The following is a 47567-nucleotide window of genomic DNA, read 5'->3' as shown; positions in this document are numbered from 1 at the left end:
TGGCGCGGGACAATCGGGCTGAGCTGAACCGGCTGGCGGACAAGCTGGCGTCCGAGGCCGAGCGGATGGGTACGGGCCTTGGTCCGAACGCGCTGTCCTCGCTGCGGCTGGAGGCGGTGGCGCGTGGTGTGGCGCGGTACTGGCACGAGCGGCCGGCCGAGAGCATGCAGGCGGCGATACGCTTGCAGGGTGCGAGGAAGATCGGCCGCTACGGGACCGGCCCGCCCGCGTGATCCTGGCCGGCTGAGACTCAATCCTCACCCGCACCAACAACCCCACCCGACCCGGGTCCAGGGGCCTTTCGGCCCCTGGCCGCCGGAGGCCCTCACTCGTCCTCTTTCCGCACCAGATAGGTATCCATGATCCAGCCTTTGGCGGCGCGGGCGGCGGCGCGGCGGGCTTGGATTTGCTCGGCGACGTCCTTGATCTTGCCGGCGATAAGGATTTCGTCGGGGGTGCCGAGATAGGCGCCCCAATAGATGTGGGTATCGGGGGGGAGGTGCTGGAAGGCGGTCTGCCCGTCCAGCATGACGAGGGTGGCGTTGGCGGGGTTGGGGTTGGCTGCGAGCGCACGGCCGGTGGTTATGGTGACGGGCTCGCCGATGGCGTTCAAGGTGGTCTGGTGGGCGGCGGTCAGGGCCTGGGCGGCGGTGATGCCGGGGATGACGTCATAGGTGAGCTTGACCTTGCCGCGCTCGGAGACGGTCTGGAGGAGGCGGAGCGTGCTGTCGTAGAGGGAGGGATCGCCCCAGACGAGGAAAGCGCCGTGTTCGTTCGGGCCCAACTCGTCGAGAAGCAGATGTTCGAAGATGCCAGCGATCTCGGCATGCCATGCTTGGACGCCGGTCTTGTAATCGCCCTGGTTTAGACGCGGTGGGATCTTGTAGCCAACGGTGCGATAGTTCCGGCCCTGAATGAAGCGTTCGCAGATCGTTTCGCGCATTTTCGCGAGATCTTGCTTTTCCTGCCCCTTGTCAGGGATGAAGAATACATCAGATTTGTCGAGAGCTGCTAGCGCCTGGACCGTCAGGTAGTCGGGATTGCCAACGCCTATGCCAATGACGCTGAGTGAGCGTTCGCGAAGTTGTGATTTCGTCTGCACCAAGTCTTCTGGCTGAGCGAATACACGCGGGGGCTTTTTAGTCTTTGACACGCGAGCTAGCTCTTATGTAATGTTTTCTGAACTCGAAGATGAAGGCTTGTGATGTCCGAACCCAATGAGAAGTCGCCGATAGACCATAAGGAGCTGCTTACGCAGACAACGGACATCGTCGCATCCTATGTGGCGAACAACAGCGTGGACATCAATGACCTGAGCAGCCTGATCACCGGGGTGTTCGCGTCGTTACAGGCGCAGGGCCGGGAACCGGAACCGGGACCGGCGCCGCAATTGCTTCCGGCGGTGCCGATCAAGAAATCAGTGCACAGAGACTTCATCATCTGCCTGGAAGACGGCAAGAAGTTGAAGACGCTGAAGCGACATCTACGCATCCGCTACAACCTGACGCCCGCCGATTATCGGCGCAAATGGGGTTTGCCGCCTGATTATCCGATGGTGGCGCCATCCTACGCCGAGCGGCGCTCCGAGCTGGCGTTGAAGATCGGCCTTGGGCGGACTGTAGCGGCTGACGAGGTCGAGGAGGTCTCACCGCCGCCGGCGAGACCGACGCGGCGCAAGGCGGAGGCCAACGCGACGGTCAGCCTGGCTGCCCCGGCGAGCAAGCGGCAGGTGGCCGCAAGGCGGCCGCCGCGGCAGAGCAGCTGATCGGCGCTCGTCCAGTGGCCTGGGCCGTCTGGGGTCCCTGGCGGCGCGGCTGTTAAGCGTTCCGGGGCGGCTCGAGCTTGCCTAGCGATCCGTGTGGCCGAGATCGCGGGCGGGGTCGAGCTGGTCGCGGACGCGCTGCTTCAGGGCCTTGGCGTCGGGGAAGCCGCCATCCCGCTTGCGCTCCCAGAGGAGGCAGCTGTCGAGTTCGATCGAGAAGGCGCCGCCGGTCGCGGGGATGAGGGCGACTTCGCCCAGATCTTCGCCGAAGGTGGACAGGAGTTCCTGCGCCATCCAGGCGGCGCGCAATAGCCAGTTGCATTGGCGGCAATAGGTGATGGCGATGCGGGGGCCGTCCGGCATGTCGTCCTCATGGGCTTGTGCGACCTGGCCAGGGTTGGGCGCGGTCGCGTTCACTCCGGGATCTAGGCGCTGTGACGTTAGCTTGGAAGGGCTTGGCGGCCGGTGCGCTAGAGGGCGATGTCCGGCTGGGGGACGGCCGCTAGGAGGGCCTGGGTATAGGCGTGGCGCGGGTGATGAAGGACCTGCGTGGCGGGACCGATCTCGACGATCGTGCCCTGGCGCATGACGGCGACGCGGTGGCTGATCTGCTCGACGACGGCCATGTCGTGGCTGATGAAGAGGTAGGCTAGGCCCAGTTCCGCCTGGAGCCGTGCCAGGAGCTGCATGATGCGGGCCTGGACGGTGACGTCGAGGGCGGAGACCGGCTCGTCGGCGATGATGATCTTGGGCGAGAGCGCCAGGGCGCGGGCGATGCAGATGCGCTGGCGCTGGCCGCCGGAGAATTCGTGCGGGTGGCGGCTCATGTGGTCCGGTAGAAGGCCGACTCGCTCGAAGAGATCGGCCACGCGCTGGCGAAGGGCCTGCCCCTTGGCCTGGCGGTGGACGATGAGCGGTTCGGCTACGAGCTTGCCCACGGTCATGCGGGGGTCGAGCGAGGCATAAGGGTCCTGGAAGATCATCTGGACGGCGCGGCGAAGGCGGAGCACGTCGGCGCCATGGTGGCTGGCCCGATTGAAGCCGTCGATCTCGATCAGGCCCTGGCTCTTGACGAGGCCCATGATGGCGCGAGCGGTGGTGGACTTGCCGGAGCCGGATTCGCCGACGATGGCCAGCGTCTCGCCCGGCATCAGGTCGAAGCCGATGCCCTTGACGACGGGCACGGGCGATGCGGCCGGACGAAGGAAGCCGCTGGCGCCCGGGAAGGCGATCTCGAGGTCGCGAACACGAAGGACGGGCGTCCGCTCCGCCGGGCGCAAAGGCGGCGGTCCGGCGCTGGCGCCCAGGCGGGGAACGGCCGCGAGGAGGGCCTGGGTATAGGGCTGGCTGGGCGATTGGAAGATCTGCCGGCGGGTGCCCGTCTCGACGGTCTGGCCCTGGTGCATGATGAGGACGTCGTCGGCCATGGTGGCGACGACGCCCATGTCGTGGGTGATGAGGATAAGGCCCATGCCGGTTTCGGCCTGGAGCTCGCGCATGAGGTCCAGGACCTGGGCCTGGATCGTGACGTCGAGGGCGGTGGTGGGTTCGTCGGCGATGAGGATCTTGGGCCGGCAGGCCATGGCGATGGCGATCATGACGCGCTGGCGCATGCCGCCCGAGAGTTCGTGCGGATATTGGTCGAGCCGGCGGCGGGGTTCCGTCAGCCGGACCGCCTCCAGCGCCTCGAGTGCACGCTGCCGGGCGGCCCGCCAGCTCAGGCGCTCATGCGCGCGGACGGCTTCGGCCAGCTGGGTGCCGATCGTGATGACCGGGTTTAAGGAGGTCATGGGCTCCTGGAAGATCATCGCGATCTCTGCACCGCGCAGGCGGCGCATGGCGCGCTCGGGCAGGCGGAAGAGGTCGCGGCCGGCGAAGCGGGCGCTGCCGGCCGCGACCTTGGCGATGCGGGGCGGCAGGAGGCCCATCAGCGAGAGGGCGGTCAGGGATTTGCCCGAACCGCTCTCGCCGGCGACGCACAAAGTGCGGCCAGCTTCGAGCGTGAAGCCGACCCGCTGGACGACGGGGCGAGGGCCGCTTGGGGTCAGGACGTCGATGGTGAGATCGTCAACCCTGAGCAGGGGCAGGGCCTGCGGTGCCGGCATCGTTCAGGCGAAGACGATGCGCGGGAAGTAGAACGCGACGACCCAGTTCGGCTGGTTGACGATCTCGCTGATGCGCAGGTCCGCGCAGACGGAGCAGAGCATGTAGGCCTCTTCCGGGGCCATGCCGTGCTCGGCCGTGAGGAGATCTACCATGCGGGCGACGGCGTCACGCGCGCCGGCCATGAGGTCGGGGCCGACGCCGGTCGTTACCTCATAGCCGGCCTCGTCCAGGTGGCGGGTGACGGGGCCCTTGGTGGTAAAGCGCGGCGTGGCGAGGTTGGCATCCTTGACGAGGTCGATCGTGACAGCCACGGACATGGAGGTCTCGATGGCGGTGCCGCAGACTTCGCCGTCGCCCTGGGCCGCGTGGCAGTCGCCGAGTGAGAAGAGGGCGCCCTCAACCTCGACTGGCAGCCAGAGCTCGGTGCCGGTGCCGATGTCGCGTATGTCCATGTTGCCGCCGACCCTTCTCGGCGGGATGATCGAGTGCAGGCCGGGTGCCGCTGGCGCGTTGCCGATCGTGCCGACCATAGGCTTCAAAGGCACTTTGGCGCTCTTGCCGTAGGCAGCCGGGGCCTGTCCCGTCTTGTCATAGGACCAAAGGGCCAGCGCTGCTTCCTTAAATTGGTCGGCGAGGATGCCGAAGCCCGGAATATTGGCGGTCCAGCCGAAACCTGAGGCCTCGAACTGGTGGATGGTCACCTTGAGCGCGTCGCCCGGCTCGGCGCCGTCCACATGGACGGGCCCCGTAACGGGATTGACCTGACCGAAATCGAGCGTGCCGACGTCGGCCACGCGCGAGGTCGGTGTCAGTTGTCCGTTCGAGGCATCTCGACATTCAAAGAAGCAGGTCTGGCCGGGTGCGACCCGCAAGGCCGGCTCGAAGGCATTGTTCCAGCCCAGATGGCCTTGCGCCTTATGGATCGTGTGCTGACAGGCGACGCACATTTACTTGCCTTCCGCGAGGTCGAGATTGGTATAGTTCACGAGATAGACCGGGTCGGTCAGGATCGCATCGCTCGCCTTCACCCGCGCGGAATGAAGGACGAAGCGGTTTTCATTGAACAGCGGCACCCAGGGCTCGTCGTCCTGAATCGTCGTGAAGATCTTCTTCCATTTTTCGATCCGCGCCTCCTTTTGCTCCGGCGCGGCCATCGAATCGGCTTCGATTGCCTGATCGTCGATCGCCTTGTTGCAGTACCAGGACCAGTTCCACCCGCCGGGCACCGCGCCGGCACAGCCCAGGATCGGGCCATAGAAGTTCGACGGATCGGGGAAATCGGCGATCCACGCCATGCCGCCCGACCAGATCATCGGCGCCCCGTCTTCCTGCCCGCCAGCCGCGATCACGTTGGCCTGGGCCAGGGCCTTGATCGCCACCTTGACGCCGATCGCCGCCAGGTCTTGTTGCACGGCCTGGGCGATGCGCGGCTGCGGGTCGGTGTTAGCCACGAAAAGCGTCGTCTCGAAGCCGTTCGGGTAGCCCGCCTCGGCCAAAAGTTTCTTGGCGCCGGCCACGTCGTAGGCCAGGCCCTTATAGTCCTTGTCGTAGCCGGGCATGGCCGGTGGCAAGGGCTGGTTGGCGGCGGTCGCCCGGTTATTGATGACCCTTAGGACCCGCTCCTTGTTGATGGCCATGCCGATGGCCTGGCGCACCTTCAGGTTGTCGAAAGGCTTCATCTTGACGTTGAGCGAAATATAGCCCGTGTGCAGCTGCTGGCCCTTGGCAACCAAGGCGCTCATCGCGGGGTCGTTCATGACGTCATTGAATTTGGCCGGTGGAATACCGTCGCCCGCGAGGTCGACCTCGCCGCGCTGCAGGCGAAGAAGCGCCACGACCGGCTCTTGGCCTACCTCGACTTCATAGCCGTCGAGCTTGGGAAGTCCCTTGATGAAATAGTCGGGGTTTTTGGCAAAGACGAGCTTTTGGCCAAGATCCCATTCCTTGAAGATGAAGGGACCGGAGCCTACCGGATGCTTGCCGAAGTCCGCTCCCCATTTCTCGACTTCTTCCTTGGGCACCACGCCCGCGAAATTGATCGCCATGACATGCAGGAAGGTTGCATCCGGCCGGCTCAGGTGAAAGCGCACCGTGTGATCGTCGACGACCTCGATGCCCTTCAACTCCTTGCTCTTGCCGCCGGTCAGATCCTCGAACCCCTCGATCGAGCTGAAGAATCCCGCACCCGGCCCCTGCGTCTTGGGATCGACAGCCCGCTCGATCGAGTATTTCACATCCGAGGCCACGACCTCGCGGCCATTGTGAAACTTGACGCCCGGGCGGATCTTGAAGGTGAAAGTCTTGCCGTCCGGTGCGACCTCGTAATTTTCCGCCAGCGAGGGCTCAAGCTCGGTGGTGCCGGGCTTATAGTCCATCAGCCGCGAGAACACGCTCTTGATCATCGACCAGTTCTGCCAGTCATAGCCGATCGCCGGATCGAGCGTGGTGACGTCGTCCTTGAAGGTGATGACGAGCGTTCCGCCGGCCTGGGCTGAAAGAGCCGTCCCGCCCAGGAGTGCCAAGGCCAGAGCACCGTTGCGAAGCCATCGTTTGAGCATGGGGCGTTGTCCTTGCGTGGGATCAGCCAAGCTTGATCCGTGGGTCGATGAAAGGTGCCGTCAGATCGGCCAGGAGATTGCCAAGAACGATGATGAGGGCCGAGACAATCGTAACCCCCATGATGATCGGGATATCGACGCGCTCGATCGCTTGCCAGACCAGTTGGCCCATGCCGGGCCAGCGAAACACCGTCTCGACGATCACGAGGCCTGAGAGAAACTGGCCGATATCGATGCCGATCATGGCGATGACGGGCAGCATGGCATTGGGCAGCGCGTGGCGCAGCACGATGCGCACCCGGTGCAGCCCCTTGGCCCGTGCCGTCCGGATATAGTCCTGGCCCAGGACCTCGATCATGTTCGAGCGGACCATGCGGGCATACCAGCCGGCACCGAGAATTCCCAACGTTAGCGCCGGCAGTACGAGATGAGCAAAGCTGCCATAGCCCCCGATGGGAAACCAATGGAGCCTGACGGCAAAGACGTAGAGGAGAAGGATGCCGAGCACGAATTGCGGCGAGGAGACGCCCGTGAAGGAGAGTACCATCAAGCCGCGATCGATCGGCCCGTCACGGCGCACCGCGGCCAGCACGCCCAGCGACAATCCGATCACCACCTCGGCCACGATGCCGCCCGCCATCAGTTCCAGACTGGCCGGCAATCGCGAGAGGATCAGGGTCGAGACCTCGGTCCGCTGGATATAGGAGCGGCCAAGGTCTCCCGAGACGAGCTTGCCCAGATAGACCAGGAACTGGCGCCAGAAGGGCAGGTCGAGGCCGAGTTCGTGGCGAATGCTGGCGACGGTCGCCGCCGTGGCGCTGCGGCCGGCGATCTGCCGTACCGGATCGGCCGGCAGGAGATAGAGGAGCGCGAAGGTGACAAGACTGACGCCAAGGAGAATGAGAAGGGCCTGGACCAGCCGGCGCAGCAGATAGAGCGCCATCAATGCCGTCCCTTCATCGTCGGATCGAGAATGTCACGCAGCGCATCGCCCACGAGGTTGAAGGCCAGTGCTGTCAAGACGATGGCCGCGCCCGGAATAAAGACGAGCCATGGTGCGGAATCGTAGTAGGTCTGGCTTTCCTGGATGATGTTGCCCCAGGACGGCTGCGGCGGCTGCACGCCGATGCCCAGGTAGGACAGGCTGGCTTCGAGCAGCACCGTCGTGGCGATGCCGAGCGTGCCCCAGACAATGCAGGTCGGCAAAAGATGTGGGGCCACGTGATAGCCAAGGATGCGCAGGGTCGAGGCGCCGATCGTCCGCTCGGCGGCGATGAATTCCCGCTCGGCGATCGACACCGTCTCGGCATGGACGATGCGGGCGATCTGCACCCAGTTCACCAAAGCGATCACCAAGGCCACGATCCACAGGGAAGGCCGCAGAAGGGCTGCCAGCGCGATGGCGAGGAGGAGGGCCGGAAACGCCATCATGAGGTCGGTAAAGCGCATCAAGAGGGCACCCAGCCAGCCGCGCACGAAGCCCGCGAACAGCCCCACCGCAGTGCCGATGAGGACGGCCGCACCATTGGCGACGACGCCGATCATGAGTGAGGTGCGCGCCCCGAACAGCAGGCGGGAGAAGAGGTCGCGGCCCAGCGTGTCGGTGCCCATCAGGAAGGGTCCGCCCGGCGGCAAGGGGGCTCCTTCGACGGTGAGGCCGTCGAAGCGCTGATCGTCGGGATCATAGGGCGCCACCCATGGGGCCAGGATCGCCAGGGTCACGACGAGCAGGACCATGATCAGCCCGGCCATCGCCAGCGGACGACGGCAGAATTCCTTTAGAACGTCGCTCAAGCCCGCCGTGCCTTGCTGCTGCTGCTCGCCGCCAGCATCAAAGCGGCCTCGTGCTCGATGCTGCGCCTGGCCGTCATCGCCCGACGGCGAAGGGCCGCGTGGGCGGTCTCCGCATCCAGACCCTCAGCCATCAGCTCGATGACGGCGCGCACGACGAGCGGTCTTGCCGCCAGCTTCTCGCGGAGTCGGGCCATCTCATCTCGCACGCGTGTTCGGGCCGCCTTTGCCTGAGTGGCGATCGTCAGGGCCGCATAGACACCCGAGGACTGGATCGGTTTCTGCAGGAAGGCATCCGGGTTCTGCGCGACGAGCCAGGCAAGCCGGCCCGGCGCTTCCGAGCCTATGAGCGCTATGAGCGGCACCGGCGCTTCACCGACGGTCCACGGCAGCATGCCATCATAGCCATTATCGACATCGAAGAAGACGATATGGGTAGACTGGCGCCTAAGCTCCACGGCACTGACGTCCAGGGCGATCAAGCGCGCCGCCACCCCCAGACGTTGGAGCTGGCGCTCTAGCCGCTGGGTGTTCTCATCAGAGCGGTGAATGATCGTCGCCTGCCAGCCCTGGAAATTTGGGATACCCACGTCGATCACGAGACGATCCTTAAAGTCGGGGTGCGTGGTGCAACGGGCCGAAACGTGGCGGCGAAGGCCGCGAGATTTATGTCGGCCAAGTAGGGATCGCCGACGATCAGCTCGTCGCCGCCCGCCAGCCGACGGTAGGTGCCAGCGGTGGTGGCCTCGCCGATATAGCAAGGCAACGCCGCGTAATTGTCGCGCGCCGAGATGTGGAGTGGTCCAAGCGGCGTGGCTTGTGGCCCGTCGTGCAGGGCTTGCTTGACCGACCCGGTGGCGTCGCTTCCGGAGGAGCGCACGGCCCGGATCAGACCCCAGGCGGCGATGTAGGCGCCGACCACGTAGGCCGAGGGTGTCCTTCGCGGGCCGAATCGGACCGCCAGGCGGCGGGCGAGCGCCTGGTTGGGCTTGGTATCGAGGCTCGCCAAGTGGCTCAGCGCCGCGATGCATCCAGCCGCAGCCGGCCCGGTCTCGGCAAGCTCGCTCTCCACCAGATCACAGCTAACGACGCGACAGTCCGCGGCCAGCAGAGGGTCCAGCTGCCGTAACTCGTCGAAGGCGCGCAGGAAGGCGTGGCAGGACGTTCCGATCAGATTATTCAAGATGATCGCCGGACGCTTGCGGAGGATCTCGACCAGCAAATGCCGCGGTGTCACCTCGCCCAGGCCGAGGTAACGCTCGCCCAGGATCTTGCCACCTGCTGCCAACGTCAGAGTGCGGGCGATTCTGTTGATCTCCCACCCCCAGATGTAATTCGAACCCAGAAGGAAGAGGCGCGGCTCGTGGCGCGGCAGGATATAGCGAAGGAGGGGCAGTAGATGTTGATTGGGGCAAGCGCCCACATAGATGACGTTCTCGTTGGTCTCGAAGCCTTCGTGCGGACAGGTGTACCAGAGAAGTCCGTCATGCTTTTCGATGGTCGGGATGACTTCCTTGCGCGCAGCTGAGGTGATGGTCCCCATGAGCTGGCGGCAGCCGCGTTCGAGTAGCAGGCGCCGCGCCAGCGAGGGATAGCGCGCAAGATCGCCCATGGGATTGGAAATGACCGGGACGAATTCGATTGCGCCCTGACCCGCTTCCGCGTTGGCTTCTTCGAAGGCTAGGAGTGCGCCGTCCAGCCCGTCCTGTCCCATGGGCGCGTAGGGCCCCGTGGTCGAATAGAGTAGTCCGACAGGGATTTTCCGGCGTTTTTCCAAGCGTCCCTCGAAACGCAAAAACCCCACACGCCAATTCGGCAATTCTGCCGTTGGCGGTGGGGCCCGATTGCCCGACGCTCAGCGCGTCTTCTAGACGCAAGAGGCTACAGGCTTGTCTCTTCTTGTCAATCGGCCAGCTGGGAACGGATGTCCGTCGCGTTAACGGTTCCGCCGTCGATTAATTAAAGCCGTTGCCCTTATTTTATCTTGCCGCCGCTATCGAAAGCGCCTGGATTTGATATGCTAAGCATAGAGGAAAGTCCAATCGGAGGCGATGAAATGGCGGCTTATGTCAGTCATATGGATTACATGTCCTCGGGAGGCGTGCCGACCTCGCAGAGCAAAAGCCGGAAACGGACGATGGCCGGTGATCCTTCATGGCGCAAGCGTGTCGGCGAGCGCGCCCACGCGATCTGGGAACGTGAAGGGCGCCCTTATGGGCGGGCTGGCGATCACTGGTTGCAGGCTGAGCGCGAATTGCTCGAGGAAGAAAGCGAGCCCGGCTCGTCTGAGTAGCTTCGTCCGGACAGCGCGGTGTCATGCCGCCCGGTTTATCGGGACCCCGCTTAAAGGCGGGTTTTTTTGTGCTGCCGAACATGTGCTCCGAGGAGGCAATGCCCCTCAAGCGCCACTGCGTCGGCCTCGGACGTGGCGGCCGATATATGTCATGCATGCCAGCATGCCGTATTTGTACTGCCAGCGGCTCGCCGGTCCTCGTATCCGGTGTCCGCGAAAATGAATCGACGCTCATGATCGGGCATGCCCGACACATGCGCCAGGCTGCCTAAATTCTTAGCGTCGGCTGCTGGAGGCGGTCCGGCCGTGTTGGCGACGTTCATCCTGCAAGCAGGAGCGCCGTTCGTCACGTGCGGGGCCGGCGCCACTTTAAAAATCGCCGGCGAAATCCTTTGTGGGCCCCAAGAGTCGCCAACCTCCCGCGGTCGCTCGACCGTCGTCGACGAGGAACACTTTCAGGGGTTGGGATGAGACGACTGACTGCCCGTTATTCGAGCACGACAATAATTCTAAAGACCAATTTCGGCCGTCGGTGCAATGATCGCCGATATGTCATTCTTTTCAGGCGAACTGGCCAATCCTCGTGCGTTCTTGAATGTCAGCCTGGCCTTCTCGATGGCGAAATTGATCGCATAACCCACGCCTCTCCTGAGGGCACATCGCAGCTCAATCACGTTTTGCTTCGACGATGGATTAAATTCGATCAAATTTCCGTGATTAAGTTATTGAGCATTGGAACGAGTTCGACTAATGGAACTGATGAGTAAGAAAGCGAGCATCTCGATCGCCCGCATGCACTGGATTTTCATCACAATATAGGGGCGAAATGTGATCAATTTCCTGAATCAACAGAATCGGTCCTAATATTCGTCGTATTAGGCAATAATCCTTTTGAGAATCGGCTCGTCGCGGTTTCGCAAGAGCCTTTTTGCTGGCCATTGTCTTGAGGCTGGCCGATTTGCGTCGCGCCATTGCTGACGGCTGACCGCAGATCAACTTAACATGGCGTGAGGCATCCCTATGCAAGCAGGTCGTAGTGCCGACTTCATCGACTCAATCGGCGTCAATACTCATCTGCCTTTCCTGTGGAGTGACTACGCCGACTATAAGACAGTCATTGACGACCTGAATTATCTTGGCATCGGCATGGTTCGCGACTCCATTCCGAACGGCGATAGTGGTGCCAATTTCAAATATCTGGCCGAGGCAGGCATTAAATTCGATCTCGGCACCCAGAATGTCGGTTCGAATTTCGACGACGTCATGCAGCGCCTTGAAGACTTCGTAACGAAATACCCAGGTTCGGTCATTGCCGTCGAAGGGCCGAACGAGGTCGATCGTGACAGCGTGACGTTCGACGGAATGAGCGGCGAGGCGGGGGCGATCGCCTATCAAAAGGCGCTCTACAGCTATGTTCACAGCAGCTCGGTGCTGGACGACATACCGGTCTGGGACCTGACGGGAATCGACGGTCAGGTGACGGCCGCTGATGCCGAAAACGTCCACGCCTATCCTTATCATGGCAAGCAGCCGAATGACCGCCTGACGATCTCGACGGACGAGGCCAAGTCCTATGTCGACGGCAAGCCGATCGTCTATACGGAGATCGGCTATTACACGATGCCCGGCTATGGGTGGGGCGGCCTCGACCAGAAGACGCAGGCAATCTACCTGGTCAACGTCCTGTTCGATTCGATCCGGCTAGGGATGGATAAAGTATTTATCTACCAGCTGCTGGAAGACGGCGGTTCCGATTTTCGCGATCATTTCGGCCTCTACGACAGCAATGGCAATGCCAAGCAGTCCGCCACGGCCATCCACAACCTGACGACGGTGCTGGACGATCATTCCAGCAACGCGACGAGCTTTACGAGCGGGTCGCTCGATTACCAGCTGCATGACATGCCGGATACGGCCTATTCCACGCTCCTGGAAAAAAGCGACGGCACGTTCGAGCTGGCGCTTTGGAACGAGGCCAAGATCTGGGACGCCAACGCCCTCCAAGATATCGACATCGGCACCCAGGAAGTCACGATCGACTTCAACAAGAGCTACTCGACGATCAACGTCTATGACATCATCAAGGGTACCTCGGCCATCGAGACGTTCCACGACGCGTCCTCGATCACCGTCGATCTCGGTGCCGACGCGCTCGTCGTTGAAGTCGAGCCGGACCAGTCCACCGTGGTGGCTCGATCATTGGTGTCACGGGTGGCCTATAGCAGCAGCTCAAGCTCATCGAGCGCCAGCAGCGCGGCGGCGGGCGTTACGCTACTGGCCAAGGCTGGCGGCTCGACCGTCACGGGCGGCGACGGCGACGATTTCCTCTATGGCAAGTCTGGCAACGACGTCCTTCATGGTGGTGGTGGCAAGGATCTGCTGGCCGGCGGCGCGGGTAACGACACGCTGGTCGGCGGCGATGGCAGCGACAAGCTTTACGGCGGCAAGGGCAGCGACAAACTTATCGGCGGTACCGGTCACGATATCCTGGATGGGGGCGGCGGTGCCAACGATGTTCTGACCGGGGGCACCGGTGCCGACAGTTTCGTCATCGACGGCAAGTTCAACGGTGCCAGCGCCACAGTGGCCGGCCGTCACGTCGCCGAGCATGTGACGATCACCGACGTCTCGTTCGGGGATGGCGATAAGGTCAGCCTTTGGAATCTGAACGCCGCCAACGGCGTCGATATCGGCGAAGGCGCACATTTCGGTGCGAACGTGAACAGTGCTCAAGAGCTGAGCTCGGTCATCAAATATCTGCGTGCGCAAGATAGCCATGACGTCCAGGTCTCGGGTGACGACCTTGTTCTCTTCCTGCACGACGCGGACCAAAACCTGCACGCCGTGCAGTTCTCACATCTCGACTACATGGCCTGAACGCCGGCGACCGGCCTCGGACTAGAGAAGCCGGTCGAATTCGCGCTTTATCTCTGCCTGGACTGCGGGCGAGCCGGCGGTAATAGGAGAAGTAGGGATAAGGCGCCTGCTTGACGCTGACGGCATCCAGCCTTGCGACCTGGTCCCGCGTGAGGCTCCAGCCGACGGCCCTCAGATTGTCGCGCAATTGCCGCTCGTCCCGGGCGCCGACGATGACCGAGCAACGCCCGGTCGGCGTAACAGCCAGTTGATGGCGAGTTGCGGCAGCGTCCGGCCGGTCTCGACGGCCAACTCGTCCAGGACGTCAACGAGCGGTAGAAATGCTCGTCTGTCACGGGCGGCCCGTATTCCCCTGTCGTGTGCAGCCGGCTCGTGGTCGGCAGGGCCTGGCCGCAGCGAGCATTGCCGGTCAGCCGGCCCCAGCCCAGCGGACTCCAGATCAGGGCGCCCACGCCCTGATCCAACCCAAGCGGCATCAGTTTCCACTCATAGTCAAGGCCAACCAGCGAGTGATAGACTTGGTGGGCCATGTAGCGCGGCGGGCCCTCGCGCACCGCGATCGTCAGCGACTTCAGGAGTTGCCAGCCCGCAAAGTTCGAGACGCCGACATAGCGGAGCTTGCCCGCAGGTCCTCCAGCGCGCACAGCACTTCCAGGATCGGTGTGCCGGTATCGAAGGCATGCAGATGGAGAAGATCGATATAGTCGGTGCCCAGCCGCCTTTGCGCCCGCTCGACCGCGTTGATCTGGCGCGAGCGGTCGAGGCCCGTCTCATCCGCTCCATCGCCGATCGGCAGCCCTTGTCTTGGAGGCAAGCAGAACCGCTTGGCGCCGCCTCTTGATCGCCTGGCCCAGCACCTCCTCCGAAGTACCCGCCGAATAGACGTCGGCCATGTCGAAGAAATTGGGCCGGCATGGAGGCGGATATCATCCACACGGCGCGTGCCGTCGGCATCGGTGCAGCCCCAGGCGGCAAAGAGCGGCCCGCTGTTACCGAACGCCCGTGCCAAAGGTGAGACAGGGCAGCATCAGGCCCGAGGCCCAAGCCGACGATAACCCATGTTGGTTGTCCATAGAAGTCGGTGTGGTCGAGGTCAGTCCAATGCATGGGCCGTCGCGGACCGGGAGAGACGCTCGCCCTGCCGGGCCACCACCAGTGCGGCCAACGGGAACAAGGCCGCCATCAACGGCAGGCCGGCCAGACCTGGGCCATACGCAATTGTCAGGCCGCCGGCCCAGGCACCGAGCGCGTTGCCGAGGTTGAAGGCAGCGATGTTGAGGCTGGATGCCAGGCTCTCGCCCGCGCCGGCCGCCTTGCGCAGGACCCACATCTGTAAGGGTGCCACCGTGGCAAAGCCGGCAAAACCCAGAAGGCCCATGGAAAGAATCGCCGTGGCCGGCAGACGCAGCATCAGGCTCATCGAAACCAGGACGAGGGCCAGGAGGATCAGGCTGCCCAGTACGGTCGCCAGCAACCACCGGTCGGCCAGCTTGCCGCCTGCCAGATTGCCAAGGACGAGTCCGCCGCCAAAGACCAGAAGGATCGGCGAGATCATGACCGGATCAAGACCCGAGAGTTCGGTCAGCAAAGGCGCCACGTAGGTGAAGACGGCAAAGACGCCGCCATAGCCGAGGACCGTGGTCAAGAGCCCGAGCAGGACCTCAGGCCGTGCCATCGCGGCGATGTCGCGCCTCCAGTCCGGGCCGGCGTCGCTCGCCTTATCGGCCGGGACCAGCGCCATGAGGATGATCATCGCCAGGACGCCGATCGCCGAGACCGCCCAGAAGGTCGCGCGCCAGCCGAAATGCTGCCCGATCCAGGTGCCGAAAGGGACGCCCAGGACGGTGGCCAGGGTTAGGCCCGTGAACATTACGGCAATGGCCGAAGCCCGGCGCTCAAGTGCGACCAGCCCGGCAGCCACGACGGAGCCGACGCCGAAGAACGTGCCGTGCGCCAGCGCCGTCAACATGCGCGCCGCCATCAGGAGCCCGTAGGTCGGAGCAAGCGCGCAGGCGGCGTTGCCCAGCGTAAAGATCAGCATGAGGCCGACGAGGACGCGTTTGCGCGAGCAACCGGCCGAGAGCGTCGTCAGGACCGGCGCCCCCACCACCACGCCCAACGCATAGCCGGAGATGAGCAGCCCCGCCGTCGGCACCGAGACGCCGAGATCGGCCCCTACCTCGATCAGCAGGCCCATGAGAATGAATTCAGTGACTCCGATGCCGAAGGCACCGACGGAGAGAGCTAGAAGGGCAAGAGGCATGGACATGTATCCGCTACTGCACATCGTAGCCTCGAAGATGGATCCCGGAGTTCATGTGAACTAGGAGCAAGCATGGAACATGATTTGTGAATTGAGGTCATCTTCATGCGACCTGAAGTCAATCGCACGGCTGAGATCGGGGTCGTCGTGTCGCGGCAGCGGCGCAAGCCTGCCGGATGACGCCGTTCGCGCCGACTGGGTCAAGGACTCGCCGCTCATCGGCGCCGTGCGCCTGGTGATCGTGGGTCACTAGGCGTCGTGGTCCGGCATGGCGGCGCGCCCTCAAGCCTGAGCCGAGCTTGAACGCCATCGCTCGGGCTTCTCCTACGCGCGTGCGACCAGGGGCTGGGCGATGATCGAGAAGAGGCCTGCCGCCGGCACGCGAGTCGAAGCAGGCTGGCGATGGCGAGGCCTTGCGCCACCCTGTCCTGTGGGCTGGGCTGGGCTGGGCTGGGCTGGGCTGGCTCGCGGCCTTTAGGTCTTGGGCAACATTAACACCGGTCGTCTCAATTCCTGTCGCGAAGCGCGCAACCCAAAACGGCCTTGAGGAGGCACACGCCGTCCATACGGACCAGGGAGGATCGTTGCCCCCGCGTGTGGGCGCTGCTCGATTTCCTAGCCGAGCATGGCCGCCTGCCGCTCGTCGCGTTCGTGTCAATGCCCTGGCCCGACCTGCGTCGAGCCAACCGATCTGGTGGCGCACCCCTCGGACGAGACACTCTGCCGGTCGCCGCTGAGCGTCGATGCGCCGGCGAGGCGGGTCATTCGTTTGACGCCTGGCGGCATGAAGAGAGGGCATTGGGCGGCGAAGATCGGGATGTCTAAGGTCAGCTCATGAAATCTGACGTAAACGACATTCCCTGATGCCCTAGCTTGTCTTGTAACGCCAACTGGCAGAACGGCGACGCCGATTCGGTTGCTCTTCGAAGGCATCGGATAGGGGCATTGAGCGCCAGAAACCCGCGAATCCCTGGAGATCGATATCGAGCCGCAGCGCTTCCCAACCGATCCATCCGCGCAAGCTGGAGCCCGTTTTCGGGGCGGATGCCAAGGCACAGGTCGTTGTCGGCGCCTCTGCTACATGAGGAGATCGAGTCGTGGCGGCGCGATCGTATGGCCTCGGCCGAATCGAGCAAGATAGTGGTGAGATACGTACCTTCGTTCCTCAAGGCGGTTCGCCCGGCGGAAGAGTTCACTGGCAGGTTGGAGGGGACGAATGATGCGGCGGAGCCTGCGATCCGGCCTTTGGCACCGGGTCGGAAGAACAATCGGTTCGCTGACGGCGAGCAGGCCGCAGCGAACTACACGTCGATCGAGACGGCTCATGTCAATGGCATCGATGTAGAGGCCGTGGCCGCCGACCTCATCTCCGGCCTCGCCAGCCATCCGACTGGCTTCGGTGCCCTGGCGTTGGCGATCGCATGGAACTCCCGATGCTGCCTGAGCGAATAAGATCGTGGCTTCAAGCCGTCCTCGACGTGCCATTCCAGGCCGAACCTCATGTCGCGGGGCAAGATCTTTCAGAACAGGGAGGGGCTGGGGGCTCCGGGCCAACGCGACTTGCCGGAGAAGAGCATATTGGTCGAATCGCCAGGCAATTCATGCAAGCGAAGAACCGCGGACAAGCCATCAAGGCGGCGCATCAGGCAGTGACCGTCGTAACAACTAACTCTAATTTGATTAACTTGCCCATCCGGCAGGGCAAGTTGACCCCGGAAATAAAGGCGTTTCGCGATGCCGTAAACTACGCAATCCAGAATGCTCCAGACTACGGCGTTCCACGCCGGCTGGATCGAGTAGTCGATTTTTCCGTCGCCTTCCTGAACCAGATCCTTAAAGCCCAAGAACTAACGGATGCGGCTTTTACCGCCACATCCAGCGTCCCGATGGATCCGGAGGCAAACCGTCCTTTTCGTAATACTTTGCTTCATATTGAAGCGCGGTGGGCGGCCGACGTCGCGGATCTTTCACCCGATCCCCACATCAAGGAGCATCTACTTCCTTCCAATGCCCGCTTTAAAATTCTTCGAGGCCAAATTCGCGATCGCGATGGAGATCTCTCGGACTATTCCCAGCCGGTCAAGGCGGAGCTCTGGCTGGAACAGATTGAACCAGACCAGGGCGATGTGGTTCGTGACCCGTGGAAACGCCGGTAACACAGGCTCGTTCGCGCAGTCGTTCATGTTTTTACCGTCCGCGGGCAGCCTCCCGCGCGATGCCAACGCCGGGCCTTAAGCGCGATCCTTGAATGGGGCTGGACGCGAGGCGCGCGATCACGGCCCGAGACGGCGTTAATCCTGGTAGGGAGCCGTGTGGAAATCGACCTCGAGCTCGAGGACGCGGCCGAAGATGGCGACGGCACTCTCGGTCTCGTCGGGCAGGACGTGCTCGCGGACCTGGGTCTTTAGCCACTCGACGCTGCTCGTGAAGGTGGGTTCGACATGGAACTGGACCCAGCGCCGCAAGACGAGGTCGTGGCTCGGGGCTGCTGCCGCCCGGCTGCACCAGCTCTGATCCATCCACTGGGCTGCCAGCATGCTCGTCATGATCTGGCCAAAGCTGCCGGTCTTGGCGATCTCCAGCATGCCGCGTCCGAAGGCGCGCACGAGGCCGGTCGCCTTTGGCGTGTCGGTGATGCCGAGCTCCGCCCTTGCTTCGTCGAGATTGCGCATCTGATCCAGGGCCAATGAGCGTAACGCGGCGATCAGGTAGCGCTTGCGCGCCATGTCGGGCGCACGGGTCAGCGCATAGCCGAAGATCGAGATCGCCGTCTCGACGAAGCCGCTGGCGAAGGCGAGGTAGCGCGCGAAGACCTTGCGGTCGAGCTCATCCGCCAGGACGTCGCGCACGAAGCGATGGTCCTGCATCCGGTCCCAGGAATCCTGGTTTCGGCTCAGCAGAAGCTCGCAGATATCGCTCATGCAATCCTCATCGGCACCAATCGGCGATCGTCAGGGCCAGCGCCTGGGTACAGGCAACGAGATCGGCGACGGCCACACGCTCATTCGGTTGATGCGCCTGGCTTGGATCGCCTGGGCCGAAATTGATCGTTGGTGTTCCACCCAGAGTTGTTGGCAACCCAATATCGCTGTGTGCCCCGAAGCCGGTCAAGACCGGGCTCAATCCAGCGCTGGAAGCTGCACTCTGCATCGTCGTCACCAGCGGGTGATCAGAGGGCACTTCGGCACAGTCGGCATCGAGGATCCATTCGATCCTGGCCGGATGAGCGGCAAGATAGGGATCTGCCGCGCAGAGTCGCGCCAAATGTGCCTCGACCTCCCGCTTCACGTGGCCGCCCAGATTATGCTCGTCATGCTCGCTCGGCAGATATTGGACGTCGACGATGATCTCGGCCCGGCCCGCCATCGACGAGGGGTGCTCGCCAGCCTTGATCTGCGTGACCAGAACCTGGTTGGAGAGGCCCATGAGCGGGTGGTTCTTGCGCGGATCGGTGGCCCAGCGGCGATTGAGAATGTCGATGCCGTCCAGGATCTGGCGGCAAAGCCAGATGGCATCGACTGGCCCACCTTGATCCCAGGATTTCACCGCCAATTCGGCATGGCCACCGATACCGTCGATGATGATGCGCCCCCAGAGGATCCCGCGGCAAAGGGGTGCTACGCGATTGGCCGTCGGCTCCGTCATGATTCCGGCATCGGCGCGGTAGCCGCGATCGACCATGGCGAGCGAGCCCATGCCGCCGATCTCCTCGTCGACGACGGTCGTAAAGACGACATCGCCCTTGAGCTTCATCCCCAGCTCACGGAGGGTTTCAATTGCCATCAGCATGCAGGCGACCCCGCCCTTCATATCGACCGTGCCACGGCCGCGCAGCATGCCGGCCTCCAGCGTTGGGACGAAGGGATCGGTCGTCCAGTGCTCCGTCGCTCCGGGCGGCACGACGTCGATATGCCCGGTCAGCATGAGAGAGCGGCCACCACCCGAGCCCTTGAGCACGCCGCCCAGATTGGGCCGGCCTTCGAAGGTCCTGCCGGGATGAGCACCCGCCCGTCCTGCGTATTTTGCCAGGAGAGCCGGTCCGTCAGGCTCCCAGAGGTCGGTTATGAAGCCGAGCCGTTCCAGGCGGTCCTTCAAATAGAGCTGGCATTCGCGTTCGCCCGGACCGGATTGGCGCGGATCGCTCATCACGATCGAGGGGAAGCTTACGAGGTCGGCCAGCGTCTTGACGATCGTCGCCTCCCGGGTGGCGACAGCTTCGAGGATGGTCTTGGGTTCGATGGTCATCAGGCATTCCAGCGGACGGTGCGTCGATCGATGAGGAGAACGAGAATGAGAAGCAGGCCGATGGCGCCCACCTGCCACGTCGTGGCGATATTGGAGAATTGCATGGCGGTCTTGAGGCTGACGATGAAGAGGACGGCGGCCAGGACGCCGAACACCCCGCCGGCACCGCCCAGGATCGAGACACCGCCGACCAGGACGGCCGCCAGCGATTCCAGCTCGAGGTTCTGGCCGATATTGGGTCGGGCACTCCCGAACCAGGCGAGCGTGACCAGGGCGGCCATGCCCGCCAGCAGGCCGCTTGTGACATAGAGGAGCAGGCGCACACGGGAGACCGGAATGCCGGCCAGACGAGCGGCATTCTCACGAAAGCCCATGGCACGGACCCATCGACCCCAGGCGGTCTGGCTGAGAATGAGGGCCACCAGGACAAAAACCGGCAGAACGAAGGCCAGGAAATGCCAAGGCACGAGGCCGAGTGTCCCCCGGCCGAACGGGAAGAGCCAAGCCGGCACGCCTGGTACGGGACCGCCGCCGGTGAGCGCCAGCGCCAGGCCGCCATAGAGAAAGAGCGTGCCCAGGGTGGCGATGAGCGGCAAAAGACCAAGTCGCGTGACGAGCAGGCCGTTGCCGAGGCCGAGCAGGCCGCCCAGCAGGATGGCGGCCGGCGGCAAGAGGAAGCCAGGCAGGCCGGCGCGAACCGCCAGCATGGATAAGATCGCCACCAGCGAGACCATGGCGCCGACAGCGAGATCGATCCCGGCACCGCCGCCCAGGACGACCAGGGCCTGGCCCAGTGAGACCAGGGCCAGCACGGTCGAGAATTGCAGGATCGAGCGTAGGACGGCCGGCTGGAAGAAGGCGGGCGCGAACATGGCCAGCAGCCCCAGGAGGGCCAGCCAGAGCACGAAGAGAACGAGGATTCGGGCTTTCGGCAACGAGGTGAGCTTCATGCGGGTTGGCGCCAGAAATTGCGGAGGCGATCGCCCAGGCCCAGCAAGTGGCCCTCGAGGCTGAGCACGCCAAGGAGAAGCAGGCCGGTGACGACGGTCTGCCAGAGGGAAGGAACGCCAACGAGGACCAGGCCATTTTGCAAGACACGCAGAAGAATGATGCCCAGCATCGTGCCGAGCAGGCTGGCCCGACCACCCAGGATGCTGGTCCCGCCCAGGATGACGGCCGCGATCGCATCCAGGGCCGTATTGCTGCCGATCGTCATCTCGACATTGCGGTAGGTTGCCACATGGAAGGCGCCGGCGAGGCCGGCGAGCCCGCCGCCGAGCGCGAAGGCAACAAGGCGTGTGCCGACGACGTTCACCCCCATGAGCCGCGCCTTGTCCTCGTCATGGCCGACGGCCAGCAAATGAATGCCGAACGGCGTCCGCCGCAACAGGACATGGGCCAGCGCATAGGCAAGAACGACGACGAGGAGTGCGACGGGCAGGCCAAGGAGCGTGCCGCTCAGAAGATCGGTCAGGCCCGAGGGGAGGCCCGAGAGCCATTGCCCGCCCAGCCAGACAAAGATGGCGGTCCGGTAGACACCATAAAGGCCGATCGTTGCGACGATAGCTGGCACGCGGCCGATGGCGACCACCATTCCGGTCAGGCAGCCCAGCAGGGTGCCTGCCAGCACCGCCAAAGTAAGGGCCAGACCGGCCGGCAGGCCCATCAAAAGACCATGGGCCGCGGCGATGGCGGCAAGGCCCATGACCATGCCGACGGCGACATCGATCCCGCCGCCGGCCAGGACGAAGGTAAGCCCAAGCCCGATCAGAAGCAGTTCGATGGCATTGCGGCCGATGATAAGCGCGTTGGCGGGCGTGGCGAAAAAGGGCGAGGCCAGGGCAAAGGCCAGGCAAGCCGCCAAGATCGCCAGACCCAGGACAAGCTCGCGGCCGATCGGTTCCGTCGACATGGGGATCAGAAGTTGAACTGGTCGACATTGTCCGCCGTGAAGACGGCGGGCTTGCCCAAGAGGAGAACTCCCGTCCTGGCATCATAGCTGACGGGCTGCGATAGTCCTGGCACCTTGTTGAGGGCAGTGAGCGTCACGCCATCGACCAGTTGCTTGCCGGCCCAGACGGTCAGGTAGCCAAGGGCCGAGGGATCCCAGAGGACGGTGAAACCCATGGCACCGTTCTTCAGATAGGGCTTGGCGGTATTGGGGCTGCAATAACCTGTGCCGATCACCTTGCCGACCTTGCCGGCGGTCTCGATCGCCTGCGCGACCCCGGGGCAGGTGGTTGAGGCGACGGCGATGATCCCCTTGAGGTCAGGATTGGCGGTCATGAGGTCGGTTGCGATCTGGGCGGCGCGCTCGGCCGTACCGCCGGCGAATTGCGGCTCCAGAAGCTTGAGCTTGGGATATTTGGCCTTGGCCTCCTCCTGCATGAAGGAGATCCAGGTATTGAGATTGGTGGCGGTGGCCTCGCCCGAGACGATCCCGATTGTGCCTTCGCCGCCAACGCGCGACGCCAATTCGTCGATGATCGTGTGGCCGAGATCTTCGTCTGTCGCCTGCGCCACATAGAGGGCGCGGCCGCTGTCGGGGGCGTCGCTGTCGCTCGTGAAGAGCTTGGCCCCGCGTGCTTTCGCCTCCTCCACGACGGGTGCCAGGCTCGAGGCATCGAGGACGCTGACGGCCACCGCCTGCACGCCCTGGTTCAAGAGGGTCTCGACGATCTGCAACTGGTCGACCGGATTGGTATCGACCGGGCCGCTATAGACGAAATCGACACCGAGATCGGCGGCTGCCTTCTTGCCGCCCGCCTCCATGGCATTGAAATAGGGGATGCCCACGATCTGCGGCACGAAGGCAACCTTGGGCTTCTCCGCCGCCATGGCGCTGCCGGCTGCGGCCAGGAGCGCCGCGCCACAGAGGACGCCGGCGATCCGTATCTTTTTCCAGCTCATCGAGAAAAGACCTCCATGGGGTCGGGGTGGATTGAATCAGGCAGCCAGGTCGGCTGTCCTTGCATCGGGATGGGCGCCGGTGATCAAGGCCACGATCTCATCGGGCGTCGTGGCGGCACGCTGGCGCTCGGCGATCTTGCGGCCACGACGAAAGACCGCCATGCGGTCCGCGACCTCGAAGACGTCGCCGATATTGTGGCTGATCAGGATGACGGCGCAGTTCCGGGCGGCAAGTTGCCGGACCAGCTTCAGCACTTTGCGAGTTTCGGCCACGGCCAGCGCCGCCGTAGGCTCGTCCATGATGACCAGCCTGCCGCCCTGGTCCAGGGCGCGGGCGATGGCCACGGCCTGGCGCTGGCCGCCCGACATGCCGCCCACCCGGGCCAGCGGATCGGGGATGTGCGCATCCAGCTCCCGCAAGAGGGTATCGACCCGCTGGCGCATCGCCCGGCGCCGCAGCCAGGGAAAGCCAAGGACGCGCCGCACGACCTCGCGGCCGAGAAAGACATTCTCGACCACGTTCAGGTTCTCCGACAAAGCCAGCTCCTGGTAGATCGTGGCGATGCCGGCCCTGGCTGCGTCATGCGGCGAGGCAAATGCCACCGGCCGACCCTCGATGCGGATCTCGCCCCGGCTCTGCGGCTGAGCCCCCGCCAGGATCTTGACGAAGGTCGACTTGCCGGCACCGTTGTCGCCCAGGAGCGCCAGCACCTCACCCTGATGAATGTCGAGATCGACCCCGTCCAGCGCCTTCAGGCCGCCGAACGACTTGCCGATTCCCCTGGCCTGGACGAAGGGTGTCATGCTCAGCCAGCCAGCTTCGTGGTCCAGGAGAGGACGTTTTGCCAGAGCCGGCCATAGCCTTCCCAGGCGACGAAGGCATTGGGCAGCCAATGCGGGCCGATATCCGAGGTCCAGGCCAATGTCCGTCCCTTGCCGAAGCTGCCGGTGACGAGCAACGGAAAGCCGCCCTCGTCCTCGGGCAGGCGCGCCAGCACGGTCGCACCGTCCTTCAGCTCCACCTCGTTGGCGCCAAGGAGGAGCGGCCAGTCGGTGCCGAGGCCGGCCAGGACAGGGTGCGAGGCATCGCCGGTCACAACCGGCTTGAAACCCTCGGGCACCTCGATGCGGTCGTCATAGGGCAGGCAGCTGACGGGCAGCGCCTCTTCCACGGGTGTGCGCCGCCAGCGGCCACGGCCGTCAATGCCCTGGAAGGTGAGGTATCCGCCGATCATGATGAGGCCGCCGCCATTGCGCGTCCATTCGCGTAGCAGCTTCAGACGATTGGGCACGGGCTCGCCCTTCAGCCAGACATCGGGATGAAGGAGGAGCGTATTGGCGCCGATGTCGGAGACGATGATGGCGTCGAAGGCCGCCATCTTCTCAGCCGTGTCGGGAAAGGCTGTGGCCGCTTCGTGCGAGGGCATGTAGGTAAGCTTGAAGGGGGAGTCTTTGAGCGCCTCCACCAGGGGTTCGGCACCCAGATGGTAGGTGACGCTGCCGAACTGGTCGAAGCCCTTGTAATGGGTGGCAGCGCTCATCCAGCTTTCACCGACGAGGAGCACGTTCTTCTCGGTCATCATCTTCTCCAACAATGGCTTCAGTCGGCCGCGAAGACGCGGCGTGGATTGTCCGTCAGGAGGGCCGCCAGGATGGCGGCGTCCAGCCCGTGACGGGCGAGGCGAGGCAGGAAATGACGTTGGACATAGGCGTAGCCGAAGCCGCCATGCCGCGTGAGCATCATCTTGAGGAACACATCCTGCGAGAGCAGCAGGCGTTCGCCATGGCCCTTCGCGACCAGTCCCGCGATGGCGCGCGCATTTTCCTCGTCGGAGGGGCACTGCACGCCCTGATCGGCATAGAAGAAATCCATGCCGATCATGTCGAACTCTAAGAAGGCGCCGCGTTCGGCAAGGCTCGTCTGATAGGCGACGTCCAGCCCGGAGGGATTCATGTGGCAAAGGACGGTATGATGGACGTCGCCGCCCTTGGCCTCGACGATGTCGAGCACGCGATGCGCGTGGCGAAACCAGCCGGGCAGATGCACCATCAAGGGCAGGCCCGTTCGCCGTTGCGCCATCGCGGCACCCTCCAGCGACTTGGTCTCGGCCGCCGTGAAGTCGGCGGAGATGCCGATCTCGCCGATGATGCCGATCCTGGCATCCGTCCCATCAACCCCGTGGAGGGCCTCGGTGACGATGACATCGGCGATGTCCTCCGCCGTCATCGAGCTCACCGCCGGAGGGTGCGAGCTCTCCAGGTAGAAGCCGCCGCCCATGACGATGTTGAGCCCCGTGGCGCGAGCGATCCGCCGCAAGCTTAAGGGATCGCGGCCGATCCCGGCACAGGTCGGATCGACAATCGTCCGGCCGCCGAGCTCATAGACCGGTCGGAGCTCCTCGATGGTGGCGGCCTCGTCTTGCAGTCGACAATTATCGAGGTTGACGAAAGGGTCCATGCGCAGCTCGCCCAGAATGGCTGGCTGTACCGGCAGCTCGGCCAGATGGCGGCGGACAATGTCGCGCGGCCGGTTCCACCAGGAGCGCACGTCATTGACCAGATGCTCGTGCATCAAGGTCGGCCCAAGTGTTGCCAGCGCGATCGGACCATCGACCGTCATGACCTGGCCCGAACCCACATGACCCTGGCTCTTCTCGCTCATCGCCGGCGTCCCAGCTTGGAGAACAGCCGCGTGTTCAGCCAGATCGCGATCAGGATGACCGCCCCGGTGACGATCTGGGTGAAGAAGGGCGAGATATGAATGAGGATCAGGCCGTTGCCGATGCAGGCAATGGTAAGGGCACCGAGAAGCGTGCCGACGATCGTCCCGCGCCCGCCGATCAAGGCCGTGCCGCCAAGGACGACGGCGGCGATCACGTCCAGCTCGAAGCCCACGGCGGCATTGGACGAGCCCGAGCCCAGCCGGGCCGCGATGACAATGCCGGCAAGGGCCGCGGCCGTGCCGCTCATGACATAGACCGAGGCCGTGAGCCGCCGCGTCGGAATGCCCGTGCGCCGCGCCGCCTCGCTATTGGCGCCGATCGCCACGATGTGGCGACCATAGACCGTGCGGCTGAGCGTTATCAGTCCGGCCAGGGCGGCGAGAATGGCCAGGATGGCCGGTGCCGGCATGCCGAGGAACCAGCCGCGCCCGAGCGCTGTGAATCCCGTGCCCGAGGCGATCGGGATCGAGAAGCCCTGTGTCATCAAGAGGGCGACGCCTCGCAGGATCGAGAGGCCGGCCAGGGTGACGATGAAAGCGGGGATGCCTTGATAGGCAATGAACCAGCCCTGGATCAGCCCGACCAGGCCCCCCACCAAAAGAATGGCCAGGATGGTCAAGGGCCACGGCAGGCCCTGCTGCAGGAGGATCGCCGCCAGGGCATTGGTCAGCGCGACGATCGAGCCCACCGACAAATCGATGCCGCCCGTCGTGATGACGAAGGTCATGGCGATGGCGACGATGAGGTTGGGCGCGGCCTGACGCAACAGGTTCAAGACGTTGCCCGTCGTGGCGAAGACATCCGTCATGAAGGTGAAGACGAGGCAACAGGCGATGAAGAAGAGGGCGATCGCCAAAATCTGCGCCTGCGGGCCCAGATGGTCGATCAGGCGCAGGGCGTTGGTCCGCGGCGTGCGCGGCATGGATAGCTCGTGGCTCATGTATATTTCTCGCCGACGATGAGGCGGACGAGATCCTCGAGATTGGTCTGGCCGATGGCACGCTCGGCGACCTTGGTGCCCTCGTACATCACGGCGATGCGGTCGCAGACCCGAAAGAGGTCCTGGAGCCGATGCGTGATCAGGACGACGGCCACGCCCAGCGCCTTCACGCGCCCGATCAGTGCCAAGACGGCCTCGACTTCGGCCACGGCCAGCGCCGAGGTCGGCTCGTCCATGATGAGGACGCGCGGATTGAAGGCGGCGGCCCGGGCGATGGCGATCGCCTGGCGCTGGCCGCCCGAGAGCTGCTCGACCGTGGCGCGCAGATGCGGGATGCGGATCTCCAGCGCTTCCAGCATGGCGGCGGCTTTCTGCTCCATGCGGCGGCGCTGCAGGAAACCCAGCCGGCGCGGCTCGCGGCCGAGAAAGAGATTGCCCGCAACGTCGATCGTGTCGCAGAGCGAGAGGTCCTGATAGACCATCTCGATGCCGCGCGCCCGCGCCTCCGCCGGCTCGGCGTAGGACACCATCTGGCCATCCAACGCTATGGTTCCGGCATCGGCCACATAGGCGCCGGCCAGCACCTTGGTGAAGGTCGACTTTCCGGCCGCATTGTCACCGACCAGTCCCAGGCATTCGCCCGGCATGATATCGAGATCGACGCCTCTTAGTGCCTCGACGGCGCCAAAGCGCTTCTTGATCCCGCGCATGGAGACGCGCGGGATCGTGGCGGCGGTCGGTGACAGGCTCACTTGAAGACCGCGCGGTAGGGATCGACATTCGACTTGGTGACGATCGTCACCGGCACGTTGATCTCCTTGTCGACCGTCTTGCCGGCATGGAGCTTCATGAGTGCTTCGATGGCAGCGGCACCCATGGCGGCCGGATCCTGTTGCACGACGCCCAGGACGTAGCCCGCATCGATGCCCTTGATCGATTCGGCCGTCAGATCCCAGCCCACCACCTTGACGCTGTCCTGGCGCCCCTGGCTCTCGACGGCCGCAACCGTGCCCACCATGGCGGGCTCGCCCGTGGCATAGACGACGGCCAGGTCCGGATTGCCGGTTAAGAGATTCTCGGCCGCACTCATCGCATTGTCCTGGATGTTGCGGCCATCCACGATATTGACGATCGGGAACTTGTCCGAAGCCTTCAGCCTGTCCTCGAAGCCTTTCTGGCGCAGATTCTGGATAGCGGAGTTCAAGGCACCGACGATGCCGAGCTTGCCGCCCGCCGGGATGCTCTTTTCCAGGAATTCGGCCATGTCGGCCCCAGCCTTGCCGTTATCGACGCCGACCTGCGCCTTCTGTGGGCCGGGCGGCAGCACGGCATCGACGGAGATCACGGGGATGCCGGCCTTGGCCGCTTCCTGGACGGCCGGCATGATTCCGTTGACGTCGATCGCATCGACGATGATGCCCTGCACTTTTTGCTCGATATAGGTCTCGATGGCATTGTTCTGCGAGGCCGGATCGTTGTTGGCATTATAAATGACAAGGTTGGCCCCGGCTTTTTTGGCGGCGGCCTCGGCGCCGGCGTTCACCTGATTGAAGAACAGCGCCTGCTGATTGATCTGGACGAGGGCGAATGTCGGCGCCTCGGCGGCGAGTGTGGGAACGGCCTGGGCCAGGCTCAACGTGGCTGCCCCTATGAGCACAAAGAAGGTACGGCGATGGATCGACATGCTCTTAACCTTTCAGCTTCCGGTTGGCGGACGGCGGCGGCGCCACCGACTGGCGGACAATGAGCTCGACCGGCATCAGCTCGATGCCGGGGCCGATCTTGGTGACAATGGCCTCGACCGCGCGCCGCCCCATGGCCTCGATGGGCTGACGAATGGCCGTCAGGGGAGGTGTCAGGAGATGCAGCGGCCCCACATCGTCAAAGGCGATCAGCGAGACATCGCCTGGCACGTCGATGTCGGCATCGCGCAGCCCTTCGAGGACACCCAGGGCGGCTTCCTCGCTGCAGACGAAAAGAGCGCTGGGCGGTTCGGCGGCGGCGAGGAAAAGCCTGGCCGCGCGCCGCCCCTCCGCCACTGAATAAGGGCCGTTGGTCGAGAACGTGATCGCCGCTTCCGGGCCGCACTCGCGGACAGCGCGGCAGAGCCCCTGCCAGCGACCATCCATGCTGGTCATGCCCGCAAGGCCGCCGATGCAGCCGATCCGGCGATGCCCGGCTGCCAGCAGGGCCTGACCCGCCAGATAGCCGCCCGCCTCGTTGTCGCAGAAGATCTTGGGAGCGACGGTGCCCGGCACGTCCTCGTCCAGGAGGACGGCGCCCGGGATGGTCTCGATGCTGCGCGCGAGCGACCCGTCATCGGGATGATTGGTAACGAAGATCAGACCATCGACGCCGTCGCGGCCGAGCCTTGCCAGATAGTCCAGCTCGCGGCCTTGCCGGTTCAACGTGGCGCAGAGCACCAGACCCAGTCCTTCTGCGTCCGCAGCTTCCTCGACCGCACCGGCAAGGCGGGCAAAGAAAGGATTGGCGATTTCCGGCAGGACGAGGCCGATCGTCTCCGAGCGGCCGAGGCTGAGCCGCCGCGCGTGTGGATTGGGATGATAGTCGAGGGCAAGAATAGCATCGTCTATTCTCTTGACAGTTTCTTGCGGCAGAACGATCGAACCGTTCAGATGACGCGAAATTGTTGTCACTGAAAGGCCTGATCTTGCTGCGACGTCCTTCAATCGCGGCCGGGCAGTGGTCTTGCGCACGAGATCCTGTTCGCCTCTCGCGGTAATGCGGTTCACTAAAGCGGTTTACCAACATTGCGGTAACCAGATGGTAGATGCAAGGCTAATTGATCGCCATTAACTGACTAATAAAACCCCAAAATGGAAATAATTTGACCAGCCATCGCGGAAAGACAGCCGTTGGACGCCCAATAATCTGGGCGTGTCGCTAATCCAGGCGGCGCCGCACAGCGGATGCAGCAGGTCACCCGCCAGCATCCACGAGACTGCCGGGACAGTCGCGCGGATGCCTCCGTCCAAGGGTACGAATCGCGTTAGGAGCCAGATGGCGGGGTGCCGCGTCGCGAGAGGGGCATTCTTGCTCTGGCGCAATGCCCGGCATAAGCGCTTGGGAGCGGCGGCGGCCCTTGCATGTGCGAGCACCACGTCACTCGTCCTTCGGCCAGCCGAAAGCGCCCATCGCGTTCCGGTCGTTCGGGCAGGCGCCTCGCGGGCTCAGGGAATGAGGACCCCCGGGCAGCTAATCTTGCCCTTATACAGGTCGCGCAGTGCCCGGTTGGCGGCATCCAGGGGATATTCTTTGATGGCGAGATCGCATTTGCCCCGGTCGGCCAGAGCCATCAACTCGGTCAGCTCTGCCCAGGTGCCTACGAGGCTGCCGATGATATTGCGCTCGGTGATGATGAGGTCGACGGTCGGGATATTGATGTTCTCGCCATAGCCCACGACGTAATAGCTGCCGGTTGCACGCGTCATCGCCAAACCTTTCAAGGTCGTGCCGTGCTCGGCGACGAAGGCTCTGCCTTTGCCTCCCCGGGTGCCAGTTCCGATAATAAGCGAACTATATCCTAAGGCCTATCCGCGCGTCCTCCCCCTGCAGGGCCAGTCGGGTCAGGACGTTGTGCAGCTCGCGCATGTTGCCCTGCCAGTCATGCCGGGCCAGCATGGCGGCTGCTTTCTCCTCGATCCTGGCGCCGGGCGCCGCTTCCTTTGCCAGTACCGCCAGGAGGAGCGCGAAGTCCGGGCGTTCGACCAGACGCGGCAGGAGAATGTCGGCCACGCTCAATCGGTAGAAGAGATCGCTTCTGAAACGGCCAGCCTTGACAGCCTGGGCGAGGTCGACATTGGTGGCGGCCACGAGCTGGACATTGACCTCACGCAGCTTCGTTCCGCCCGGCAGCCGGACCTGTCAATCGTCGAGAAGACGGAGCAGAACCGTCTGCAGGGCGGGGCGCATGCCGCCAATCTCATCCAGGAACAGGGTGCCACCGTCGGCCTCGACGACAAGGCCGGCCGAGCCGCCCCTTGCGTGCGCCGGTAATGCGCCCTCCTTGTGGCCGCACAACGCCGCCTCGATCAGGCTCTCTGGCTGGGTCGCGCAGTTGACCGGCACGAAGGCGTCCTTGCGGCTCGAGAGGTGGTGTGCCTCACGCGACATCATGTCCCTGTCCGTGCCCGAGGGGCCGCGAAGCAGAGTGGGCAGCCGTCGCTCGACGGCCCTCCCGATCAGTTTGAGACTTTGGCGGATAGTCGGATCCTCGGCGACGAAGGCCGGCCCCAGACCAGTCATCGCCATCGGCGTTATCGGCTGCGGTCGTGGCGGTGGATTGTCGGGGAGCGCCGCGTAGAAGCTGCCTTCCCGGTCCGTGAGCGTGACGTCCTGCCGTCAGGCGGAGGCTGCCAGAAGGGCGGGAACGGACTCCTTGAAGAGTTGCTCGACAGGCTCCCCGGCCAGAACCGGCAGCCCTTGCAGGAACAAGGCGGTGCGACGATTGACCGCCAGCGCGAGGCCGTCAGAGTCCAGAACCAGAAGGCCGACACTGGCGGTGCGTAGATATTCGGGCTGTCTGTGAAAGACCAGGATCGGTCGGCCGCGATACTGCGCGCGAAACATCAGGCATTCGATGTTGGCAGCGGCCATCCTTGCCAGGGCCATCGTATGATGCTGGCGGGCATGACAGTTGCCCGATTCATCGATCACCCCGGCAAGGCTGCCGTCGCTGGCGAAGATTTGCACCGCTGTGCAGGTCAGCCGCGACTGGGCGATGAAGAAATCTTCCTCGCCATGCACGGTGACCGGCTGCCGGACGGCGATGGCCAGGCCCAGGGCGTTGGTTCCCTGGCAATTCTCGCTCCAATGGCGGCCTTCCCGAATATGGGCGGCAAGGGCCGTGTCCTTGAACGTGTCTTCCGTCAGCATGTCCAGAATCAAGCCGGAGGGATCAGCCAGGGCGACGAGGAAATCGGAGCCGGCGAGCTAGCGATAGAGATCCTGCATTTCGTCCAGAGCCAAATCTCGTATGGCGGCCGATTGCTCGCGGGCCATGGTAAGCTCCGTCGTGCCGACAATTCTCGCATCCGGCAAGGCGTCAGACATGAAGCCGGCATCGAGTCAGCGCTGCCATGATTGCCTGACCTGCGCGCAAAGCTGGTCTTCGGTCACGATCAAACGGCCCTTGAGGTTCGCGTCCACGCCAGTGGACATCGGCCGGCGCTCCTTCCTGATCTCACTCGTTCCGTCCCGGGCGGCGACGTTGTTTGCCGGCAGGCAAAGGCGGCTTTATGTTCACGAACGGTGCGATCTACTATGCACACGCGCTCATGCCGTGAACAATGAAGAATGCAGCCGCTTCTGCCGCTCCCCTGGAGCCGGCATGACACGCGGGTTGCGGCCGGCGGTGATAAGGCGACAAACCGGGAGGCGAAGGGTTCTGCATGATGGAAGAGGATGACGAGGCCTACGAAACACTCATGGCCGCCCGTTTATTGCTTGTCGAGCGGCTCATCGATGCCAATAGCCATCGCCTCGCCCTGGAGAGTCGGCGGGCGGGACTGGAGCTCGAACTTGGCGCGCCGGGCGCTGACAAGGTGCACGCTCTTCATCAAGCCCGACTGATCGAGGTAAGGCAGGCCCTCGATAAGTTGGAGACCGAACAGGCGAGGCTAAAGGAAGAATTGCAGGCCGTCGTTGAGCGTCTGGATGGCGCCGCGCTGTCCTGACCCTGTAGCAGGACGCGACAGTCGACACAGAACTGTCGCAAAATAGAACATTGCAGTATATTGCTGCGATGCAATAACATCCCGTAGATCCACTGTTTAAGCAGAATTCTTATTCTTTCTAAGACATGGCACGTTCGTTGCAGAGACATTCGCGTGCCAAATGCCGCCGATAGAGCGGCGCATGAATGATGGCGATCGGGAGCGAGGCTGGGGCTGAACCAGCGGCGGAGCGTTGAGGTCGGCGGGTATCCGCCAGCCGACCGGGGCGGTCTCGTCTCCAGCCGGTTGCGACATGCGCCCATGGTGGCAGCCGGTAAGCCTAGCCGTCGCCATGACTGAGGGAGAGACAGATGTCAGGCGCTATGACGCTCAACAAGATCACCCAGCAAAAGGGGATCGGGATCAGCGAAGCGACCCGCCGGATCGCCGATCTCGGCTGGACTCCATCCTACGTCCAGGAAGCGATGACGTTTCCTACTGACTACAGGATCGCCAAGGCTCCCAAGGACCCCATGAAGCAGGTCCTACGCTCCTATTTCCCGATGCAGGAGGAAAAGGACAATCGGGTCTATGGCGCCCTGGACGCCGCCCTTCGCGGCGACATGTTCCGGAATGTCCAGCCTCGCTGGGTCGAGTGGATGAAGCTTTTCCTGGCCATCATCCCCTTCCCGGAGATCTCGGCCGCGCGATCGATGGCCATGGTCGGGCGCCTCGCGCCTGGTGACGATCTCCGTACCGGGTTCACCATGCAGATGGTCGACGAGTTCAGGCACTCGACCATTCAGATGAACCTCAAGAAATGGTATATGGAGAACTACATCGATCCCGCCGGCTTCGACATCACCGAGGCCGCCTTCGGAAAATGCTATGCGACGACGATCGGCCGTCAGTTTGGCGAGGCCTTCGTCACGGGCGACGCCATCACCTCGGCCAACATCTACCTCACCGTGGTGGCCGAGACGGCGTTCACAAACACGCTCTTTGTCGCCATGCCCTCCGAGGCGGCGAGAAACGGCGACTACGCGCTGCCGACGGTCTTCCTCTCGGTGCAGTCGGACGAATCGCGCCATATCGGCAACGGCCATTCGCTGCTCATGTCGATCTTGAACAAGCCCGAGAATCATCTCCTTCTCGAGCGCGATTTGCGCTACGCTTTCTGGCAGAATCACGGCATCGTCGACGCGGCCATCGGCACGATTATCGAATACGGCACGAAGAACCGTGACAAAAAGAAGGAGAGCTACGCGGAGCTCTGGCATCGTTGGATCTACGAGGATTACTATCGAACCTACATGTTGCCGCTCGAGAAATACGGCATCAAGATCCATCATGACGACGTGGCGCATGCTTGGGACCGTATCGTCAAGCAAGGCTATGTCCATAAGGTAGCGCAGTTCTTCTCCGCTGGATGGTGGGCCAATTTCTGGCGCATCGACGCCATGGACGAGCGTGACTTCGAATGGTTCGAGTACAAATATCCGGGCTGGTATGCCGAATACGGTGCTTGGTGGGAGAATTATCGCAAGCTCTCAAAGCCCGGCAGTGTGCCGATCACCTTTGCCGACACGGGCTATGTCTACCCGCATCGCTGCTGGTCGAACCTGGTCCCTGCCGTCATACGTGAGGAGCTCCAGGTCGACGAAGTCGATGGCGAACTCTACACCTATGGCAGCGAAGTCGATCGGTGGACCCACAAGGAGGCCTTCGCGCCCGAGTATCAGGGGCGGCCGACGCCTGCCATGGGCCGCTTCAGCGGTCGCCGCCAGTGGGAAGAACTCTATCACGGCTGGGATATGGCGGACGCCATCAAGGACATGGGCTTCGTCCGCCCAGACGGGAAGACACTCATCGCCCAGCCGCATCTGTCCTTCGAGGAGAAGGACCAGTGGACCCTCGATCACGTGCGTGGCTACACCATTCAGAGCCCCATCGTGAACCTGCGGGCGATGACGCCCGAGGCGCGTGCCCAGCACATCGCTGACTACAGGAAGGGATTCACGATCAAGCGTCTGTGATCGAGCGGGCAGGTCCGGCACGGGCGCGCCCGTGCCGGACCTGCCCGACTGCAACAATCGGATTTGATGGCCCGCCCGCAATCCGGCGGGCCGAAGGGAGCAAGCACATGGCCGAGAAAGCGTTGCCGCTGGATGTGCCGGTCTACACGGTAAGGCTGGAACCGGTCGGCATCGATCTCGAGGTACGCGAAGGCGAAACAGTGCTCAATGCCGCCTTTCGACAGGGCGTGGCCCTGCCGCATGGATGCAAGGAAGGCCAATGCTCGGCCTGCAAATGCATCTTGCACGACGGCGATATCGAGCTCTTGAAATACTCGACCTTCGCGCTCTCCGAGATAGATCGCGACACCAACCACATTCTGCTCTGCCGCACGATCGCGTATAGCGACATGCAGGTGGAACTCCTCAATTACGATGAAGAACTGCTCTCCCATGCCATCCCGGTCCGGGACTATCCGGGCGCTATCGCGGAAGTCGAGTGGTTGACGCACGACATCGCGCGATTCGCCGTCGATCTCGAAACTCCCATGAAGTTCTTTGCTGGACAGTACGCGGACATCACGGTGCCAGCCTTTAACATCATGCGCTCTTATTCGATGGCGAGCACGCCCGATCGACCCGACCGCCTCGACTTCATCATCAAGCGTTACCCTGGCGGGGCGTTCTCCGCGCTCCTTGACGACAAGCTTGAGGTTGGCACGCCTATGATCGTCAAGGGCCCCTATGGCGGATGCTTCCGGCGTGAACATCGCAGCGCCCCCATGCTGCTCGTGGGTGGTGGCTCCGGCATGTCGCCGCTCTGGTCGATCTTGAACGATCAGGCGACCAGTGGTGAGCCTGGCCGGCCCATTCGGCTATTTTATGGCGCGCGCAGCCGCCGTGATCTGTTCTGGCTCGATCGCTTCGCCGAACTCACGGAACGTCTCCCCGATTTCAAGTTCATCCCCGCTTTGTCGGCTGCCGAGTCGACGGACGACTGGCACGGAGCCACGGGCTTCATCCATGACGTGGTCCGCGAGGCGCTTGTCGAATTTGACGATCTCTCGGATGCGGATGCCTATTCCTGCGGGCCGCCACCTCTGATCGACGCCGTCGTGCCTGTCTTGCAGATCGCGGGCGTTGAGCCAGAGCGGATGTATTTTGACAAGTTCACGCAGGCACCTTTGCAGTAAATGACACGATCGCCCTGCTGGCGCTCATATAATCAGATCTAGGAGGTCAACCAAAATGTCAGTCCAAGGTGAGCAGTCCCCGCTTTCATCTGGCGCCGCCGGCGCCGCCGTTTTCCCAGGTTCGGATAGCCGGAAGTTCAATTACTTCGAGCCCAAGGGCCGCAAGGCCACGCATTACGAGGACATGACCGTCGATGTCCAGCCCGACCCCGAGCGCTATCTGGCCCAGGGGTGGATTCTCTCCTTTGGCGATGGCACGCCCACCTATTCCAAGGACTGGACGGCACTCAAGAGCTCAAACTGGCACCTCTATCGGGCACCTGACCAGGAATGGGAGCGCACCCATTACCAGCGTCAGTCCACCATCGTCGGGATGCTCAAGAACATTGTCGATAATGGACGACGCGCCGGCGCGCCTAGTCGTTTTGATCCGCGCTGGGTCAAGGTCCTGCAGGACCATGTGGGCGCCTACAAGCACGCCGAATACGGGTTGGGTAAGGCGCTCACACAAGCACAGCGCTACGGCTACACGCAGATGATCAATAATGCGATCTTGACCAACAGTTCCTACAAGCTGAGATTTGCCCAGGACCTGACGCTTTACTTGAGTGAAATCGGCCTTGATCTCAACGGCTTCGATCACGAGGCCGGCAAGAAGCACTGGCTCGAGGATCCACTGTGGCAAGGTGTTCGCGAGGCGATCGAGACGATCGGCGGTGCTGCCGATTATCTTGAGCAATATTTCGCGATCAACCTCGTCTTCGAGCCTCTGGTGGGCGAATTGTTTCGCTCGGGCTTCATCATGCAAGCGGCCGCGGCGCAAAACGATTTCATCACGCCGGCCGTCGTCTCGGCGGCCGAAGCCGATTACGAGCAGAATCTCGCCAATGCAGTCGAGTTGTTCCAGATCATGTCGAGCGATGCTAGCCATGGCGAGGCGAACAAACTGGTCATGCAAGGCTGGTTGGAACGCTATGCTGCGCTCTGCGGCAAGGCGGCCGACCTCTTGCAACCCGTCTGGTCGCAGCCCCGTGTCAAGGTCGTGCAATTCGCTGACGCCAAGGCTGCCTCGGCAAACCGTATGGCCGCGATCTGCGACGCGGTCGGACTCCAGGCCCCTTTAAGTCTCAACTGAACGACGCACCGACACCAGGGACGCGAGGATGAAGCGATGAGCGAAGCACACAATATCTTCAAGTCGATGGACCAACTCCAGTTCGAGCGGACCATCTCACATCAATGCGGCGTTACCATGAATGACAGTGTGGAGGCACGCTGTATCGCCGAGGTCATGGAGGAGAAGCCCGGCATAAGGGTGACCTACATGCCGGCCATGATTCGCATCGACGGCGAGGGCAAGATCGAGTTCAAGATGAGCGAGATCTCAGAGGCGCTCGGCCGCGAGATGACGCCCAATCTCTTCGAGATCTCAACCTCGACGCATTACGGCCGCATGGTGATGCTGGACGATGATACGGTGGTCCTCTTCGGCGACATGGACGAAGCCCTGCAATACGAATGACAAGTTGTCGCCGCTGATGACTAGGGAGGCAGGAAATCAATGTGCAAGAATGCGAAAGGCGACGAGTTTTTCATCATCGACGGGCACGTGCATCTTTGGGATGGCAGCCCGGCGGACATCAAGAACGTCCAAGAACAAGATTTTTGGCCTCAACGCGGCCAGACTCTACGGCATCGACGTCGAGAGCCAGATGCGGAAGATCCGGGACGCCGATGTCGCGCTCGCGGTGACTGCTGAATGATGGCTTGCATGCGGAGCGATTCCGATCGGCGCTTGCGCGAGGTCTGGGCGCGCCTAGCCCTGGTGACCGATCCCGAACTGGACGAGCCCGTGACTGAGCTCGGCTTCGTCGACAAGGTGGAGGTCGATGAAGCCGAGGCGGTGCATGTCCATTTCCGCCTGCCCACCTATTGGTGTGCGGCGAATTTCGCCTTCCTGATGGTCGACGACATCCGCAAGGCGGCCTCGGTCGCCCGGGCCACGCGGGTGCATGTCCGTCTCGACGACCACATGCATGGAGAGGTGATCAATCAGGGCCTCGCTGCCGGTGCCGATTTCAAGGCCACCTTCGGGGAGGCGGAGGGCCAGGATCTCGAGGCGCTGCGGCTGGTGTTCCGGAAGAAGGCATTTGCATCCCGCCAGCACAAGCTCATCGAACTCTTGCTGGATCTGGGGCTCGACGACGAGCGGCTGGCGGCGATGACCACAAGCGAGCTTACCGGCATGACGGATCTGGCTCTCCCGTTCCGGCATGCTCGATCGCGCTATCTGAAACTTCGCCCAATCATAGGCGGAGGTGCGCCGAATGCCTTCGTTACCGAATCCGGCCTTCCCGTAACGGCCGCGCATTTCGCTGCGCACAGATCGCGCCTGCGCAGCACTGATCTGAACTTGGCCTCTAATGGTGCGCTTTGCCGGGGGCTGCTGGCGGCGCGTTATGACGAGGATGACAGCCTCGATCGCGATCATCTGGGCCAGCCCACGCTGCACCATTTCGTGCGCCGGGCGGCTTGTCAGGCCGCCCCCCGCTAAAGCGTCGCCACCGGTCCTGATCTTGTCCCGGTGGCCAAGAAAGAATGGGAGACTAACCAATGGCCAAGATCATGCTGCACGATGCCGAGGCGCGTCAGGCACTGGCGCGTGGCGTTGCCAAATTGGCGCTCGCCGTGGGCGGCACGCTCGGCCCCAAGGGCATGAATGTCATCATCGATCGGCCTGTCGGCACGCCGATCGTCTCGCGCGACGGGGTCAGCATTGCCGATGAGATCGAATTGCCCTGTCGCTTCGAGAATCTGGGCGTGCGCGTTGCCCGGGAGGTCGCCAAGCAGACCAATGATTTGGTGGGCGACGGGACGACGACAGCCACGGTCCTGGCCGATGCCTTGGTCCGCGAGGGCCTGGGGACCTTGGAGCGCGGCGTGGCGGCAGTCGATCTTGTGGATGGCATCGAGCTGGCCGCCGGAAGGCTGATCGCGACGCTGGAGGCCATGGCGCGACCGATTGGCGGCCGCGGCCAGCTCGATGCCGTCGCCACCATATCGGCCGGCGACGCCGAGCTTGGCGGCCTCGTCGCCGAGGCATTGGAGCGCGTCGGGCCGGAGGGCATAGTGCGGGTCGATTTCGGCAATAAGCTCAAGACCGAACTCGAGGTGGTCGAGGGCATGTCCTTCGATCGTGGCTATCATTCGCATCACATGGTCACCGACATGGAGCGGATGGTGGCGGTGCTGGAGCGGCCGCTGATTCTTTTGACCGACAGGAAGCTCGAGCATCCCGAAGAGATCGAGCCGCTACTGGCCAAGGTGGTAGAGGCGAAGCGGCCGCTTTTGATCATCGCCGAGGACATTAGCCCCGAGGTTATGGTAAGCCTGCTTGCGAAGGCGCGATTTGGCGACCGTCCGGTGGTGGCGGTCCATCCACCCGAATTCGGCCACTGGCGCCAGGCTACCATGGAGGATCTGGCGATCCTTACAGGCGGGCGCGTCCTGGCCCGCGATCTTGGCGCCAGGCTGGAAACGCTGGCGCTAAATGATCTCGGGGAGGCGATGCGTGTCATCGTCAGCCAGAATGAGACGGCGATCATCAATGGCGGCGGGACAAGCTCGGCCATGGTGGCGCGACGTAAGCAGGTCCAGCGCCAGATCGAACTGGCACCTCCGAATATCGAACGCGACAAGCTGGAGGAGCGGTTGGCGCGACTTACCGGGGGGACAGCCACGCTCAAGGTAGGCGGGGCGACTCCAGCGGAGCAAAAGAGACGTGTGCAGCTTTTGGACGACGCGCATGCGGCAGCCCGCGCGGCGATGGCAGGTGGCATCCTACCTGGCGGGGGCACCGCTTATGTTCAGGCAGCACGAACATTGGACGATGTGGGTGAGGGGAGCCTCGCCATTGGTGTGCTCACGCTGCAGCGTGCCTTGTCGGCACCACTTCACCGCATCGCCACCAATGCCGGATTCGAGGGTGACGTCATCGTCGAGCGTGTGTCGGGTGCTGCGCCGGGAACGGGGTTCGATGCCCGCACGGGCCGTCTCGTCGACATGGTTGAAAGCGGCATCCTCGATCCGGCACCCGTGGCGACGACGGCGTTGCGCAATGCAGCCTCGATCGCGGCCCTGATCTTGAACACGCACACGCTCGTCGTCGATCTGCCTGAGGACGTCGACACGACGGTCGGCGCGGCGCTGGGTGGCGGTGCGGAGAAGCTCGGCCGGCAGTGAGCTCCGCCGCCACGGCCGTGTCGAGGCGCACGACGGTCCCGGACCGTCGTGCGCGCAGCAGCCCGCATTTTTTTGCTGCAGTTAGATTGGCACTATTCTATATCTTACTCGACGCAATAGACATTTCACAGCGGGTTAATGACTGCCGGATAGAGCAGTTCGCCCAAGGGAGGCTGAGATGCCTAACGCGCCGGAAGCGATCGTCGCCTCGGGTATGTCGCGCGCCCTCAATCCTTTGGATGAGCGGGCAACCATGCACGCCTGGGAGGACTTTTTAGCCGGCCGGGACGCCCCAAGGATCCGTGCGGTCGTCGCCGATTCCTGGCGCCGCAGCTTTGCCGTCGGAGTCGATGCGCGAGGCGGTGGTACGCCCGCCAGCGTGCGAGACGACGATTTCTGGCGTGTCCGCGTCGCCAACCGTAATCTGCTGGCCGCGGCGAGCCCGGTCCTGGCGCAGGCGGCCGACATGATGACCGGCACGTCCGCCATGATGCTGCTCACCTGCCCCAAGGGCATCGTTCTCGACCAGGCAGGCGATCGCCGTGTCATCGAGAAGGGTCGGGACATCCAGCTCGAAGCGGGCGGCAATTGGAGCGAGGATTGTGCTGGTACCAACGGTATCGGCACGGCCCTCGCTACGCGCCAACCGGTTCTCGTCCATGCGGCCGAGCATTTCCGTGAAGGCATCAAGTCCTGGAGCTGCGCCGGTGCCCCGGTACAGGACCCGATCGACGGAAGCATCCTGGGCGTGGTGGATATCTCCGGCCCCCAGGCCACCTTCCAGCGTCAGAACATGGCGCTCGCCATCGCCATTGCCCGCCAGATCGAGCGTGCGCTGGAAGCGCAGGACGAACGCGATCGCCTTCGTCTGCTCGAGGCCTGCCTCGACGAGGTGCGCGGCTGGAGCGACGACCTCGTCGTCCTGGATCGGCGCGGTCGTATCGTGCATGTGCGTGGCTTCGGCGAACCCGGCGAGCCACGGCTCAACGCGATTGATCTCAGTCCAGGCACCCGCCTCCTTCGCGATGACGCCACGCTGGAGCATGCCGATTGGATGCGCCACCTGCCCGCCGATGTGCGACCCGACTGGTTGCGCGTCTTGCATGTGGGCGATCAACTCATGGGAGCGCTGATTGCTGTGCCGCAGGCAAAGCGATCAGTACCCACGAAGGACACCCGCCTCCATGAGGGCGACGCTGCGCGCGAGAGCTTTGCTGCCATAATCGGCGAGAGCCCGGCAATCGTTGCCATGAAGAGCAAGGCCGAGCGACTGGCCCGCCATAGGGCGGCGGTTCTGATCCAAGGGGAGACTGGGGTGGGGAAGGAACTCGTGGCCCGCGCGGTGCACGGTGCCCACGCTCCGGGCCAGCGGCCGTTCGTGGTCGTCAATTGTGGCGCCTTTACGCGCGAGATGCTGGCTAGCGAGCTTTTCGGCTATGTGAAGGGTGCGTTCACCGGCGCGGCCCTGGAAGGCCGCGCCGGACGCTTCGAGCTTGCCCATGGCGGCACGCTCTGCCTGGACGAGATCGGCGAACTGCCGCTCGATCTCCAGCCCTATCTCCTAAGGGCCCTCGAAGAGGGGGTGGTCTATCGGCTGGGCGACCATCAACCCCGCCGTGTCGATGTCAGGTTGATCGCCGTGACCAATCGGCATTTACCCGATGAGGTCGAGGCTGGACGCTTTCGCCGTGATCTCTATTACCGGATCAGCACGACGACGATCACCGTGCCGCCGCTGCGCGAGCGCGTTGGCGATGTCGCCCTTTTGGCCCGTCATTTCAACTGCTGTCTCGCCCGCGAGCATGGCGTCGAGCCTTCGCATTTTGGGCCTGCCGTTCTGGCCGCCTTCGAGTCCTATGACTGGCCGGGCAACGTGCGGGAACTGCGCAACGTCGTACATAGCCTCCTCCTGACCAGGTCGTCGCCCGACGTCGACATCCAGGATATCGACTTGCCCAGTCAGCGCGCCCAGAACGCTGCCGCGGGAGATGGCCTCGATCTTCACGCCCTCGAACGCGAGAGGATCGAAGCAACGCTACGCCAGCACGCCGGGCTGCCGATCACCCGGCTGGCCCGCCTGTTGGGCATTTCCCGAAGCACGCTCTATCGCAAGGCAAAAGAATACGGCATCACGATTTAGGCCAGCCGGACTCGCTGCCCGGAACGGAAGCAACAGAGACGATCCGCCCCTTTCGTGGGGGCGACAAAAAATTTCGCTGCACGATCTGGAAGCTTGCCGTTCCGAGCGTGCTTCTTCGCGCGCCATCTGAACGATCAACTGGCCTGACATTTTGCAATCATGGCCGCCGGCGAACAGGCGCACTTGCCCGTGATCACAACGGCGTAGTTCTTGCTCGTGCCTTCGCCCGAGGATGAAGATCGTGCCAGGGGCGGGGATCGATGAAGCGGCGCCAGATGCATCTTGTGGCTTTCCTGAAGACGGGGCCGACTTTTCATCACCACGGTGCCTGGCGGCATCCGATGGCACCTCTCGACGACATACTCCGCCCCGAACGCTACGAGCATGTCGCGCGCGTGCTGGAGGCCGCCTGCTTCGATGCCTGTTTCTTCGAAGATTTCGCCGGCATCTTCGAGACCTATGGCGGCGATTTCACGACCATGCTGGGCAAAGGCGGACAGATCAATCTTCTCGATCCCTTGATGGTGCTGCCCTTCATGGCGCGGGCGACCAGCCGGCTGGGCCTTGGCATAACGCTCTCCACTTCCTTCTATCATCCCTTCCAACTGGCTCGCATGCTGAGCTCGCTCGATCATCTGAGCGGCGGCCGGGTAGCCTGGAACGTCGTTACTTCGGCCAACGACAAAGAGGCGCAGAATTTCGGCCTTGAGCGCATCGGTGATCGCGATACGCGCTACGGGCGGGCGGAGGAAACAGTTGAGGCCTGCATGAAGCTCTGGCAGAGCTGGGAGGCGGACGCGCTCATTCTCGACAAGGTGAATGGGCGTTTTGCCGATCCCACGAAGGTACACGCCACGAACTATGCGGGCCGCTATGTCAAAACGCGCGGGCCGCTGCCCACACCGCGCAGCCCCCAGGGCCATCCCGTGATCATGCAAGCGGGCTCCTCGCCCCGCGGCCGCGCCTTCGCCGCCCGCTTCGCCGAGATGATCTTCACCTTCCAGTTTCAGAAAAGCGACATGCAGGCCTTCCGTCAGGACATGCATGCGCGCATGGCAGCCCATGGGCGCGATCCCAGGCACTGTGCAATCCTGCCATCGCTCGACATCATCCTGGGCGAGACGCGCGCCATGGCCGAGGAAAAGCGAGCGCTGCTCGACAGTTTGGTCGACCCCGAATTGGCGCTCGCCATCACTTCATGTCACATCGGCATCGATCTTAAGGGCATGCCGCTCGACAAGCCTTTGGCGGTCCTGGCCGAGGACGTGCAGGTGCGCGGCAGTTTCGACATCCTGATGCAAGGCATGCAGGCCGAAAAGGGCCTGACGCTGCGCGAGGCTGCCCAGCGCTACGGTACGAGCTGCATGGCGCCGCAATTATGCGGCACAGCCCAGGACGTTGCCGATCAGATGCAGGATCTCTTCGATTCCGAGGCCTGCGACGGCTTCGTTGTTACGCCCACGACCTTTCCTGGCATGTTCGAGGATTTTGCCCGGGCGCTGACGCCCGAGTTGCAGCGACGCGGCCTCTTGCGCACGGCCTATGCCGGGAAGACCTTGCGCGAGACGCTTCGCGACTAGCGCGGCTGACCAGAGGAGGAGTCTCACTTCATGCCCCTACTTGAGCGCATCAACGGCTTCCACCATGAGCTCATGGCGATAAGGCACGATCTTCATGCCCATCCCGAGCTGGGATTTGAGGAAGTACGAACATCCGGCATCGTCGCCGCCTATCTCGAAGCGCTCGGCATCGAGGTGCATCGTCAAATCGGCGGCACAGGCGTCGTCGGCATTCTCAAGGGCAGGCAGGGCGACGGACCGCGCGTGGGCCTGCGTGCCGATATGGATGCGTTGCCCATCGAGGAGCACACGAACCTGCCCTTCGCCTCCAGGACGCCGGGTCGCATGCATGCCTGCGGCCATGACGGCCATACAACTATGCTCATGGGTGCTGCTCGCTACCTGGCAGAGACCCGGAATTTCGCCGGTACGGCGGTCTTCATCTTTCAGCCGGCCGAAGAAGGGCTGGGCGGAGCGCGGGCAATGCTCAAGGACGGCCTTTTTGAGCGTTTTCCCTGCGACGAGATCTTTGGGCTGCACAACGCACCGGACCTGCCGGCCGGCAAGATCGCGGCGTTTGCCGGGCCGGCGATGGCGGGGGCCGATTTCTTCGATATCGTGATCACAGGCAAGGGGGGGCATGGTGCAAGGCCGCACGCCGCCAACGATCCGGTCATCGTCGCGATGGCACTGGGCCAGGCCTTGCAGACGATCGTCAGCCGCAACGCCGATCCCATGCAGATGGCCGTGCTCTCGATCACCCAGATCCATGCCGGCGCCGCCTACAACGTCATCCCGAACGAGGCCCGGATGGCCGGTACGGTGCGAATCTTCGATGCGGACTTACGCCTGCAGATCCAGGCGCGCATGCGCGAGCTGGCAGCCGGTATTGCGCAGGCCTTTGGAGTCGAGATCGATGTCGACATCCGGGACATCTTCTCCGTCCTCCAAAACGCCGAGCAGCCGACCTCGCATGTGATCGACGTGGCGCGCGAGATCGTGGGCGAGGACAATCTTTTGCTCGAGCCCAAGCCGCATACGGGCAGCGAGGATTTCGCCGATATGCTGCACGCCGTGCCGGGCAGCTATTTCTTCCTGGGCCAAGGCCACGACGTGCCCGTTCATAATCAAGGCTACATGTTTGACGATACGATCTTGCCGGTCGGGGCCTCGATGCTGGCCCGGATCGTCGAACGCCGGCTCGCTGTCTGAGGATTTCATTGCATGACCGACTTCAACGCCCTTCCTTTCGACGCCGGCGCGATGCTGGCCGGGCTCCGGCCCTGGGTCGAATGCGAGAGCCCGACCCATGACGCGACGGCCGTCGGCAGGATGATGGATCTGGCCAGCCGCGACCTCGCCTTGATGGGGGCCACGATCGAGCGCATCCCGGGTCGCATGGGCTACGGCGATTGCGTTCGCGCGCGTCTGCCGCACACCGGCCCGGCCCGGCCGGGCATTCTCGTGCTTGGCCATCTGGACACGGTTCACCCGGTGGGCACGTTGGCTGCGCTCCCGTTCAAGGAGGCTGGTGCCTACTGCCACGGACCCGGTATCTGCGACATGAAGGGCGGCAACTATCTGACCTTGGAGGCCATCCGTCAGCTGGCGCGGGCCGGGATCGCCACACCCTTGCCGATCACGGTGCTCTTTACCTCCGACGAGGAAGTGGGCAGTCCCTCGACCCGCGATCTCATCGAGGCCGAAGCCGCCCGGCACGCCTTCGTCCTGGTTCCGGAGCCCGCCCGCGCGATCCATCGCGTGATCACCGGCCGCTACGCCATCGCCCGCTTCGACCTCGAAGCCAAGGGGGTGCCCAGCCACGCCGGCGCCGCACTCAAGGCCGGCCGATCCGCCATTCGCGAAATGGCGCGGCGTACGCTCGAGATCGAGGCGATGACGAGCGAAGACTGCACCTTTTCGGTCGGCGTGGTGCAAGGTGGCCAATGGGTCAATTGTGTTGCCAGCCTCTGTCGCGCCCAGGCGCTCAGTATGGCCAAGCGTCAGCACGACCTGGATCATGGTGTGGAAAGGATGCTGGCCCTGTCGGGCGAGACAGGCGAAGTGCCGTTCACCGTCAGGCGGGGGGTGACCCGGCCGGTCTGGGAGCCGGATGCCGGCACGCAGGCTCTCTTTGCTGTCGCCACCAGCCTCGCCCGTCAGCTCGGCATCGAGCTAGCGGCGGAAAGTGCGGGCGGGGGCTCCGACGGTAATTTCACGGGTGCGATGGGGATTCCGACGCTGGACGGGCTGGGCGTGCATGGCGATGGAATCCATACCCTGCACGAGCGCATCGAAACCGCGACGCTGGCCACGCGTGGCCGTCTGATGGCCGGGCTATTGGCGAGCCTTGGAGCCTGATCGTCTCCTCGGCCAGGGTCTAGGTCACGGCGCAAAGATGCAAGGTGAGCTCTTCGGCCGTTAGCGGCGGCAGGGAGGCGAAGGGCAAGGGATCGCCGGCCCCACCCGTCACCCTTTTGCTGGCCGCTCGGCGATCAGGGCCGCTGCTTGAGGCACCAGACATGGTAGACGTCGTCCTTGACGACCGAGCCCTCGACCTCCTTGCCGAAGCCCGGGAAGGCTATGCGCCAATCCTGTAGGGCGCGCATGTAGGAGAGCCATGGCCCATCGGCGGGACCGAAGCTTTCGCCCGGCATGATGATTGGAATGCCCGGCGGATAGGGAATGATGCCCACTCCCGCCACACGGTCGGTAAGCTGGTCCAGCGGCAGGAGCTCGGCTTCGCCCTCGTTCAGGAGCCCTGCCGCCAACCTGGGCGGCATGACAGGGATTGGCAGCGTGCCGAAGGCTTTCGCCTGCCATTGCTCCATGCGGCTGACCTTCATCTGTTCGAACATCATGTCGGCCAGGTCCTTCAGGCCAAGGCGACCATATTTTCGCCGGTCGACGGCCACCAGGTTGGGCAGGCATTCGACGAGCCGGCGATTCTCGTCGTAATCCTGCTTGAAGTCCAAGAGTACGCTGATGAGCGTGCCCCATTTGCCCTTCGTGACCCCCATCGAGAACAGGCAGAGGATCATGAAATCCGTCGTGCGCGACGGGATGATGCCGTTATGGTGCAGATAGGCGTTGAGCACGGCGGCGGGGATGCCCCGCTCCAGCATCTCACCGGCATCGTCGATGCCCGGGCAGACGATGCCGACCTTGATCGGATCGAGCATGGCCCAGCCATCGGGAATATCGCCAAAGCCGTGCCAGGCCTCGTCCTTGCCGAGGATCCAGGCCGCCGGATCGCGTGCCAATATTACGGGGTCGGCATCGGCGAAGGGCACGCTGCCGCCGGTTTCCCGGTCCAGAATTGCTGGTGCGTTCCAGGGCCAGAAGAACCAGTCGCCGCGCTGCGCGTACTCCCGATGTGCCCGGGCCAGGGCCTGACGGAAGGCGATCGACTCGCGGATGACGTCGTCGGTCAGCGACCGGCCGCCCGGGCCGTCCATCATCGCCGCGCCGATCTCGTTAGAGGCCAGCAACGCGTAGAGCGGCGAGGTCGTCTGCTGCGCCATGTAGCTTTCATTGAAGACGCTGTGCTCGACCCGGCGGCGGCCCTCGCGAACGTGGATGTAGGAGGCTTGCGAGAGAGCCGCCAGCAGTTTGTGGGTCGAGTGCGTGGCAAAGACGGTCGGGCCGTTGGCCGGATGGTCCTCGGGCGATCCGCGCATGGCGAAGCGGTTCACATAGAGCGGATGGAAGCGCGCATAGGCGAACCAAGCCTCGTCGAAATGGATCGTGTCCGTGCTCTTGTCGAGCAGATCCTGTGCCCGACTGGCATCGTAGCAGATGCCGTCATAGGTGGAGTTGGTCAGCACGGCGTAGGTGGGCCGCAGCGATTTAGCGTGCCCGCGTAGGGGATGCGCTTCCAGCCGTTCGCGGATCCGGCCAGGGTCGAGCTGGTCGGGTAGAATCGGGCCGATGATGCCGTAATGGTTGCGGGTCGGAACCAGGAAGAGGGGAACGCCGCCCGCCAGGATGAGGCCCTGTTCGATCGATTTATGGCAGTTGCGGTCGCAGATCGCGAACCGGTTCTCGCCAATGACCGAGCCCATGATGGCGCGATTCGAGCCCGAGGTCCCCGTCAACCCGGAATAGGAGCGATGGGCGCCGAAAATGCGGGCCGCATATTCCTCGCCCTCGCCGATCGGGCCCGAATGATCGAGGAGGGAGCCCAGCGAACCGCGTTCGATGCCACTGTCGGTGCGAAAGAGATTTTCGCCGAAGAAATCGTAGAAGACGCGGCCGGCCGGGCTTTTGGTGAAG

General features: G+C 63.5%; 42 protein-coding genes and 3 pseudogenes (1 of these 45 cut by a window edge). 17 read left to right on the top strand and 28 right to left on the bottom strand.

Translation table 11 applies throughout. The features are described from left to right. On the top strand, window positions 1-233 hold a 233-nt coding region (locus tag CFB17_RS19230; protein ID WP_165769598.1), incomplete at its 5' end, for a hypothetical protein. A 92-nt stretch (window positions 234-325) separates the two neighbouring features. Here CFB17_RS19230 and cobF read toward each other — a convergent pair. After that, entirely contained in the window at window positions 326-1102 is a 777-nt protein-coding gene (gene cobF / locus CFB17_RS12740; RefSeq protein WP_088561950.1) for a precorrin-6A synthase (deacetylating), read from the bottom strand. A 102-nt stretch (window positions 1103-1204) separates the two neighbouring features. Between cobF and CFB17_RS12735 the strand changes: the two genes are divergently transcribed. Next, window positions 1205-1765 (top strand): MucR family transcriptional regulator, encoded by a 561-nt coding sequence (locus tag CFB17_RS12735; protein ID WP_088561927.1) that lies wholly within the window; start codon window positions 1205-1207, stop codon window positions 1763-1765. Between the two features lie 81 nt (window positions 1766-1846). Here CFB17_RS12735 and CFB17_RS12730 read toward each other — a convergent pair whose 3' ends face one another. From CFB17_RS12730 to CFB17_RS12695, 8 genes are all read right to left on the bottom strand, one after another. Next, complete coding sequence (locus CFB17_RS12730) at window positions 1847-2125, bottom strand: SelT/SelW/SelH family protein (RefSeq protein ID WP_088561926.1); 279 nt, start codon at window positions 2123-2125, stop codon at window positions 1847-1849. A gap of 107 nt (window positions 2126-2232) precedes the next feature. Next, entirely contained in the window at window positions 2233-3867 is a 1635-nt protein-coding gene (locus CFB17_RS12725) for an ABC transporter ATP-binding protein (protein ID WP_088561925.1), read from the bottom strand. Between the two features lie 3 nt (window positions 3868-3870). Continuing rightward, a complete protein-coding gene (locus CFB17_RS12720; protein WP_088561924.1) occupies window positions 3871-4815 on the bottom strand; it encodes an acetamidase/formamidase family protein in 945 nt (314 codons plus the stop codon). Then, window positions 4816-6426 (bottom strand): ABC transporter substrate-binding protein, encoded by a 1611-nt coding sequence (locus CFB17_RS12715; protein ID WP_088561923.1) that lies wholly within the window; start codon window positions 6424-6426, stop codon window positions 4816-4818. A gap of 22 nt (window positions 6427-6448) precedes the next feature. Beyond that, on the bottom strand, window positions 6449-7369 hold the full coding sequence (locus CFB17_RS12710) for an ABC transporter permease (RefSeq protein ID WP_088561922.1): 921 nt from the start codon (window positions 7367-7369) through the stop codon (window positions 6449-6451). Next, a complete protein-coding gene (locus CFB17_RS12705) occupies window positions 7369-8220 on the bottom strand; it encodes an ABC transporter permease (RefSeq protein ID WP_243389874.1) in 852 nt (283 codons plus the stop codon). Before CFB17_RS12705 ends, CFB17_RS12710 begins: the two co-directional genes overlap by 1 nt. Then, on the bottom strand, window positions 8217-8816 hold the full coding sequence (locus CFB17_RS12700; protein ID WP_088561921.1) for an ANTAR domain-containing response regulator: 600 nt from the start codon (window positions 8814-8816) through the stop codon (window positions 8217-8219). Before CFB17_RS12700 ends, CFB17_RS12705 begins: the two co-directional genes overlap by 4 nt. Further along, window positions 8813-9994: a transporter substrate-binding domain-containing protein gene (locus CFB17_RS12695; RefSeq protein WP_088561920.1), complete on the bottom strand. Its 1182-nt coding sequence runs from the start codon at window positions 9992-9994 to the stop codon at window positions 8813-8815. Before CFB17_RS12695 ends, CFB17_RS12700 begins: the two co-directional genes overlap by 4 nt. 279 nt (window positions 9995-10273) lie before the next feature. Between CFB17_RS12695 and CFB17_RS12690 the strand changes: the two genes are divergently transcribed. Together CFB17_RS12690 and CFB17_RS19840 are read left to right on the top strand one after the other, a co-directional pair. Beyond that, the gene (locus CFB17_RS12690; protein WP_243389873.1) at window positions 10274-10510 is read left to right on the top strand and encodes a DUF2934 domain-containing protein; all 237 of its coding nucleotides are present in this window, start codon (window positions 10274-10276) and stop codon (window positions 10508-10510) included. Window positions 10511-11530: 1020 nt separating this feature from the next. Next, window positions 11531-13387 (top strand): calcium-binding protein, encoded by a 1857-nt coding sequence (locus CFB17_RS19840; RefSeq protein ID WP_207762063.1) that lies wholly within the window; start codon window positions 11531-11533, stop codon window positions 13385-13387. Between the two features lie 73 nt (window positions 13388-13460). Here the strand turns inward: CFB17_RS19840 and CFB17_RS19675 are convergent. Beyond that, window positions 13461-14447: pseudogene (locus tag CFB17_RS19675) on the bottom strand (aldo/keto reductase); the annotation flags it as partial. A gap of 33 nt (window positions 14448-14480) precedes the next feature. Then, window positions 14481-15650, bottom strand: a complete 1170-nt coding sequence (locus tag CFB17_RS12670) for an MFS transporter (protein ID WP_088561946.1) — start codon at window positions 15648-15650, stop codon at window positions 14481-14483. 1143 nt (window positions 15651-16793) lie between these two features. Here CFB17_RS12670 and CFB17_RS20085 point away from each other — a divergent pair. Both CFB17_RS20085 and CFB17_RS12655 read left to right on the top strand, forming a co-directional pair. After that, window positions 16794-17102, top strand: coding sequence for a hypothetical protein (locus CFB17_RS20085; RefSeq protein ID WP_165769597.1), 309 nt, complete (start codon window positions 16794-16796; stop codon window positions 17100-17102). Further along, entirely contained in the window at window positions 17084-17806 is a 723-nt protein-coding gene (locus CFB17_RS12655) for a hypothetical protein (protein WP_088561916.1), read from the top strand. Before CFB17_RS20085 ends, CFB17_RS12655 begins: the two co-directional genes overlap by 19 nt. Window positions 17807-17941: 135 nt before the next feature. On the opposite strand, the gene CFB17_RS12650 is transcribed toward CFB17_RS12655, so the two are convergent. The 16 genes and pseudogenes from CFB17_RS12650 to CFB17_RS12575 form a co-directional block, all read right to left on the bottom strand. Beyond that, entirely contained in the window at window positions 17942-18571 is a 630-nt protein-coding gene (locus CFB17_RS12650) for a TenA family protein (RefSeq protein WP_088561915.1), read from the bottom strand. A 7-nt stretch (window positions 18572-18578) separates the two neighbouring features. Continuing rightward, window positions 18579-19895: a M20 family metallopeptidase gene (locus tag CFB17_RS12645; protein ID WP_088561914.1), complete on the bottom strand. Its 1317-nt coding sequence runs from the start codon at window positions 19893-19895 to the stop codon at window positions 18579-18581. Beyond that, window positions 19895-20845: an ABC transporter permease gene (locus tag CFB17_RS12640; protein ID WP_088561913.1), complete on the bottom strand. Its 951-nt coding sequence runs from the start codon at window positions 20843-20845 to the stop codon at window positions 19895-19897. Before CFB17_RS12640 ends, CFB17_RS12645 begins: the two co-directional genes overlap by 1 nt. Then, window positions 20842-21807: an ABC transporter permease gene (locus CFB17_RS12635; RefSeq protein WP_088561912.1), complete on the bottom strand. Its 966-nt coding sequence runs from the start codon at window positions 21805-21807 to the stop codon at window positions 20842-20844. Before CFB17_RS12635 ends, CFB17_RS12640 begins: the two co-directional genes overlap by 4 nt. 5 nt (window positions 21808-21812) lie before the next feature. Continuing rightward, window positions 21813-22805, bottom strand: a complete 993-nt coding sequence (locus tag CFB17_RS12630) for an autoinducer 2 ABC transporter substrate-binding protein (protein ID WP_088561911.1) — start codon at window positions 22803-22805, stop codon at window positions 21813-21815. 36 nt (window positions 22806-22841) lie between these two features. Beyond that, window positions 22842-23609 (bottom strand): ATP-binding cassette domain-containing protein, encoded by a 768-nt coding sequence (locus CFB17_RS12625; RefSeq protein ID WP_088561910.1) that lies wholly within the window; start codon window positions 23607-23609, stop codon window positions 22842-22844. Between the two features lie 2 nt (window positions 23610-23611). After that, window positions 23612-24385 (bottom strand): glutamine amidotransferase, encoded by a 774-nt coding sequence (locus CFB17_RS12620; RefSeq protein ID WP_088561945.1) that lies wholly within the window; start codon window positions 24383-24385, stop codon window positions 23612-23614. 20 nt (window positions 24386-24405) lie between these two features. After that, window positions 24406-25467 (bottom strand): phosphotriesterase family protein, encoded by a 1062-nt coding sequence (locus CFB17_RS12615; RefSeq protein ID WP_088561909.1) that lies wholly within the window; start codon window positions 25465-25467, stop codon window positions 24406-24408. Then, complete coding sequence (locus tag CFB17_RS12610; protein WP_207762062.1) at window positions 25464-26468, bottom strand: ABC transporter permease; 1005 nt, start codon at window positions 26466-26468, stop codon at window positions 25464-25466. The genes CFB17_RS12615 and CFB17_RS12610 overlap by 4 nt, the downstream gene beginning before the upstream one ends. Continuing rightward, window positions 26465-27178 carry an ATP-binding cassette domain-containing protein gene (locus CFB17_RS12605; protein ID WP_088561943.1) on the bottom strand — a complete coding sequence of 238 codons (714 nt, stop codon included), beginning with the start codon at window positions 27176-27178 and terminating at the stop codon, window positions 26465-26467. The genes CFB17_RS12610 and CFB17_RS12605 overlap by 4 nt, the downstream gene beginning before the upstream one ends. Before the next feature lie 38 nt (window positions 27179-27216). Then, window positions 27217-28152 carry a substrate-binding domain-containing protein gene (locus tag CFB17_RS12600; RefSeq protein WP_088561908.1) on the bottom strand — a complete coding sequence of 312 codons (936 nt, stop codon included), beginning with the start codon at window positions 28150-28152 and terminating at the stop codon, window positions 27217-27219. 4 nt (window positions 28153-28156) lie between these two features. Further along, the gene (locus tag CFB17_RS12595) at window positions 28157-29158 is read right to left on the bottom strand and encodes a LacI family DNA-binding transcriptional regulator (protein ID WP_088561907.1); all 1002 of its coding nucleotides are present in this window, start codon (window positions 29156-29158) and stop codon (window positions 28157-28159) included. A 501-nt stretch (window positions 29159-29659) separates the two neighbouring features. Next, window positions 29660-29959: pseudogene (locus tag CFB17_RS12590) on the bottom strand (NAD(P)-dependent alcohol dehydrogenase); the annotation flags it as partial. A 46-nt stretch (window positions 29960-30005) separates the two neighbouring features. After that, window positions 30006-30224, bottom strand: a complete 219-nt coding sequence (locus CFB17_RS20140; RefSeq protein WP_456061941.1) for an AAA-type ATPase lid domain-containing protein — start codon at window positions 30222-30224, stop codon at window positions 30006-30008. Next, window positions 30225-30734, bottom strand: a pseudogene (locus CFB17_RS19670) (sigma 54-interacting transcriptional regulator); the annotation flags it as partial. A 96-nt stretch (window positions 30735-30830) separates the two neighbouring features. After that, a complete protein-coding gene (locus CFB17_RS12575) occupies window positions 30831-31364 on the bottom strand; it encodes a sigma-54-dependent transcriptional regulator family protein (protein WP_133063902.1) in 534 nt (177 codons plus the stop codon). A 518-nt stretch (window positions 31365-31882) separates the two neighbouring features. Here CFB17_RS12575 and CFB17_RS12570 point away from each other — a divergent pair. The 11 genes from CFB17_RS12570 (at window position 31883) to CFB17_RS12515 (ending at window position 45653) form a co-directional block, all read left to right on the top strand. Then, entirely contained in the window at window positions 31883-32164 is a 282-nt protein-coding gene (locus CFB17_RS12570) for a hypothetical protein (protein WP_165769595.1), read from the top strand. 350 nt (window positions 32165-32514) lie between these two features. Then, entirely contained in the window at window positions 32515-34179 is a 1665-nt protein-coding gene (locus CFB17_RS12565; RefSeq protein WP_088561902.1) for an aromatic/alkene/methane monooxygenase hydroxylase/oxygenase subunit alpha, read from the top strand. A gap of 107 nt (window positions 34180-34286) precedes the next feature. Then, window positions 34287-35351: an NADH:ubiquinone reductase (Na(+)-transporting) subunit F gene (locus CFB17_RS12560; protein ID WP_088561901.1), complete on the top strand. Its 1065-nt coding sequence runs from the start codon at window positions 34287-34289 to the stop codon at window positions 35349-35351. A 55-nt stretch (window positions 35352-35406) separates the two neighbouring features. Continuing rightward, complete coding sequence (locus CFB17_RS12555) at window positions 35407-36486, top strand: aromatic/alkene monooxygenase hydroxylase subunit beta (protein ID WP_088561900.1); 1080 nt, start codon at window positions 35407-35409, stop codon at window positions 36484-36486. A gap of 36 nt (window positions 36487-36522) precedes the next feature. Beyond that, window positions 36523-36873 (top strand): MmoB/DmpM family protein, encoded by a 351-nt coding sequence (locus CFB17_RS12550; RefSeq protein ID WP_088561899.1) that lies wholly within the window; start codon window positions 36523-36525, stop codon window positions 36871-36873. Between the two features lie 249 nt (window positions 36874-37122). Then, window positions 37123-37905 carry an iron-sulfur cluster assembly protein gene (locus CFB17_RS12540; protein WP_165769594.1) on the top strand — a complete coding sequence of 261 codons (783 nt, stop codon included), beginning with the start codon at window positions 37123-37125 and terminating at the stop codon, window positions 37903-37905. 59 nt (window positions 37906-37964) lie between these two features. Beyond that, on the top strand, window positions 37965-39593 hold the full coding sequence (gene groEL, locus CFB17_RS12535) for a molecular chaperone GroEL (RefSeq protein WP_088561896.1): 1629 nt from the start codon (window positions 37965-37967) through the stop codon (window positions 39591-39593). Between the two features lie 178 nt (window positions 39594-39771). Next, window positions 39772-41733 (top strand): sigma-54-dependent Fis family transcriptional regulator, encoded by a 1962-nt coding sequence (locus CFB17_RS12530; RefSeq protein ID WP_088561895.1) that lies wholly within the window; start codon window positions 39772-39774, stop codon window positions 41731-41733. A gap of 260 nt (window positions 41734-41993) precedes the next feature. Continuing rightward, window positions 41994-43313: an LLM class flavin-dependent oxidoreductase gene (locus CFB17_RS12525; protein WP_088561894.1), complete on the top strand. Its 1320-nt coding sequence runs from the start codon at window positions 41994-41996 to the stop codon at window positions 43311-43313. 30 nt (window positions 43314-43343) lie between these two features. Beyond that, window positions 43344-44504, top strand: a complete 1161-nt coding sequence (locus tag CFB17_RS12520) for a M20 aminoacylase family protein (protein ID WP_088561893.1) — start codon at window positions 43344-43346, stop codon at window positions 44502-44504. 12 nt (window positions 44505-44516) lie between these two features. Next, on the top strand, window positions 44517-45653 hold the full coding sequence (locus CFB17_RS12515; protein WP_088561892.1) for a M20/M25/M40 family metallo-hydrolase: 1137 nt from the start codon (window positions 44517-44519) through the stop codon (window positions 45651-45653). A gap of 134 nt (window positions 45654-45787) precedes the next feature. Here the strand turns inward: CFB17_RS12515 and CFB17_RS12510 are convergent, their stop codons facing one another. Then, on the bottom strand, window positions 45788-47567 hold the 3' portion of the coding sequence (locus tag CFB17_RS12510) for an Orn/Lys/Arg family decarboxylase (protein WP_088561891.1). The gene runs 536 nt beyond the window's last position; 1780 of the gene's 2316 nt are visible here — the last part of the coding sequence; the start codon falls outside the window, past its right edge — the gene reads right to left on this strand; it ends in the stop codon at window positions 45788-45790.

Origin of the sequence: Arboricoccus pini, from assembly GCF_900187945.1 — a bacterium.
GTDB classification, from domain to species: Bacteria; Pseudomonadota; Alphaproteobacteria; order Geminicoccales; family Geminicoccaceae; genus Arboricoccus; species Arboricoccus pini.
This window is presented reverse-complemented; position numbering and strand designations above follow the sequence as displayed.

Coding starts and splice junctions, on each gene's coding strand:
- CFB17_RS12735 (WP_088561927.1), top strand. CDS start 1,205: ATGTCCGAACCCAATGAGAAGTCGCCGATAGACCATAAGGAGCTGCTT.
- CFB17_RS12730 (WP_088561926.1), bottom strand. CDS start 2,125: ATGCCGGACGGCCCCCGCATCGCCATCACCTATTGCCGCCAATGCAAC.
- CFB17_RS12725 (WP_088561925.1), bottom strand. CDS start 3,867: ATGCCGGCACCGCAGGCCCTGCCCCTGCTCAGGGTTGACGATCTCACC.
- CFB17_RS12720 (WP_088561924.1), bottom strand. CDS start 4,815: ATGTGCGTCGCCTGTCAGCACACGATCCATAAGGCGCAAGGCCATCTG.
- CFB17_RS12715 (WP_088561923.1), bottom strand. CDS start 6,426: ATGCTCAAACGATGGCTTCGCAACGGTGCTCTGGCCTTGGCACTCCTG.
- CFB17_RS12710 (WP_088561922.1), bottom strand. CDS start 7,369: ATGGCGCTCTATCTGCTGCGCCGGCTGGTCCAGGCCCTTCTCATTCTC.
- CFB17_RS12690 (WP_243389873.1), top strand. CDS start 10,274: ATGGCGGCTTATGTCAGTCATATGGATTACATGTCCTCGGGAGGCGTG.
- CFB17_RS19840 (WP_207762063.1), top strand. CDS start 11,531: ATGCAAGCAGGTCGTAGTGCCGACTTCATCGACTCAATCGGCGTCAAT.
- CFB17_RS12670 (WP_088561946.1), bottom strand. CDS start 15,650: ATGCCTCTTGCCCTTCTAGCTCTCTCCGTCGGTGCCTTCGGCATCGGA.
- CFB17_RS12655 (WP_088561916.1), top strand. CDS start 17,084: ATGCTGCCTGAGCGAATAAGATCGTGGCTTCAAGCCGTCCTCGACGTG.
- CFB17_RS12650 (WP_088561915.1), bottom strand. CDS start 18,571: ATGAGCGATATCTGCGAGCTTCTGCTGAGCCGAAACCAGGATTCCTGG.
- CFB17_RS12645 (WP_088561914.1), bottom strand. CDS start 19,895: ATGACCATCGAACCCAAGACCATCCTCGAAGCTGTCGCCACCCGGGAG.
- CFB17_RS12640 (WP_088561913.1), bottom strand. CDS start 20,845: ATGAAGCTCACCTCGTTGCCGAAAGCCCGAATCCTCGTTCTCTTCGTG.
- CFB17_RS12635 (WP_088561912.1), bottom strand. CDS start 21,807: ATGTCGACGGAACCGATCGGCCGCGAGCTTGTCCTGGGTCTGGCGATC.
- CFB17_RS12630 (WP_088561911.1), bottom strand. CDS start 22,805: ATGAGCTGGAAAAAGATACGGATCGCCGGCGTCCTCTGTGGCGCGGCG.
- CFB17_RS12625 (WP_088561910.1), bottom strand. CDS start 23,609: ATGACACCCTTCGTCCAGGCCAGGGGAATCGGCAAGTCGTTCGGCGGC.
- CFB17_RS12620 (WP_088561945.1), bottom strand. CDS start 24,385: ATGACCGAGAAGAACGTGCTCCTCGTCGGTGAAAGCTGGATGAGCGCT.
- CFB17_RS12615 (WP_088561909.1), bottom strand. CDS start 25,467: ATGAGCGAGAAGAGCCAGGGTCATGTGGGTTCGGGCCAGGTCATGACG.
- CFB17_RS12610 (WP_207762062.1), bottom strand. CDS start 26,468: ATGAGCCACGAGCTATCCATGCCGCGCACGCCGCGGACCAACGCCCTG.
- CFB17_RS12605 (WP_088561943.1), bottom strand. CDS start 27,178: ATGCGCGGGATCAAGAAGCGCTTTGGCGCCGTCGAGGCACTAAGAGGC.
- CFB17_RS12600 (WP_088561908.1), bottom strand. CDS start 28,152: ATGTCGATCCATCGCCGTACCTTCTTTGTGCTCATAGGGGCAGCCACG.
- CFB17_RS12575 (WP_133063902.1), bottom strand. CDS start 31,364: ATGCTGACGGAAGACACGTTCAAGGACACGGCCCTTGCCGCCCATATT.
- CFB17_RS12570 (WP_165769595.1), top strand. CDS start 31,883: ATGGAAGAGGATGACGAGGCCTACGAAACACTCATGGCCGCCCGTTTA.
- CFB17_RS12565 (WP_088561902.1), top strand. CDS start 32,515: ATGTCAGGCGCTATGACGCTCAACAAGATCACCCAGCAAAAGGGGATC.
- CFB17_RS12560 (WP_088561901.1), top strand. CDS start 34,287: ATGGCCGAGAAAGCGTTGCCGCTGGATGTGCCGGTCTACACGGTAAGG.
- CFB17_RS12555 (WP_088561900.1), top strand. CDS start 35,407: ATGTCAGTCCAAGGTGAGCAGTCCCCGCTTTCATCTGGCGCCGCCGGC.
- CFB17_RS12550 (WP_088561899.1), top strand. CDS start 36,523: ATGAGCGAAGCACACAATATCTTCAAGTCGATGGACCAACTCCAGTTC.
- CFB17_RS12540 (WP_165769594.1), top strand. CDS start 37,123: ATGCGGAGCGATTCCGATCGGCGCTTGCGCGAGGTCTGGGCGCGCCTA.
- groEL (WP_088561896.1), top strand. CDS start 37,965: ATGGCCAAGATCATGCTGCACGATGCCGAGGCGCGTCAGGCACTGGCG.
- CFB17_RS12530 (WP_088561895.1), top strand. CDS start 39,772: ATGCCTAACGCGCCGGAAGCGATCGTCGCCTCGGGTATGTCGCGCGCC.
- CFB17_RS12525 (WP_088561894.1), top strand. CDS start 41,994: ATGAAGCGGCGCCAGATGCATCTTGTGGCTTTCCTGAAGACGGGGCCG.
- CFB17_RS12520 (WP_088561893.1), top strand. CDS start 43,344: ATGCCCCTACTTGAGCGCATCAACGGCTTCCACCATGAGCTCATGGCG.
- CFB17_RS12515 (WP_088561892.1), top strand. CDS start 44,517: ATGACCGACTTCAACGCCCTTCCTTTCGACGCCGGCGCGATGCTGGCC.